Source organism: Nocardia sp. NPDC058633, from assembly GCF_042717045.1.
Lineage (GTDB): Bacteria > Actinomycetota > Actinomycetes > Mycobacteriales > Mycobacteriaceae > Nocardia.
In genome coordinates this window covers 112,146-169,816 of sequence record NZ_JBHXRA010000014.1, presented here as the reverse complement: position 1 = coordinate 169,816, position 57,671 = coordinate 112,146, and the positions used below count along the sequence as shown (strand labels likewise).

General features: G+C 68.1%; 49 protein-coding genes, 1 tRNA gene, 1 pseudogene and 1 riboswitch (2 of these 52 cut by a window edge). Of the genes and pseudogenes, 32 read left to right on the top strand and 19 right to left on the bottom strand.

Features of this window, described 5'->3' with window-relative positions; all coding sequences use genetic code 11:
• The 3 genes from ACFWUR_RS20130 to ACFWUR_RS20120 form a co-directional block, all read left to right on the top strand.
• A protein-coding gene (locus ACFWUR_RS20130) for an ABC transporter ATP-binding protein (protein WP_378908741.1) crosses the window boundary here: on the top strand, positions 1-475 show its end. The gene continues 1,187 nt to the left of window position 1, outside the view; only the last 475 of its 1,662 coding nucleotides appear in the window; its start codon lies beyond the left edge, outside the window; its stop codon occupies positions 473-475.
• Between the two features lie 162 nt (positions 476-637).
• Complete coding sequence (locus ACFWUR_RS20125) at positions 638-802, top strand: hypothetical protein (protein WP_378908740.1); 165 nt, start codon at positions 638-640, stop codon at positions 800-802.
• A 10-nt stretch (positions 803-812) separates the two neighbouring features.
• The gene (locus tag ACFWUR_RS20120; protein WP_378908739.1) at positions 813-1,559 is read left to right on the top strand and encodes an oxidoreductase; all 747 of its coding nucleotides are present in this window, start codon (positions 813-815) and stop codon (positions 1,557-1,559) included.
• Positions 1,560-1,994: 435 nt separating this feature from the next.
• Here the strand turns inward: ACFWUR_RS20120 and ACFWUR_RS20115 are convergent.
• Positions 1,995-2,780, bottom strand: a pseudogene (locus tag ACFWUR_RS20115) (HAD-IB family hydrolase); the annotation flags it as partial.
• A gap of 423 nt (positions 2,781-3,203) precedes the next feature.
• Here ACFWUR_RS20115 and ssd point away from each other — a divergent pair.
• The 7 genes from ssd to ACFWUR_RS20080 all read left to right on the top strand — a co-directional run bounded on the left by ssd (position 3,204) and on the right by ACFWUR_RS20080 (position 9,022).
• A complete protein-coding gene (ssd, locus tag ACFWUR_RS20110) occupies positions 3,204-4,532 on the top strand; it encodes a septum site-determining protein Ssd (RefSeq protein WP_378908737.1) in 1,329 nt (442 codons plus the stop codon).
• Positions 4,529-5,710, top strand: coding sequence for a TadA family conjugal transfer-associated ATPase (locus tag ACFWUR_RS20105; RefSeq protein ID WP_378908736.1), 1,182 nt, complete (start codon positions 4,529-4,531; stop codon positions 5,708-5,710). The genes ssd and ACFWUR_RS20105 overlap by 4 nt, the downstream gene beginning before the upstream one ends.
• 538 nt (positions 5,711-6,248) lie before the next feature.
• Positions 6,249-6,764 carry a type II secretion system F family protein gene (locus ACFWUR_RS20100; RefSeq protein WP_378908735.1) on the top strand — a complete coding sequence of 172 codons (516 nt, stop codon included), beginning with the start codon at positions 6,249-6,251 and terminating at the stop codon, positions 6,762-6,764.
• A gap of 355 nt (positions 6,765-7,119) precedes the next feature.
• Positions 7,120-7,740 (top strand): type II secretion system F family protein, encoded by a 621-nt coding sequence (locus ACFWUR_RS20095; RefSeq protein WP_378908734.1) that lies wholly within the window; start codon positions 7,120-7,122, stop codon positions 7,738-7,740.
• A gap of 72 nt (positions 7,741-7,812) precedes the next feature.
• Positions 7,813-8,019 (top strand): DUF4244 domain-containing protein, encoded by a 207-nt coding sequence (locus ACFWUR_RS20090; protein WP_378908733.1) that lies wholly within the window; start codon positions 7,813-7,815, stop codon positions 8,017-8,019.
• Positions 8,020-8,060: 41 nt separating this feature from the next.
• Complete coding sequence (locus ACFWUR_RS20085) at positions 8,061-8,375, top strand: TadE family type IV pilus minor pilin (protein ID WP_378908732.1); 315 nt, start codon at positions 8,061-8,063, stop codon at positions 8,373-8,375.
• Positions 8,376-8,593: 218 nt separating this feature from the next.
• A complete protein-coding gene (locus ACFWUR_RS20080; protein WP_378908731.1) occupies positions 8,594-9,022 on the top strand; it encodes an Rv3654c family TadE-like protein in 429 nt (142 codons plus the stop codon).
• Between the two features lie 299 nt (positions 9,023-9,321).
• Here ACFWUR_RS20080 and ACFWUR_RS20075 read toward each other — a convergent pair whose 3' ends face one another.
• Positions 9,322-11,673 (bottom strand): DEAD/DEAH box helicase, encoded by a 2,352-nt coding sequence (locus ACFWUR_RS20075; protein WP_378908729.1) that lies wholly within the window; start codon positions 11,671-11,673, stop codon positions 9,322-9,324.
• A gap of 474 nt (positions 11,674-12,147) precedes the next feature.
• On the opposite strand from ACFWUR_RS20075, the gene ACFWUR_RS20070 reads away from it, so the two are divergent.
• The 6 genes from ACFWUR_RS20070 to ACFWUR_RS20045 all read left to right on the top strand — a co-directional run bounded on the left by ACFWUR_RS20070 (position 12,148) and on the right by ACFWUR_RS20045 (position 19,580).
• Positions 12,148-12,354 carry a cold-shock protein gene (locus ACFWUR_RS20070; protein ID WP_019044597.1) on the top strand — a complete coding sequence of 69 codons (207 nt, stop codon included), beginning with the start codon at positions 12,148-12,150 and terminating at the stop codon, positions 12,352-12,354.
• A 237-nt stretch (positions 12,355-12,591) separates the two neighbouring features.
• On the top strand, positions 12,592-15,528 hold the full coding sequence (topA, locus tag ACFWUR_RS20065; RefSeq protein WP_378908728.1) for a type I DNA topoisomerase: 2,937 nt from the start codon (positions 12,592-12,594) through the stop codon (positions 15,526-15,528).
• Between the two features lie 176 nt (positions 15,529-15,704).
• Positions 15,705-16,904: a DNA polymerase III subunit delta' gene (locus ACFWUR_RS20060; RefSeq protein WP_378908727.1), complete on the top strand. Its 1,200-nt coding sequence runs from the start codon at positions 15,705-15,707 to the stop codon at positions 16,902-16,904.
• 58 nt (positions 16,905-16,962) lie between these two features.
• Positions 16,963-17,038: transfer RNA gene (locus tag ACFWUR_RS20055), tRNA-Thr, on the top strand.
• Positions 17,039-17,615: 577 nt separating this feature from the next.
• On the top strand, positions 17,616-18,197 hold the full coding sequence (locus ACFWUR_RS20050) for an ArsR/SmtB family transcription factor (RefSeq protein WP_378908726.1): 582 nt from the start codon (positions 17,616-17,618) through the stop codon (positions 18,195-18,197).
• A 9-nt stretch (positions 18,198-18,206) separates the two neighbouring features.
• Positions 18,207-19,580, top strand: a complete 1,374-nt coding sequence (locus ACFWUR_RS20045) for an alpha/beta hydrolase family protein (protein WP_378908724.1) — start codon at positions 18,207-18,209, stop codon at positions 19,578-19,580.
• A 95-nt stretch (positions 19,581-19,675) separates the two neighbouring features.
• Here the strand turns inward: ACFWUR_RS20045 and ACFWUR_RS20040 are convergent, their stop codons facing one another.
• A complete protein-coding gene (locus ACFWUR_RS20040) occupies positions 19,676-20,764 on the bottom strand; it encodes an alpha/beta fold hydrolase (RefSeq protein ID WP_378908723.1) in 1,089 nt (362 codons plus the stop codon).
• A gap of 225 nt (positions 20,765-20,989) precedes the next feature.
• On the opposite strand from ACFWUR_RS20040, the gene ACFWUR_RS20035 reads away from it, so the two are divergent.
• A complete protein-coding gene (locus tag ACFWUR_RS20035; RefSeq protein WP_378908722.1) occupies positions 20,990-21,454 on the top strand; it encodes a DUF2752 domain-containing protein in 465 nt (154 codons plus the stop codon).
• A gap of 38 nt (positions 21,455-21,492) precedes the next feature.
• Positions 21,493-21,678, top strand: a complete 186-nt coding sequence (locus tag ACFWUR_RS20030; protein WP_378908721.1) for a hypothetical protein — start codon at positions 21,493-21,495, stop codon at positions 21,676-21,678.
• Here ACFWUR_RS20030 and ACFWUR_RS20025 read toward each other — a convergent pair.
• From ACFWUR_RS20025 to ACFWUR_RS20010, 4 genes are all read right to left on the bottom strand, one after another.
• Positions 21,663-23,018, bottom strand: coding sequence for a M1 family metallopeptidase (locus tag ACFWUR_RS20025; protein WP_378908719.1), 1,356 nt, complete (start codon positions 23,016-23,018; stop codon positions 21,663-21,665). The genes ACFWUR_RS20030 and ACFWUR_RS20025 overlap by 16 nt on opposite strands.
• A complete protein-coding gene (locus ACFWUR_RS20020; protein WP_378908785.1) occupies positions 23,018-26,929 on the bottom strand; it encodes a Pls/PosA family non-ribosomal peptide synthetase in 3,912 nt (1,303 codons plus the stop codon). The genes ACFWUR_RS20025 and ACFWUR_RS20020 overlap by 1 nt, the downstream gene beginning before the upstream one ends.
• Before the next feature lie 156 nt (positions 26,930-27,085).
• Positions 27,086-27,520: a MarR family winged helix-turn-helix transcriptional regulator gene (locus ACFWUR_RS20015; RefSeq protein ID WP_378908718.1), complete on the bottom strand. Its 435-nt coding sequence runs from the start codon at positions 27,518-27,520 to the stop codon at positions 27,086-27,088.
• 222 nt (positions 27,521-27,742) lie between these two features.
• The gene (locus ACFWUR_RS20010) at positions 27,743-28,861 is read right to left on the bottom strand and encodes a DUF6183 family protein (RefSeq protein WP_378908716.1); all 1,119 of its coding nucleotides are present in this window, start codon (positions 28,859-28,861) and stop codon (positions 27,743-27,745) included.
• A 177-nt stretch (positions 28,862-29,038) separates the two neighbouring features.
• Positions 29,039-29,153: riboswitch (SAM riboswitch) on the top strand.
• A 41-nt stretch (positions 29,154-29,194) separates the two neighbouring features.
• On the opposite strand from ACFWUR_RS20010, the gene ACFWUR_RS20005 reads away from it, so the two are divergent.
• A complete protein-coding gene (locus tag ACFWUR_RS20005; protein ID WP_378908715.1) occupies positions 29,195-30,511 on the top strand; it encodes an aminotransferase class V-fold PLP-dependent enzyme in 1,317 nt (438 codons plus the stop codon).
• 111 nt (positions 30,512-30,622) lie between these two features.
• Here ACFWUR_RS20005 and ACFWUR_RS20000 read toward each other — a convergent pair whose 3' ends face one another.
• The 3 genes from ACFWUR_RS20000 to ACFWUR_RS19990 form a co-directional block, all read right to left on the bottom strand.
• On the bottom strand, positions 30,623-31,258 hold the full coding sequence (locus ACFWUR_RS20000) for a Uma2 family endonuclease (protein ID WP_378908714.1): 636 nt from the start codon (positions 31,256-31,258) through the stop codon (positions 30,623-30,625).
• Positions 31,259-31,311: 53 nt separating this feature from the next.
• Positions 31,312-31,779, bottom strand: coding sequence for a flavin reductase family protein (locus ACFWUR_RS19995; protein ID WP_378908783.1), 468 nt, complete (start codon positions 31,777-31,779; stop codon positions 31,312-31,314).
• Positions 31,780-31,954: 175 nt separating this feature from the next.
• On the bottom strand, positions 31,955-32,431 hold the full coding sequence (locus tag ACFWUR_RS19990) for a YbaK/EbsC family protein (protein ID WP_378908713.1): 477 nt from the start codon (positions 32,429-32,431) through the stop codon (positions 31,955-31,957).
• A gap of 187 nt (positions 32,432-32,618) precedes the next feature.
• Between ACFWUR_RS19990 and ACFWUR_RS19985 the strand changes: the two genes are divergently transcribed.
• From ACFWUR_RS19985 to ACFWUR_RS19965, 5 genes are all read left to right on the top strand, one after another.
• Positions 32,619-33,440 carry a crotonase/enoyl-CoA hydratase family protein gene (locus tag ACFWUR_RS19985; protein WP_378908712.1) on the top strand — a complete coding sequence of 274 codons (822 nt, stop codon included), beginning with the start codon at positions 32,619-32,621 and terminating at the stop codon, positions 33,438-33,440.
• 87 nt (positions 33,441-33,527) lie between these two features.
• Complete coding sequence (locus ACFWUR_RS19980) at positions 33,528-34,025, top strand: MarR family winged helix-turn-helix transcriptional regulator (RefSeq protein WP_378908711.1); 498 nt, start codon at positions 33,528-33,530, stop codon at positions 34,023-34,025.
• Positions 34,022-35,797 (top strand): DHA2 family efflux MFS transporter permease subunit, encoded by a 1,776-nt coding sequence (locus tag ACFWUR_RS19975; RefSeq protein WP_378908710.1) that lies wholly within the window; start codon positions 34,022-34,024, stop codon positions 35,795-35,797. The genes ACFWUR_RS19980 and ACFWUR_RS19975 overlap by 4 nt, the downstream gene beginning before the upstream one ends.
• Positions 35,798-35,804: 7 nt before the next feature.
• Positions 35,805-37,055, top strand: coding sequence for a sensor histidine kinase (locus tag ACFWUR_RS19970; RefSeq protein ID WP_378908709.1), 1,251 nt, complete (start codon positions 35,805-35,807; stop codon positions 37,053-37,055).
• Positions 37,043-37,702: a response regulator gene (locus ACFWUR_RS19965; protein ID WP_378908708.1), complete on the top strand. Its 660-nt coding sequence runs from the start codon at positions 37,043-37,045 to the stop codon at positions 37,700-37,702. The genes ACFWUR_RS19970 and ACFWUR_RS19965 overlap by 13 nt, the downstream gene beginning before the upstream one ends.
• A gap of 29 nt (positions 37,703-37,731) precedes the next feature.
• Here the strand turns inward: ACFWUR_RS19965 and ACFWUR_RS19960 are convergent, their stop codons facing one another.
• Positions 37,732-39,234 (bottom strand): alpha/beta hydrolase, encoded by a 1,503-nt coding sequence (locus ACFWUR_RS19960; protein ID WP_378908707.1) that lies wholly within the window; start codon positions 39,232-39,234, stop codon positions 37,732-37,734.
• A complete protein-coding gene (locus ACFWUR_RS19955) occupies positions 39,231-40,418 on the bottom strand; it encodes a serine hydrolase domain-containing protein (RefSeq protein ID WP_378908706.1) in 1,188 nt (395 codons plus the stop codon). Before ACFWUR_RS19955 ends, ACFWUR_RS19960 begins: the two co-directional genes overlap by 4 nt.
• 200 nt (positions 40,419-40,618) lie before the next feature.
• Here ACFWUR_RS19955 and ACFWUR_RS19950 point away from each other — a divergent pair, with 200 nt between their 5' ends.
• Positions 40,619-40,846 (top strand): hypothetical protein, encoded by a 228-nt coding sequence (locus ACFWUR_RS19950; protein WP_378908705.1) that lies wholly within the window; start codon positions 40,619-40,621, stop codon positions 40,844-40,846.
• 73 nt (positions 40,847-40,919) lie between these two features.
• Here the strand turns inward: ACFWUR_RS19950 and ACFWUR_RS19945 are convergent, their stop codons facing one another.
• On the bottom strand, positions 40,920-41,408 hold the full coding sequence (locus ACFWUR_RS19945; RefSeq protein ID WP_062991391.1) for an inorganic diphosphatase: 489 nt from the start codon (positions 41,406-41,408) through the stop codon (positions 40,920-40,922).
• A gap of 165 nt (positions 41,409-41,573) precedes the next feature.
• Here ACFWUR_RS19945 and dacB point away from each other — a divergent pair, with 165 nt between their 5' ends.
• The 4 genes from dacB (at position 41,574) to hpt (ending at position 45,827) form a co-directional block, all read left to right on the top strand.
• Positions 41,574-43,031: a D-alanyl-D-alanine carboxypeptidase/D-alanyl-D-alanine-endopeptidase gene (dacB, locus tag ACFWUR_RS19940; RefSeq protein WP_378908704.1), complete on the top strand. Its 1,458-nt coding sequence runs from the start codon at positions 41,574-41,576 to the stop codon at positions 43,029-43,031.
• A 12-nt stretch (positions 43,032-43,043) separates the two neighbouring features.
• Positions 43,044-44,105, top strand: a complete 1,062-nt coding sequence (locus ACFWUR_RS19935; RefSeq protein WP_378908703.1) for a zinc-dependent metalloprotease — start codon at positions 43,044-43,046, stop codon at positions 44,103-44,105.
• Positions 44,106-44,240: 135 nt separating this feature from the next.
• Positions 44,241-45,251: a tRNA lysidine(34) synthetase TilS gene (gene tilS / locus ACFWUR_RS19930; RefSeq protein ID WP_378908782.1), complete on the top strand. Its 1,011-nt coding sequence runs from the start codon at positions 44,241-44,243 to the stop codon at positions 45,249-45,251.
• Between the two features lie 24 nt (positions 45,252-45,275).
• Entirely contained in the window at positions 45,276-45,827 is a 552-nt protein-coding gene (gene hpt / locus ACFWUR_RS19925) for a hypoxanthine phosphoribosyltransferase (RefSeq protein ID WP_056819061.1), read from the top strand.
• Between the two features lie 78 nt (positions 45,828-45,905).
• Here hpt and ACFWUR_RS19920 read toward each other — a convergent pair whose 3' ends face one another.
• Positions 45,906-47,876 carry a serine/threonine-protein kinase gene (locus ACFWUR_RS19920; RefSeq protein ID WP_378908702.1) on the bottom strand — a complete coding sequence of 657 codons (1,971 nt, stop codon included), beginning with the start codon at positions 47,874-47,876 and terminating at the stop codon, positions 45,906-45,908.
• Positions 47,877-47,927: 51 nt separating this feature from the next.
• Positions 47,928-50,354, bottom strand: coding sequence for a protein kinase (locus tag ACFWUR_RS19915; protein ID WP_378908701.1), 2,427 nt, complete (start codon positions 50,352-50,354; stop codon positions 47,928-47,930).
• A 223-nt stretch (positions 50,355-50,577) separates the two neighbouring features.
• Between ACFWUR_RS19915 and ACFWUR_RS19910 the strand changes: the two genes are divergently transcribed.
• Entirely contained in the window at positions 50,578-51,912 is a 1,335-nt protein-coding gene (locus ACFWUR_RS19910; RefSeq protein ID WP_378908781.1) for an amidase, read from the top strand.
• Between the two features lie 40 nt (positions 51,913-51,952).
• On the opposite strand, the gene ACFWUR_RS19905 is transcribed toward ACFWUR_RS19910, so the two are convergent.
• The 3 genes from ACFWUR_RS19905 to ACFWUR_RS19895 all read right to left on the bottom strand — a co-directional run bounded on the left by ACFWUR_RS19905 (position 51,953) and on the right by ACFWUR_RS19895 (position 55,168).
• Complete coding sequence (locus tag ACFWUR_RS19905) at positions 51,953-52,849, bottom strand: LysR family transcriptional regulator (RefSeq protein WP_378908700.1); 897 nt, start codon at positions 52,847-52,849, stop codon at positions 51,953-51,955.
• Positions 52,850-53,234: 385 nt separating this feature from the next.
• Entirely contained in the window at positions 53,235-54,785 is a 1,551-nt protein-coding gene (locus ACFWUR_RS19900) for an aldehyde dehydrogenase family protein (protein ID WP_378908699.1), read from the bottom strand.
• Between the two features lie 110 nt (positions 54,786-54,895).
• A complete protein-coding gene (locus ACFWUR_RS19895; RefSeq protein ID WP_378908698.1) occupies positions 54,896-55,168 on the bottom strand; it encodes a DUF2277 domain-containing protein in 273 nt (90 codons plus the stop codon).
• Between the two features lie 125 nt (positions 55,169-55,293).
• On the opposite strand from ACFWUR_RS19895, the gene ACFWUR_RS19890 reads away from it, so the two are divergent.
• Complete coding sequence (locus tag ACFWUR_RS19890; protein WP_378908697.1) at positions 55,294-56,151, top strand: DUF1266 domain-containing protein; 858 nt, start codon at positions 55,294-55,296, stop codon at positions 56,149-56,151.
• 23 nt (positions 56,152-56,174) lie between these two features.
• Here ACFWUR_RS19890 and ACFWUR_RS19885 read toward each other — a convergent pair whose 3' ends face one another.
• Positions 56,175-57,110: a hypothetical protein gene (locus tag ACFWUR_RS19885; protein ID WP_378908696.1), complete on the bottom strand. Its 936-nt coding sequence runs from the start codon at positions 57,108-57,110 to the stop codon at positions 56,175-56,177.
• A gap of 275 nt (positions 57,111-57,385) precedes the next feature.
• Here ACFWUR_RS19885 and ftsH point away from each other — a divergent pair, with 275 nt between their 5' ends.
• Positions 57,386-57,671, top strand: the 5' end (the start) of a protein-coding gene (gene ftsH, locus ACFWUR_RS19880; RefSeq protein ID WP_378908695.1) for an ATP-dependent zinc metalloprotease FtsH. The gene runs 2,201 nt beyond the window's last position; only the first 286 of its 2,487 coding nucleotides appear in the window; its start codon is at positions 57,386-57,388; its stop codon lies beyond the right edge, outside the window.

Below are 57,671 nucleotides of genomic sequence, written 5' to 3'. Positions count from 1 at the left end.
CTCGATCTACCGCACGATCGAGGAACCGTTGCGGGTACACAAGATCGGTACCTCCGCCGAGCGCGAAGCGGTGGTGCGCGACCTGCTCGACAAGGTCTCCCTGCCGTCGTCGGTGCTGCGGCGCTACCCCAACGAGTTGTCCGGCGGGCAGCGTCAGCGTGTGGCGATCGCTCGCGCGCTCGCCCTCTCACCCGAAATGGTGGTCTGCGACGAGGCGGTCTCGGCCCTCGACGTCCTGGTCCAAGCTCAGATCCTCACCCTGCTCAACGACCTACAGGCAGAGCTGGGGCTGACGTACCTGTTCATCACCCACGACCTGGCAGTTGTGCGGCAGATCGCGGACAACGTGCTGGTCATGCGAGAGGGCAGAGTAGTGGAGGCGGCCACGACCGACGAGGTGTTCGCATCCCCGCGGGAGGAGTACACGCAGGCCCTGCTGGCCGCGATTCCCGGGCGGGAGTTGCTCACGGGGTAACCGGCCAACCGCGCTCAGCGCACACAATCGGCACAATCGGTGCGAACTCCGACCGTTGTCGCGATCTGTGTGTACTCAGCGCGGTTCCCCAGCCTCCCGAAACCCCGCAAAACCGCACTTCACCGGCGTACCGTCGAACAGTCCGAACCCTGGGAGACACCGATGGATCGAATCGATGCCGAACGCCAAGCCGAACGGGACGCGCGCCGACGCAGGGCCGTGACCCCGGCGGCGAAGCGACTCGCCGAGGTGCCGTGGCCGGATCGCAGCTGGCCGACGGTGCGCGGGTTGTACGTGACCGTCGGGGCCTCGCTGTACGAGCGGTAACCTCCATGCCGTGACTGATCCGCTCCAGCCCCTGGTCGACCTGCCCGGCGTGCGCGAGGCCGCAGACAAGGCGCGCGACGCGCTCGCGGCCGTGCACCGGCACAAGTCGAACCGGCGCGGCTGGGCGACCACCGCGGCCGAAGCCGCGGTCCGTGCCGCCCGATCCTCGGCGGCCATCGAGGGCGCCAGTACGGATCTGCCCGCCGACGGTCAGGTGAGCGACCCGGTCCTGGCCGGTGCGTTGCGGGTGGGTCAGGCGCTCGACGGCGACGCGCTCACCAACCTCGTCGGCACCTGGCGTCGCGCGCCGTTGCAAGCACTGGCCCGGCTGCACCTGCTCGCCGCCGCCGACCTGGTGACCGACGAGCAGGAACTCGGTCGCCCGCGCTCCACGCCGGGCGTCGCGGAGCGGCTCGATCTGCTCGCGCAAACCGTGCAGTCCAGCAAGGCGCCGGCCCCCGTCGTCGCGGCGATCGTGCACGGTGAACTGCTGACGTTGCGTCCGTTCGGCACCGCCGACGGGGTCGTCGCGCGCGCGGCTTCGCGCTTGGTCGCGGTGGCCAGCGGACTCGATCCGCACAGCCTCGGCGTGCCCGAAGTGTTCTGGTTGCGCCGTGGTCAGGCCTATCTCGACGCGGCCGCCGGGTTCGGCATGGGCACCGCGGAGGGCGTGGGCGGGTGGGTGCTGTTCTGCGCGGGCGCGCTGGAAGACGGTGCTCGCGAGGCGAACTCGATCGCCGACGCGGCCGCAGGCTGAAGCCGGTATCGATCTGGCTCCACACATCGAAACGGGCGGCGTTGTCGATTGCTCGACCTCACCGCCCGCTAGCACGGAACACCCGGTTACCAAGCGTGCAGGGTGGGTTGTGTTCGGTGGCCTCGGCGATCATCCCAACCTCGCCGGTTCATCCCCGCAACCTGTGCGAGGCGTTCGCCGACGTCGACTCGGATTTCGCAGGCCCACAACTCTTTCGGCCTTGTCGCGGCGTGCTCCGCGTGGGTGCCTGGTGTCCGTGCTGGGAAGGGTGGGATGGGAGGCGAAACCTTCTCTTCCGGCTCCGTCTTGGCCTTCCGTCCTTCCGTAACTCCATTCTTACACTGTGACGGCACTCACATCAAGAGTTTCGATGGCATTACCGGATCCGATCGAATTCGGCGTGTCGGCCGGAGATTCGTGCTGGAGCGTTGCAGGTCAGCGACGTTTACGCAGTAGTCGATAGCTGACAGCGCCGGCGATGATCGCGCTGAGCCCGACGGCGGCTGTCGCGGCGACGGTGGTGGTCGAGGGGGCCTGGAATCGCGACCACAGCGACACCGGGTTGGAGAACGTGAGCACCGGCCAGCCGCGACTCGCGGCCTCCTTGCGCAGCGCGCGGTCGGGGTTGACCGCCGTCGGATGGCCGACGGCGCTCAGCATCGGAACGTCGGTCACGGAGTCGGAGTAGGCGTAGCACCGTGCGAGGTCGTATCCCTGCTCGGCGGCGAGCTTTTCGATCGCGGCGACCTTGCCCTCGCCGTAGCAGTAGAAATCGATGTCGCCGGTGTACTTGCCGTCCTGCACCACCATCCGGGTCGCCTCGGTGTGCGAGGCGCCGAGCACCTCCGCGATCGGGCCGACGATCTCCTCGCCGGAGGCCGAGACGATCACCACATCGTGCCCGCGGATCTTGTGATCGGCGATCAGATCGGCGGCCTCGGCATAGATCAACGGGTCGACCAGATCGTGAAGTGTCTCGGCCACAATGGTTTTAACCTGCTCCACATCCCAGCCCGCGCACATGTTGGCCAGGTTTGCTCGCATCCGTTCCATCTGGTCGTGATCTGCACCGGAAAGCAGGAACAAAAAGTGTGCGTAGCTGCTCTCCAACACGGCTCTGCGGTTGAGCAGGCCCTGCGCGTAGAACGGTTTGCTGAAGACGAACGCGCTCGACTTCGCGATCACCGTTTTGTCGAGATCGAAAAACGCGGCAACCCGTCCACCCGGCAGCGGGGCGCGGCCCGATTTGCCGAGTCTTGTGTCCGTAGGCGAGGTCTGGTCGCGTTCTGGCGTCACGTCAACAGGATAGGCACGACCTGCGCGCACCGCAGGACCGACTGCCCGCACCGTGGAAAAGGGTTTGCCCCGGGGACGCCGGAAGGCGCGAATCGCCGCAGAATGTCGGCGAATGCTACTTGCGCCCGCAGCAGGGGATGGGTGTAGTATTGCTGACACCTGGACTTAGTCCAGGCGCGTTCAGCCCGACCCCCCGGGGCTGAACCCGACGGCCCCAGCCTCCTCCCCCCCGGCTGGGGCCGTCCTCTATTTCGGGGACGATCGTTAAAGTTCTCCACACCCCCGAGTTATCCACAATCGGTGTTATCGGGGTGTCGATGAACGCCTCGCTCGGCAACGCTGAGTCGCATGAACCCAGTCCCGATGCGCAGCGGATCCCCACACCCCGCGCCCGCTCTCGTGCTCGTGCGTGACGAACGGTTGCGCGCGGAGGTGCGCCGGGTCGCGGCAGCCGCCGAACGTGTCACCGACGAACGGGTGATGCCTGTGGGCAGGCATGCGTGGGCAGGGGCCGGGATGGTGATCGTCGATACCGCGGCCGCTGTCGCCGCCGCTGCCGCGGGATGTCCGCGGCGGGCCGGCATCGTCCTGGTCACCGAGGGGGAACCCGCCGTGCCCGACTGGCAGGCGGCCACGGCGGTGGGCGCCGAGCGGGTTGTGGCGTTGCCTTCGGGCGCCGTCGAACTGGTCGAGCAGTTCGCCGAACATGCCGAATCCCGCACAGGCGAAGGGATAGTCGTCGCCGTGGTCGGTGCGGGTGGTGGAGCAGGCGCGTCCACCCTGGCCGCCGCCACCGCACTGCGCGGGGCTGCGCGCCGGGTCCGCCGCGACACCGTGTTGATCGACGGTGCCCCGCTCGACGGCGGAATAGATCTGGTGCTCGGCATGGAGAACGTGCCCGGGCTGCGATGGCCCGACCTGATCATCGAGGACGGCCGGGTCTCCGCCGCGGCATTGCACAATGCGTTGCCCGCCGCGTGTCCTGGCTTGGCGGTGCTGTCCTGCGGGCGAGTACGGCCAGGTGCGGCCGGACAGGGCCGGTCACCGGCCGACTCGACTACCGGACGTGCGGAGATCGGCGGTTCGCCGCCCGGCTCGTCTCGCGCGGTCGAACATGCGGTGAGCGGACACCCGACCGGCTCGTCGCCTGGGGACAGATGTGCAGTGATCGGTGGGTCGGCATCTGTGTCCACGCGTGCGGGGACGGGGCACTCGTCGACTCATGCCGGGCGCCCGTGGATCGGCGGCTCGTCGACCGAACTGTCGCCGGCCGCGGTGCGCGCCGTCATCGAATCAGGCAGGGATGCGGGTGATCTCGTCATCTGTGATGTCTCCTCCGAGCGTGGACCCGCAGCCGACGCGATGCTCGATGCCGCCGACCTGGTCGTCCTCGTAGTACCGGCCCGGCTGCGCTCCATCGCCGCGGCAGAAGTCGTCTCGGCGTACCTGGGAGAACGAAATCCGAATCGCGGCTTGATCGTTCGTGGCCCCGCGCCGGGCGGTCTACGCGGTGCCGAAGTGGCCGAGCTGCTCGGGTTGCCGCTCCTTGCCGCGGTGCGCGGGCAAGCGGGCCTGGCCTCTCGCCTCGAACGCGGCGGATTGTGCGTTCGCCGCCGCGGTCCGCTCCGCGACGCCGCCGACGCCGTCCTCTCGATGGTCGGAGCTGACGCGCCATGACCACATTCGTCACTGTCGACCTCCTCGAGCGCGTTCGAGAGCGCTTGGCCGAGCACCCCGGCGTGCCGGATGCGGCTCAGTTGGCCGCTGCGATTCGTACCGAAGCGGGCGGGGTGCTCGCCGACACCGACCTGCTCCGCGCCCTGCGCCTGCTGCAAACGGAGATGACCGGGGCGGGGTTGCTCGAGCCGTTGCTGCACGATCCGCGGGTCGCCGATGTGCTTGTCACCGCGCCTGATTCGGTGTGGATCGACCGCGGACGGGGCCTGGAGTTGACCGATGTGCAGTTCGCCGACGAAGCCGCCGTTCGGCGTCTGGCCCAGCGTTTGGCCCTGTCCGCGGGGCGCCGCCTCGACGATGCCCAACCCTGGGTCGACGGCAAACTCGCCGGGACCGAAGCCACCCTCGGCGATGCGTTCGGAGTCCGACTCCACGCGGTGCTGGCGCCGGTCGCCCACGACGGCACATGCCTGTCACTTCGTATCCTCCGCCCTGCTACCCAGGGCCTCGACGCGCTGGCGGCCGCCGGTTCGATCCCTTCGGACGCCCGCCACCTACTCGGCGATATCGTCCGCGCGCGTCTGGCCTTCCTCGTCGTCGGCGGCACCGGAGCGGGAAAAACTACGCTGCTGTCCGCACTGCTCGCCGCGGTAGATCCGGCCGAACGCATCATCTGCGTCGAAGACGCCGCCGAACTGGCCCCGGTCCATCCCCATGTCGTGCGCCTGGTCGCGCGGACAGCGAATGTCGAGGGAGTAGGCGCTGTCACCGTGCGAGACCTGGTCCGCCAGGCATTGCGCATGCGACCCGACCGGATAGTGGTCGGCGAGGTCCGTGGCGCCGAAGTAGTCGACCTCCTGACTGCGCTCAACACCGGCCACGACGGCGGTGCGGGCACCGTTCACGCCAATTCGCCCCAGGAAGTGCCCGCCCGATTGGAAGCCTTGGCGGCACTCGGCGGTATGGACCGGGCCGCCCTGCACAGCCAGTTGGCCGCAGCCGTCCAGGTGGTCCTCCACGTCCACCGCCGCTCCGATGGGACCCGGATCCTCCGCGAAATCGGGGTCCTGCAACGTGATTGCGACGGCATCCACATCGCTGCGGCCTGGCGGTCCGACGGCGAGCCGGTGCCTGCTGCCGCCGAACTTCGTCGGCTACTCGAGGTGCGACTCGGATGAGCAGCCTGGTTGCGCGGACAGTGGTCGGGCCGCCTGATCCGCACTTGCGCGAGCGAATTGAGCTGGGGGATGTGTGCATTCGTAGGTCGAGTTGGCGATCCGAACAAGGTCCGGTGGTCAGCGTTGACTCCGAGGAGCGATCGTCGCCGGACTGTGCAGACGAAGAGCGCACGTCTGTCGTGCTCGCGGCGACCCCTGGCGAGGGTCATGAGACACGCGAGTGGTGTGCGCGAGCAGCAGGTTTCGTCTCGAAGGAGGTGCGCAGGTGGGTAGCGCTGTGCTCTGTTGTGCGGTTGCGATGCTGGTGCTTCCGGCGGCGAGCGGGCAGCGGCGGTTCGCGCGCCTGTTCGGTTCGCGCGGTCGTAGTGCGTCGAGGCGGGTGCCTGTGGAGTGGTGTGCAGCAATCTGTCTGGGGTGCGCGGCATTCATGTTCGGTCCCGGAGTCGGAACGGCGGCTCTCATGCTGGGGCTCACTGTGGCAGCGCGGAATCGCCGGAGTAGAGGTGACCGCGAAAGGCGCCGCGAATGTGGATACCTGTTGGCCGGTTTGGAAGCGGTGGTCGGCGAGCTCCGCGTGGGCGCTCACCCGAGCGCCGCGGCCGAATCCGCCGCTGGTGAATCACGCGGCGAAGCCGCACGCGTGCTGGCGATCAGCGCGGGCCGCAGCCGCCTCGGCGGCTCGGGCGCCGACGGCTGGGTGCAACCGGATTCGATTGTTGCCGAGGAACTGTCGCGGGTCGCCGCCGCTTGGCGAGTGGCCGAGGAGCACGGCCTTGCCCTCGCGGAACTACTGGCCGCGGCCAGGGCCGACCTGCTCGGCCGCATCCGCTTCCGCGACCGCACCGAAGCCGCACTCGCCGGCGCTCGAGCCTCGGCTACCGTCCTCGCCTGCCTCCCCCTGGTAGGCATCGGCCTTGGCCAACTGATGGGCGCCGCCCCGCTCGCCATTCTGTTCACGTCCTCAGCCGGCCAACTACTCCTCCCGCTGGGCGCGGCTCTCGCCTGCTGTGGATTGCTGTGGACGGATGTGATCACCCGGAAGAGCACAGCCTGATTCGGGGAACGCCGAGATTGAACGGTCGGCGGCTGCGGCGATTGGCCCGATCGGCCTGGGGATGAATGTGGTCATACGTGAGGGCACAGCCTGATCGTGGTGTGCACAGGGGTGAGTGGTCGTCGGCAGCGGCGGTTGGCGCGGTTGGCCTGTGGACAGATGTGTTCCTGCGAATGGCATCGCCTGGTTCGCGGTGCACAAGTTCACGTTCGAGCCGTCGGAGCGGTGGAACGGAGCGATCGGTCCAAGGGCAGATGTGCTCACGCGCAAGTGCACACAGCCCGGTGGGGGACTGTCGGACCGGGGTGGGGACAGGTGTGGATCAAACTTCGAGGAGGGGATTGCTGTGCGGGATATGGCTGGAGCTGCTTCGGCGTGGGCCTTGTTGGTCGCGGCGGTGGCGATCGTGGTGTTACCAGGGCGGGTTGCCGTCAGCCGACGGGTGCGTGCGCTCGGTCCGGCACCAGTCGGCATCTTCGCATCGGCGGGCGGCGTCTCGAAGGTCGATCCGCTCGGGTCGGCATCCGCATTCGATCTACTGGCAGCTTGTCTGCGGGCGGGACTGCCCATGGCCGCGGCGGCGCGGGCGAGTGCGGTGACGGCACCGCCGGTGCTGCGGGCCGCATTGCTCAGGGCGGCAGACCTTCTCGCGCTGGGTGCCGACCCTGCGACGGCGTGGGAACGAGCCGCCGCGGATGCCGTGGGGACGGTCGGCGCCGACGAAGTGGAATCGCTGGCCAGGATGGCGCGCCGTTCGGCCCGCTCCGGTGCTTCGCTGGCGGCGGCCGTCGGCGAACTGGCCACGCAGCGCCGCGAAGCCGTGGAAGACGCGGCCGTCGCGCGTGCAGAACGCGCGGGCGTGCTGATCGGCGGTCCGCTCGGGCTGTGCTTCCTGCCTGCTTTCGTCTGCCTCGGCATCGTCCCGGTCGTTATCGGGCTCGCGGACCGGGTGCTCGGCGGCGGAGGGCTGCTGTGACCGGCCTCGACGAGGCCACCGAATCTTCACCACGCGGACCAGCCGCGTGGTGCAACCAGAGAGGGGATCACGATGACGTTTCACACCGTATATATGGGGGCTCGTACTCGACTCGTACGGCTGCTGCTCGAGGACGACGGCATGTCCACGGCGGAATACGCCATCGGCACTATCGCCGCGGCAGCCTTCGGAGCGGTGCTCTATGGAGTGGTCACCGGGGACAACATCGTCAACGCGCTGACCGGAATCATCGACAAGGCGCTCAACACGAGCGTGTAAACCGCTGCGGTACAGGCACTCTCGGTGGCGATGCGGGTGCGGTGACGGTCGAGGCCGCCATCGCCCTGGCAGCCTTGGTATGCGCCGTGGCCTTGTGCGTGGGTGCCCTCCTCGCGGGATCCACGCAGGTCCGATGCACCGACGCCGCTCGCGAGACGGCCCGCCTGGCCGCCCGTGGCGACACCTCGCGCGCGATCACCGCGGGCAAGACCGTCGCACCACCGGGCGCGACCGTCCAACTCCGTACCGAAGGAGACCGAGTAGTAGCCACCGTCGTCGCGAACACCCCGCTCCTACCCGGGCTGCGCCTGCGTGCCGAAGCCGTCGCCCTCACCGAACCGGGAGTGCCACGGTGACGGCGAGGCGCGCTACGTCGACGCCGGCGTGCGCCGACGCGGGGACAAGCGTCGATGTGAGAGCTGACGGCATCCCAACTGCCGCGGTCGATGCGCGGGCCGCCGTCGATAGGCAGGCTGCCGTCGGTACGCGGGCTGGCATCGGTAGGCGGGCTGGCGTTGGTGCGCGGGCTGGCATCGGTAGGCGGGCTGGCGTTGGTGCGCGGGCTTCGACGTCGATGCGAGGTCCGACACCGATTCGGGCGCCGGTGCTTACGAGAGAGTTCGGGTCCGGTCGATCGGCATGGCGCGGGCTGGCGGGGGATGGGGGAGGGGCGACGGTGTTCGTGTGCGTGGCGTTGGCGGGGTTGATCTGCTTGACGTTGTTGGTGGGGCAGGTGGGCGCGGTGGTGGTGGCCCGGCATCGCGCGCAGGCGGCCGCTGATCTGGGGGCGTTGGCCGCGGCGGGAGTGTTGGCCGAGGGCGCGGAGTCGGGATGTGGGGAGGCCGGGGAGATTGCTCGACGGATGGGGGGCCGGGTGCTCCGGTGCGTGGTTGCGCAGTGGGATGTCGTTGTGGATGTCGAAGCGAATGTGTCGGCGGGGGTGTTCGGCGTGCGCACGGTGCGGGCGTCGGCGCGGGCGGGTCCGGTGGAAGAGAAAGGGTGACGCGGAAGGCTGTCACCGGTCGGTGGTTGTTCCGCCTCGAACCAATTCGGAATTCGTCCAGGCACCGTCGCGCTATTTCATGCGCATTCTTTGATTCGGGCAAGAAAAAAATGAAAAGAATGATGTGGCGGTACCGGGCGATCCCGATCGGCTATGAATCAGTTAATAGAAGAGTGATCCTTTTTAATCGAGCGCTGGATGTCCGCGGACTTATCTTCGCTGGTCATCACTAATTCGGACACATGACCAGTATTCCGTGAGTGCGGTGTATCCCCGCTCACGCAGTGCGGGCGGTGGTGTCACGAATCCACAGGGTGGTCCTGGTGTGCCGGTAACTCGCCGAGAACGGCTGCCAGCAAGCGTGCGGCGGCGTCCTTGTCCAGCGGGTTGTTGCCGTTACCGCACTTGGGCGACTGCACACACGAAGGGCACCCGTCCTGGCACGCGCAGCTGCGGATCACGCTCAATGTGGCGGACAACCAGTCCGTGAGCTGCGCGAATCCGCGCTCGGCGAACCCAGCGCCCCCGGGCTGGCCGTCGTAGACGAACACCGTCGGCGCACCCGTGTCGGGATGTTCTGCGATGGAGACACCGCCGATGTCCCATCGGTCGCAGCCCGCGACCAGCGGCAACATGCCGATGGCGGCGTGCTCGGCGGCATGCAGGGCGCCGGGGAGCTGCTCGTCGGAGATGTCGGCGGCGGCGAGCAGCCGGGGCGTGACGGTATACAGAACAGCCTTCGTGTGCAGCGTGTGCGCGGGCAGGTCGAGCTCCACCTGGTCGAGGACCTCGCCGGTCACCAGGGTCCGCAGGTAGCCGACGACCTGATTCGTGACAGCGACCTGCGCGGATGCCGCGGTGACCGTACCGAACACACGCTCCTCGATCACTGCCTCGACGGTGATCGAGGTGATCTGCCGGGAACTGGTGGTGAAGCCGGGGTCCACCTCGTTCACGAAGGCGACACCGCCCTCGAGGTCGAGTTCGTCGACGAGGTAGGTCTCGCCCTGGTGCAGGTGGACAGCCCCTGAGTGCAGAGTGGCCGGGGCCCGGCCCGCGTCGGCGGTACCGAGCAGGCGTCCGGTTTCGGCATCGACGATCGCGACCGGCGAACCGAGCCCACCGCGAACATCCACGTCGTCGTGCGGGTGGGTGTGCGCGGTGACATGCCAGCGGGCGCCCATGCCGCGGGTGCTGGGTCTGCGCCGGATCAAGCCCTGTTCAGCGAGGTCGGCGAGCACTTCGTCGGCCCTGAACTCGCTCGCTTCCTCGTCGGTGAGAGGCAGTTCCATCGCGGCGCACAGCAGCTGCGGCCCGAGAATGTACGGGTTGTACGGGTCGGTGATAGTGGCCTCGATCGGCCGGTCGAGCAGCGCTTCGGGGTGATGCACCAGGTAGGTGTCGAGGGGGTCGTCGGTAGCTACGAGCACCACCAGCGAACCTTGCAGCCGCCTGCCGGCCCGGCCTGCCTGTTGCCAGAACGAGGCGACCGTGCCGGGAAAACCCGCGATGACCACGGCGTCCAGACCCGCGATGTCGACGCCGAGTTCGAGTGCGTTGGTACTGGCCGCTCCGAGCAATGTCCCCTGCGAGAGCGATTGTTCGAGCTCGCGCCGGTCCTCTGCCAGATAGCCCGCCCGATAAGCGGCAACCTTCTCCTGCAGCTCAGGGGCGGTTTCAGCGAGGACTCGTCGAGCATCGAGCGCGATCAGTTCAGCACCGCGCCGCGAGCGAACGAAGGTCAGAGTCCGGGCGCCCTCGGCCACCAGCGCCGCCATGATCTTGGCTGCCTCGCTGGTAGCGGTACGCCGAACGGGCGCGCCGTTCTCCCCGGTGAGCGTCGCACTCAGCGGCGGTTCCCACAGTGCCACGGTCCGGGCCCCGCGTGGCGAGGCGTCCTCGGTGACCGCCGCGACCGGCGCCCCGATCAGTCTGCTCGCCGAGGCAGCCGGATCGGCGCTGGTGGCCGAGCACAGGATGAACACCGGATCGGCGCCGTAGAACCGGGCGAGCCGTCGCAGCCTGCGCAGCACCAGCGCGACATGCGAACCGAACACTCCTCTATATGCATGGCATTCGTCGACCACCACGTACCGCAAGTTGCGCAGCACTCGCGCCCAGCGCTGATGCGAGCGAAGAATCCCGACGTGGAGCATGTCGGGATTGGAGAAGATCCAGCGTGCGTTGGCCCGAACCCACTGCCTGACCTCGGCCGGAGTGTCGCCGTCGTAGCTCGCCGGGTGGGCAACGCGTAGCGGGTTGTCATGGATCAGGCTGCCTACGGCACGGAGCTGATCGGCGCCGAGGGCTTTGGTGGGAGACAAGTACAGCGCGGTGGCGCGCGGGTCGTCGTGCAGCGCGGTGAGCACCGGCAGGTGGTATCCGAGCGATTTCCCGGATGCGGTCCCCGTGCTCACCACGACGTGGTTGCCTGCCGCCGCTAGTTCGGCCGTGCGGGTCTGGTGCTCCCATGGCAGCTCGATGCCCTGCGCGTCCAAGGCTGTGACCAGCTCCGATGGCGTCCACTCCGGCCAGGCGGTAGTCCGGGCGCGCTGCGCGGGGAGCTCGGCGACATGGGTCAGCGGGCTGCCTCCCGCGGCCGCCTCGGTCAGGACACGATTCAGCAACGATCGACCGTAGCTCTCGCTCATATCGTGCTCTCGGACCTCGGTCCGGTCTGCCGGATTCAGCCTGTCCCCCTCTCTCGCGACACGAGAAGTGTGAAACGTGTGTGTGCGACAACCACTACCTGGGATTTCGTAACCCAGTAGCGATCTGGGTCACAGCAAGTTTGCTGGAAGCCCGCTCGGTTATCTCGAAGCAAACAGACCAAAAGTACGGATACACCCAATCTCTCCCTTACCTGCACATTCGCAAGATCATGAATTTTGCAAATAGTCGGTAACTCGACTGTCGAATTGCTCAGAGACATGGTTCACTGGGTCTCGGTCGCAAGCTTCTGTGTTCGAGGGACGGATCCAAGGTCCAAACCATCAGCAGGATCGTTGTTGCGAACGCCGTGCTCAGGATTTCCTTGCAGGGGGACCAACAGTACAGCGGTCGGAACGGGCCCGGTGGACGAACCCAGTTGTCCGCCGATTCCGGTAGAAAGAGAAGGAAACAGAATGGCACAGGGAACTGTGAAGTGGTTCAACGCGGAGAAGGGGTTCGGCTTCATCGCGCCCGAGGACGGCTCCGCTGACGTCTTCGTCCACTACTCGGAGATCCAGGGCACGGGCTTCCGTACCCTCGAGGAAAACCAGAAGGTCGAATTCGAGGTCGGCCAGGGCACCAAGGGCCCCCAGGCTACCGGCGTTCGCGCGCTCTCCTGAGCTGCGAAACACAACAACGCCTCATCCCCCTCCTCCGCATGCGGAGGAGGGGGATGAGTCATTTCCGGGTAGCATCGCCCAAGACAGCGCCCGCGACGGCAACCGCCGCAACTGCCTCTACCCCCAGTGCGCAGGGTATAAACGTCACTGATGGTGATGTCCGAACATCACTGTCAGCCCCAGCCGCGCACCGAGCGGACCTCCCGACGCGCGGATCTAGAAGGAAGGTGTTCGCCGGTGGCAACACGAGACCGCAGTTCAGCCGACCAGGGCCGACCCCTGCGTCGTCTCGTGATCGTCGAGTCCCCCACGAAGGCCCGCAAGATCGCGCCCTATCTGGGTCGTAACTACACCGTCGAGGCCTCGGTGGGCCACATCCGTGACTTGCCGCGCGGTGCCGCCGACGTGCCCGCCAAATACAAGGGGCAAGCGTGGGCGCGCCTCGGTGTCGACGTCGATCACGACTTCGAGCCGATCTATGTGGTGAACCCGGATAAGAAGGCCAAGGTCGCCGAGCTCAAGAGCTTGCTGGCCGACGCCGACGAGCTCTATCTCGCCACCGACCCCGACCGCGAGGGCGAGGCGATCGCCTGGCACCTGCTCGAGACGCTCAAGCCGAAGGTCCCGGTTCGCCGGATGGTCTTCCACGAGATCACCGAGCCGGCCATCCTCGCGGCCGCCGCCGACACGCGCGAACTCGATAGCGACTTGGTCGACGCGCAGGAAACCCGCCGCATCCTGGACCGCCTCTACGGCTACGAGGTCTCTCCGGTGCTGTGGAAGAAGGTCATGCCGCGGCTGTCCGCCGGTCGCGTGCAGTCCGTCGCCACCCGCGTGATCGTGCAGCGTGAGCGTGAGCGCATCGCGTTCCGCTCCGCCGGGTACTGGGACATCGCCGCCAAGCTCGACGCCGGTCCCGACGAGAAATCCGATTCGACCAACCCGCGTACATTCGGCGCCCGCCTGGTGCAGGTCAAGGGCGACCGCGTCGCCTCCGGTCGTGATTTCGGTTCCGACGGCCAGCTCAAGTCGGCCACCGGTGTCGTCGTGCTCGACGAGGCTTACGCCCGCAGGCTCGCCGAGGCGCTCGACGGAGCCGCGCTCGAGGTCAGCTCGGTCGAGGCCAAGCCGTACACGCGCAAGCCCTATCCGCCGTTCATGACCTCTACGTTGCAGCAGGAAGCGGGCCGCAAGCTGCGGTTCACCTCCGAGCGCACGATGCGGGTCGCGCAGCGGCTGTACGAAAACGGCTACATCACCTACATGCGTACCGACTCCACCACGTTGTCGGAGTCGGCGATCGCGGCGGCTCGCTCGCAGGCGACCCAGCTCTACGGCGCGGAGTACGTCTCGCCGTCGCCACGCCAGTACACCCGCAAGGTCAAGAACGCACAGGAGGCACACGAGGCGATCCGTCCCTCGGGTGACACGTTCATGACCCCCGGCCAGCTGGCCTCGAAGGTCGACAACGACGAGTTCAAGCTCTACGAGATGATCTGGCAGCGCACGGTCGCCTCGCAGATGGTCGACGCGCGCGGCACCACGCTGACCCTGCGCATCACCGGCACCGCGCGCACCGGCGAGGAGTGCGTGTTCTCCTCCTCGGGTCGCACCATCACCTTCGCCGGGTTCCTCAAGGCCTACGTCGAGAGTGTGGACGAGGAGGCCGGCGGCCAGTCCGACGACGCCGAATCTCGTTTGCCCGCACTGGAAGAGGGCCAGAGCGTCACCGCCGTCGAGCTCAACCCCGACGGGCACAGCACCAACCCGCCTGCCCGCTACACCGAAGCTTCGCTGATCAAGACGCTGGAAGAGCTCGGCATCGGCCGCCCGTCGACCTACTCCTCGATCATCAAGACGATCCTCGATCGCGGATACGTCTACAAGCGGGGCAGCGCGCTGGCCCCGGCTTGGGTGGCGTTCGCGGTGGTCGGTCTGCTCGAGGCCTACTTCGGCCGGCTCGTCGACTTCGACTTCACCGCCGCGATGGAAGACGACCTCGACGCGATCGCCGGTGGACGTGAGCAGCGCGGAAACTGGTTGTCCAGCTTCTACTTCGGCGGCGAATCCGGCGCCGAGGGTTCGGTCGCGCGTTCGGGTGGCCTCAAGAAGATGGTCTCCGTGCAGCTCGACGACATCGATGCGCGCGAAGTGAACTCGATCAAGATGTTCGTCGACGAAGAGGGCCGCGACGTGGTGGTCCGCGTCGGCCGCTTCGGTCCGTATCTCGAGCGGATGATCATCAATCCCGATGACCCCGACGGTGATCGGATCTCGCAGCGGGCGAACCTGCCCGACGATCTGCCGCCCGATGAGCTCACACCCGAGGTCGCCGAGAAGCTGTTCTCGACGCCGCAGGAGGGTCGCTCACTCGGTGTCGACCCGGTGTCGGGGCACGAAATCGTCGCCAAGGAGGGCCGTTTCGGTCCGTACGTCACCGAGGTGCTGCCGGAACCGCCCGCGCCCGACCCGGACGCGGCACCCGCGAAGAAGACCAAGAAGGCCGCGGAAGTGAAGCCGCGCACCGGCTCGTTGTTCAAGTCGATGGATCTGGCCGAGATCACCCTCGACGACGCGCTGATGCTGCTCTCGCTGCCCCGCGTGGTCGGTAACGACCCCACCTCGGGCGAGGAGATCACCGCGCAGAACGGCCGCTACGGCCCGTATCTGAAGAAGGGCACCGATTCCCGTTCGCTGGCGACCGAGGAACAGTTGTTCTCGGTCACCCTCGAGGAGGCGCTGAAGCTCTACGCCGAGCCCAAGCGTCGCGGGCGTCAGGCGTCGGCCGCGGCACCGCTGCGTGAGCTGGGCAAGGACTCCGCCACGGACAAGCCGATGGTGATCAAGGACGGCCGCTTCGGTCCCTACGTCACCGATGGCGAGACCAATGCCAGCCTGCGCAAGGGCGACGAGGTCGAGTCGATCACCGACGAGCGCGCCTCCGAATTGCTCGCTGATCGCCGGGCGCGTGGTCCGGTGAAGAAGGCGGCCAAGAAGACGACCGCGAAGAAGGCCGCCAAGAAGGCTCCGGCCAAGAAGGCGGCGGTGAAGTCGACCGCGACGAAGACGGCGACCAAGACCGCGGCCAAGAAGACGACCGCGAAGAAGACGGCCGCGAAAAAGGCCCCGGCCAAGAAGGCCGCGGCGAAATCGGTTGGGACCGAAGAGGACTGAGCCGATAGTGCGGGCCGCTGAAACGTGGTCCGCACGGAGGTCGGCCGCGTCGCGGGTGGATCCAGTCGAGCGCCGGCGCCGACAGCGTTCGGCGCGGCCCGGCTACCGCTTGCGCTGGTTGTTGATGACCCAGCCGTCCGGACGTGCTGTCGGACCCCGCGGCTAGGGTGTAGCGCGTGGCAGGTGTCTTCGATCGACTGGTCGGCCAGGACGTGGTCGAGACCGAACTGGCCGCTGCCGCCGCAGCGGCGCGGGCCGGTGTGATCACCGGCGCGATGACGCATTCGTGGCTGTTCACCGGCCCTCCCGGGTCCGGTCGGTCGGTGGCGGCGCTGTGTTTCGCGGCGGCGCTGCAGTGCACCGATTCCGAGACCGTCGGCTGTGGAAAGTGCCACGCCTGCACCACGACGATGGCGGGCACCCATGGCGACGTGCGGCGCATCATTCCCGAAGGTCTGAGCATCAGCACCAAGGAGATGCGGGCGATCGTGCAGATCGCGGCCCGTCGCCCGAGCACCGGTCGCTGGCAGGTCGTGGTCGTCGAAGACGCCGACCGCCTCACCGAGGGCGCGGCCAATGCCTTGCTCAAGGTCGTCGAAGAGCCACCGGACCGCACCGTCTTCCTGCTGTGCGCCCCCACAGTCGACCCCGAGGACATCTCCGTCACCCTGCGCTCGCGGTGCAGGCACGTCCACCTCGTGACACCGACCGTCCCGGCCATCGCGCAGGTGTTGCGCGAACGCGACCAGCTCGACGCGAAAACCGCCGACTGGGCGGCGTCGGTGAGCGGCGGCCACGTCGGTCGAGCCCGCCGCCTCGCCACCGACGAAGACGCTCGCCAACGCCGCCAGCGCGCCCTCGCCCTGGTCACCGCGACCGAACGCCCCGGCGCCGCCTATGCCGCCGCCGACGAGCTGGTGAAATCCGCCGACGACGAAGCCAAACTGATGAGCGCCGACCGCGACGACCGCGAACGCGACGAACTCGCCACCGCCCTCGGCGCGGGCGGCACCGGCAAGGGCTCCGCCTCCGCTACTCGCGGTTCGGCGGGCGTGCTCAAAGACCTCGAACGCCGCCAGAAATCCCGTGCCACCCGCACCGGCCGCGACGCACTCGACCGCGCCCTCATCGATATCGCGGGCATGTACCGCGACGCCCTGGCCATGCGCTTCGCGGGCCGCGGCACCCCCATCACCCTCACCCACCCCGACATGGCCCGCGAGATCACCGACCTCGCCACCAGCGTCCGCCCCGAAGGCCTCCTGCGCAGCATCGACGCCGTCCTGGCCTGCCGCGAAGCCCTGGACCTCAACGTGAAACCCCGCTTCGCCGTAGCCGCCATGGTCGCCACCCTCATCGCCGCTCGCACCACCTGACCACCCGTTTTCGCGTTCCACCCCTTCCCGCGATAGACTCGCGTCGCCTAAACGGCACGCCGCCTTAGCTCAGTCGGTAGAGCGCTTCACTCGTAATGAAAAGGTCGCGAGTTCGATTCTCGCAGGCGGCTCCAGGTCAAAGGCCCTTTCCGGTTCGCCGGGAAGGGCCTTTTTCGTGTCGGTGTGCCGGCCGACAGGGAGCTCACCGTCGATGACCAGGGCGAATCCTGGTGAGGTAACTCGCCGCCATGGGCTGAAAAAATCTGTGGTGGCTGGGATAGACATTCGTCGGGAGCCGGTATACAGTCACTGTCGTTCAGCAAAACAAGTCCAGAGGCCGGGCAGGCGAGCTGCCCGGAGCAGGTAGTTGGACCGTCCCTTCCGGCGGAGAAGAGAATCCGGTGCAGTAGGCCGGACCGTCGGAGCGGACGATGAAGCAAGACGAAGTACGAAGTAGCAATGTGGTTAGAACCGGCGATCCGGGGAGGTGGTGCCCACTGAGTATTCATTTATCAGTTTCCGCGTCTCGAGGAAAGTCGGATGCGGTGTAAGACATCGGCCACTCGGCCGGTGAGTGTTGAACATGAATCCATCTACGTAGTCCCAGGCCCCGGCGCATGTGCGCCGGGGCCTGTTGGTGTTGAACCTGCCCGGCTCATCGTTGCATAAAGTTCTTTGCACAGAATTGTGTGCAAATAGTATTCTGCAAGTATGGCCGACGAGGTACCGCCCAGAGAGGTCACCGATGCCGCCGCCCTGCGTGCGCTCGCGCATCCCCTGCGGCAGCGCATCCTGCGGGCGCTCGCCGAGGACGGGCCGGCGACCGCGACGGCGTTGGGTGCGCAGTTGGGGGAGAACACCGGCGCGACCAGCTACCACCTGCGTCAACTCGCCGAACACGGCTTCATCGAAGAGGCGCCGGAGCTGGCCAAGGGGAAGGAGCGGTGGTGGCGTTCGCCGCCGAAGGATCTGCGCTACCGGATGGATCGTGAACAGTCGCCGCAGTTGCGCGAGTTGATGGAAGGGCTTGTCGCCCAGCACATCGCCGAGGATATTGAAATGTTCGAGCGCTTCCAGGGCGAGCGCGCGGAACTGGGCGAGTGGGCCGACATGATGCCCTTCTCGCGAGGTGCGATCTACGCGACGCCCGCGGAGCTCGAGGAATTCTTCGAGGACTATCTGGCACTACTCAAGCGCTTCCAGGCCTCCCATCGGCAGGACCGACCCGGTACCCGGCGCGTGCTGACGCGTTTCCTCGCCTTCCCGGCGCCCCGTATGAACACCGCAGACTAGGACTTCGGCGTGCTCTCGCTCTTTCGACGAACCATCCTGCTCACCGTCATGATCGCCGCCGTCGCCGGATTCCCGGCGGCGCACGCGCAGACCATCACCACCGTCGAGGTCGCCGTCGATCGAGGCGATGGTACGACCACGGCCGCCACGGTGCATGCCCCGACGGGTGCGACCGGCAGACCGGGGGTCGTGCTGGTCCACGGATCGGGCGACGGCAGCGGTGAGCACTACGACCACGTCGCCGAGGCGTTCGCCCGCGCGGGCATCGTCGCGCTGCGCTACGACAAGCGCACGCAGGGTTACACACCCGCGCATCGCGATTATTCGCTCCTGGCCGACGACGCGCTGGCCGGCCTCACCGCACTGCGGAATCGGCCCGAAGTCGACCCGGCTCGAGTCGGGCTGTGGGGTCTGTCGGAGGGCGGATGGGTCGCGCCGCTGGCTGCTTCACGATCTGCCGAAGCCGCCTTTCTGATCACGGTCGCCGCCAATTCGGTTGCGCCCGCCGCGCAACAGGCGTGGGCCAACGAGACCCGGTTCGGCGCGGCAGGCGTGCGTGGGTCGATGGTCGATGTGTTGGCTCGCAACGGCATTCGCCAGCTGGTGGCCGCCGACCAGTTCGCGCAGGCCGACTACGATCCGATCCCGGTGCTGCGGCGGATCACTCAACCGGTGCTCGCTATCTGGGGTGACCAGGATCGTCTCACACCGCCCGGTGACAGTTTGCGCGATTTTCGGGCCGCCTTCGACAGTGTCGAGAAGAAGAACTACGCCCTGCGCACCCTCCCGAATGCCCAGCACGCTGGGCAGCCGACCACCGACGGCTTCGACAAACTTCCCGGCTTGGTACCCGGATACGGCGAGCTGATGGGCGACTGGGTGAACGGCTTACCTGCCTCCGCCACACCGCCCTCGGCGGATCTGCCTGCGGTGCAAGGGCACTCGGTGCAAGCGCTGACCCCCGCGTCCTGGTGGGAATCGACCACGGCGCAGCTGTCGCTGCTGGTCGGCATGATCCTGGCTCTGGGTGGTTACGCGTGCACCGGGATGGTGAAGTCCTGGCGACTGCCGGACCGTCTGCCCGCACGAGTGCTGATCTGTACGGCGGTGATCGGTGTCGTCGGCACCGTCGTCCAGCTCGGCTATGTCCTCACGACCCGCGCCACCTCGTTCGGCCCGTTGCTGTTCGGCCGCACCCTGCCGTGGCTGGCGCTGCAACTGGTTGCCTTCGGCGCGGTGGTCGCGCTCGCCTTCGTGTTGGCTCGTGCCCGCCACACCCTCGCGGGCGCGAACGTCGGTGCGCGCACCCGGTGGGCTCTCTTGGTCTGTGGCGGAGCGGGTTTCGTGCTCTGGGCGCTGTATTGGGGCCTGCTGCTGCCCTGAATCAACGAGAAAGGCCCCCGACGAGGTCGGGGGCCTTCTTCGCGGTTACCCCTGAGCCGATCGCCGTTGATCGGTCTCAGGAGAACTGACTCGGGTCAGCGTGCGGCGACGTTGCGGCGGGTGGCCCGAGAGTTCATGGAGCTGCGCAGGATCTGGTGCAGCACGGCGTCGAAAGCTTCGGTGTCCTCGACATTGCTGAGGTGGCCGTGCGGCAGCAGGTGGAAATCGGCCAGGTGGCCGGTGCCGCGCAGGGTGTCGACGATCGGGCGCGACATGCGCGGCGGGAGCAGCCGGTCCTTGGCGCTGGCGATCACGGTGGTCGGCACAGTGAGATTGGCGGTGCCCGCCGACAGATCCATGTCGGCCATGGCGGCGGCGTGGCGTCCCCGCGCGACCGGACGGCAGGAGCGGATGATGCCCATCGCGAAGTCGACCTCGTCGGCGGTGGCCTCGGGGGTGAGAATGCGCGTGCGGAACACCTGCTGGGTGAGCCAGCCGCCGGGGATCGGCAGCGGTGCGAACAGCAGCGACTCGCTGACCGGCTGTGGCATCCGCACCGGCGCGCCGAGCAGGGTGACCGGGTACTGGGCGACCGTGAGCTGCTTGTTCAGCATCGGCAGCATGTCGGTTTCACCGCGGATGGCGGCATTGGCGGTGTTGGCCAGCAGCACGGCGGCCGCGCGCCGCGACACCTGCTCGGGGTGATGCTTGGCCCAGGCCTGGATGGTGAGTCCGCCCATGCTGTGCCCGGCCAGCACTGCCTTCTCGTCCGTCCGCAGCGTCGCGTCGAGGACGGCCGACAGGTCGTCGGCCAGGGTGTGTTCGCTGGGGGCGGCGGTGCCGAGGGTGGACTCGCCGTGGCCGCGCTGGTCGTAGCTGACCACGCGATACTCGCCGGCGAAGGCGTTGATCTGCGGATTCCAGTATTCGATACTGCAGGCCCAGCCGTGGACGAGAACCAGGGCGGGGGCGGTTTCGGGACCGTAGACGTGGACTCGCAGTTGTGCGCCGTCCGCGGTGGTCACCGGCACGACCCGGTGCTCGGCGGTGGGGGCGTTCAGCTTCGCGGTAGCGAAACTGCGGGTCCGCAGGGCGGCACGGAACTGTGCGGTCAGTGCGCCGGTCTCGAGGTGAGAGACCATGGATCGCGCTGCCGCGAACGTCATCATCGACTTCGCAAGCATGTCGGCACTCCTTTGTGTCGTAGGCCACCGTACAGTGCGAGCTCGGGTGCTAGCTAGTGTTAGCGGGTCACAGTGTCCCAGTTGTTGTGAACTGTGACACCGGAGGTGCTGACACTGTGAAATCGCCAGGATTCGGCGAATGATTACACGGAAACAGCACAATCGGGCATCGTTCGCGCCAGGCGCGCGCTGGCGGCGTCGATCGGCCCCCGCTACCGTAGGGGAGTGGACAAAACGCACGTCACGGGCGAGTTTTCCGGCGCAGACCCCCATCGGGGTGCCCCGCGCTCGACCTGGCAGCGGATGACACCACCCTTGATCGCCGCTGGTCTCGGCGTCGGCACCCTGGCACTGCTGCATTTCCGTGACCCGCACGTCGAGGGTTCCTACGGCCTGTGCCCGGTCTACGTGCTGTTCGGGGTGTACTGCCCCGGGTGCGGCGGCATGCGCGCGATGCACAACCTCACCGACGGCAACATCGTCGACTCGCTACACAGCAACCTGCTCGCCGTGCCGCTCACCCTCGCGTTCGCGGTCTTCGTCATCGACTGGATGCTGCGCGCTCGCCGTGGGCAACGATGGCGCCTGCCAGGCCTCAGCGCGGTGACCGTGTGGTCGTTCTTCGGCCTCCTCGCCTTCTATACCGTGCTCCGCAATACGCCGTGGGGAACGTGGCTCACCCCCGTCTGACCCTGGTTCGCAGGCCGATTACCGGGCAACCCGAATTCATGGCCGATTCACTGAAAGACAGGGTCCGACAGAAATTGCAGCGTCGGCTCGCCGAGGACGGACCCGACCCCGAGCAGGACGACGCGCGGACCATCTCGGTGGCCGACGACCTCGCGGCGCTCGAGATGGTGCCGACCGGGGATCCGCTCGTCGAGGAACTGGCCCTGCGCTATCTGGTGTTCTGATGCGCCTGCCCGCCCAGCGGCGGTAGTTGCGGCAGCGGCTTGGTCCCGAGCCAGATCGCGAACAGCCCGCGCAACGGCGTCACGCTGTAGTGACCGGCCAGGTCGACGAATTCCTCCGTGGTGATAGAGGAGTGCCGGTAGCGCGCGGTCCACTCCCTGATCAGTTCGAAGAACAGGTGATCGCGCAGTTCCAGGCGCAGGGCGTGCAGCGTGAGAGCCCCACGTTTGTAGACGCGGTCGTCGAACATGTCCTTGGGGCCCGGATCGCCGACGACGATGTCCTGCGGCTGACGCGCCAGGTTGGCTCGGGCGGCTCGCGCCAACTGATCGGCCGTCGGCCCACCGGACGCTTCGGACCAGATCCATTCCGCGTAACAGGCGAAGCCTTCGTGCAGCCAGATGTCTTGCCACTGCCTCAGTGTGAGGCTGTTGCCGAACCACTGATGCGCGAGTTCATGCGCGACAAGACGTTCGGCGCCACGCTTGCCGTCGCAGTGGTTGGCGCCGAAGATCGAGATGCCCTGCGCCTCGATCGGGATATCGAGTTCGTCGTCGGTGACGACCACGGTGTAGTCGTCGAACGGGTACGGCCCGAACTTCTCGGTGAACAGCGCCATCATCTCGGGCTGCCGCGCGAAGTCGTGGTCGAAGTTCACCCGCAAGCGCGGCGGGATGACGGCGTGCATCGGCACCGGTTCGCCGACCGCGCCGACCCGGTACCTGCGGTAGTTGCCGATCTGGATCGTCGCCAGATAGCTCGCCATCGGCTCGGCCATCTCATAGACCCAGGTGGTCTGGCTGGCCTTGGCCTGCTTGCCGACCAGGGCGCCGTTGGCCTGGGCGTAGAAGGGGCTGTCGGTGGTGATCGAAATGCGGTAGGACGCTTTGGAACTCGGGTGGTCGTCACACGGGAACCAGGAGGCGGCGCCGTTGGGCTGGCTCGCGACCAGCGCGCCCTCGGTGAGCTCTTCCCAGCCGACCTCGCCCCACGCTCCGCGCACCGGTTTGGGGGTGCCCGCGTAATGGACGGTGATCTCGAGAACGCCACCGGCGGGGATCTTCTGCTGCGGTGTCACCGCGAGCTTGCCCTGCTGATGGACGAACTTCACCGCCTTCGACCCGTTGACGAGCACCTTCGACACCATCAACGCCTGCGACATGTCGAGGGTGAACCACGGTCGCACCGTCGTGGTCACCGCGATCACCACCGCGCGCCCGGCGAGCCGGTTGCTGGCCGGTTTGTAGCTCAGCTCCAACTCGTAGCGGGACGCGCGGTAGCCACGATTGCCGTTCTGCGGCAGGTAGTGATCGATGGGATCCTCGTAGAACTTGCTCCGCATCAGGCAGCTCCGCGCTGCCTCGACTCCCGCGTCACGGCGGGATCGGTCCAGTGCGAGATGGGGTTGCCCCACCAGCGCGTCGACGGGGGAACCACGTCGCCGCGCATGACGAGCGAGGCCGGTCCGATGGTGGCGCCCGCGCCGATATGGGCGGCGGGCAGGGCGACGCAGTGCGGTCCGAGGGTGGCGCCCGCTTCGAGGGTCACCGTGTCCATCGACATGATGCGGTCGTGGAACAGGTGCGTTTGCACCACACAGCCACGCTCCACGGTCGCGCCGTCACCGAGTGTCACCAGGTCCGCCTCCGGTAGCCAGTAGGACTCGCACCATACCCCGCGACCGATCTTGGCTCCGAGTCCGCGCAGCCACAGATTCATCACCGGAGTACCCGTGGCGGCCCGCGCGAACCACGGCGCCGCGACGGTCTCGACGAAGGCGTCGGAGACCTCGTTGCGCCACACGAACGAGCTCCACAGCGGATACTCCACCGCGCGAATTCGCCCGACTATCAACCACTTCGCGGCGATCGCGATCGCACCGGCGAGCGCGCCCGCACCCATCAGTACCAGCCCGGAGACGAGCGCGGCGACCAGGTAGTCGGTGTGCTGGGCGATCAGTGCCAGCACGAGCAGCACGCCGAGGCCGATGGCGAAGGTCACCATCACCGGGATCAACCGGCAGGTCTCCACGAAGGCCCGCGCCAGCTTCAATCGCAGCGGCGGATCGAATGTGCGTGAGGTGTCGCTGGATTCGGTCGCGCGCCGAAGCCGCACCGGCGGGCTGCCCAGCCAGGACGAGCCCGCTTTGGCCTTGTTCGGCGCGGCCGAGAGCACCGCGACCAGGCCGTTTTTCGGGACGCGACGTCCGGGCGCGGTCATCCCGGAGTTGCCGAGGAAGGCGCGCTTGCCGACCTTGGATTCGCCGATGCGCAGCCAGCCGCCGCCGAGTTCGTAGCTGCCGATCATGGTGTCGTCGGCCAGGAACGCGCCGTCGGAGATCACGGTGAACTTGGGCAGCATCAGCACGGTCGACGCCTCGACGTTCTTGCCGATCTTCGCGCCGAGCAGCCGCAGCCAGACCGGGGTGAGCAGGCTGGCGTAGAGCGGGAACAGGAAGGTGCGCGCGGAGTCGAGCAGGCGTTCGGTGGCCCACACCTGCCAGCCGGTCCGGCTGCGCACCGGGTGGTAGCCCTCGCGCAAACCGATGCTGAGCAGTCGCACCGCGAGCACGGTGGCCACGGCGTACACCCCGAGGCTGAGCAGCGTGGCGAACGGCAGCACGGCGAAGCCACGCAGGGCGGCGGCGCCGACGGTGGTCTCCTCGCGGACCCACCAGGCGATGAAGGTGCCGCCGACGGCGAGGCCGAACACGGGCATCGCGGCCAGCACCATCGACGACAGGCCGAACACGACAAGCCAATGCCTGGCGCGTTCAGGGGAGTGGTCGGGCCAGCGGCGCGGTGCCTTACCGGTCTTGGTGGCAGGCGAACCCGCCCACTCCTGTTCACCCTTGACCTTGCCCGAGACGGCGGAGCCGGGCGCGATCTCGGCCTTCTTGCCGATCTTGGTGCCGGGCAGCAGGATCGAACGCGCGCCGATCACCGCGCCGTCACCGATGGTGATGCCGCCGATGTGCACGAGGTCGCCGTCCATCCAGTAGCCGGACAAGTCGACTTCGGGTTCGACGCTGGCGCCGTCGCCCAGTTCGAGCATGCCGGTGACCGGGGGCAGGCTGTGCAGGTCTACGCCCTTGCCGATCTTCGCGCCGAGTGCGCGCGCGAACGGAACCATCAGCGGTGCGCCGGACAGGCTTTCGGCACCGCTGGCTTCGGACAGCCGCACCGCGGCCCACAATCGCAAGTGCACCGCCGAGCCACGAGGGTAGGAACCGGGACGCAACCCGGCGAGCAGGAGACGGGCGCCTGCCACACAGATCGTCATCCGGCCGATCGGCGAGATGAACAGCACGAACGCCAGCAGAATCCACCACCACGACAGGCGCGGCAGCCACGGCAGCGACCCCGACCAGCCCGCGATGCCCGACACGACGGTGAGCCAGGTGACCCACTGCAAGCCGGTGAGGGTGGTCAGCGGAATCGTGGCCAGCACCTGGGTGATCTGCGCGCGCAACGGTGTCGGTGTCACGACTCGCACGTCGACGGCCGCGACCGGTGCGCTGCCGTCGAGCAGTTCGACCAGCGAGCCGAGGCGCGGGTGGTCGTAGAGATCGGCGACGGTGACGTGCGGGTACCGCTCGCGCAACGCGCCGACGAGTTGCGCCGCCGACAGCGAGCCGCCGCCGAGGTCGAAGAAATCCGCGTCCAGGTCGGTGGCTTCGGCGCCGAGGATCGCGTCCCACAGGTTCGCCACCCAGGCCGCTGTGCCGGACAGTCCCGTCTCGGCGGGCTCGTCGCTGCTGGGCAGTGGCCAGGGCAGGGCGTCGCGGTCGACCTTGCCGGAGGTGCGGGTCGGCAGGTCGGCCACGATCGCCAGGCGCGGCACCAGCGGAGCCGGAAGCTGTTCGGCCAGAATCTCTCTGGCCTTCTTCACGTCGAAATCAGGACCGGCGCCGGTGAGGTAGCCGACCAGGATCTTGTTGCCCGCCTTGGTGGTTCGGATGGCGGCCGCCGCCCCACTGACCCCGGGCAGATGCTGGAGCGCGTTGTCGAGCTCGCCGAGTTCGATGCGCCGACCGCCGATCTTGATCTGGTCGTCGGCGCGGCCGAGGAAGATCAGGCCCTGGTGGTCCTTGCGCACCAGATCGCCACTGCGATAGGCGCGTTCCCAACCGAGCGAGGGCAGCGCAGCGTACTTCTCGGCATCCTTGGCGGGATCGAGGTAGCGGGCCAGGCCGACGCCACCGATCACCAGTTCGCCGGTCTCGCCTTCGGCCACCGGGTTGCCCTGCGGGTCGACGACGGCCAGATCCCACCCGTCGAGCGGCAGACCGATCCGCACGGGCATCTCGCCGGTGAGCAGCGCGGCACAGGCGACGACGGTGGCCTCGGTGGGGCCGTAGGTGTTCCATACTTCGCGGTCGGCGCCGGCCAGTCGCTCGGCCAGCTCCGGCGGCACGGCTTCGCCACCGAAGATCAACAGCCGCACCGACTCCAGTGCCTCGGCGGGCCAGGTCGCGGCGAGTGTCGGCACCGTGGAGACGATGCTGATCTCGCGTCGCATCAGCCACGGGCCGAGGTCGGCGCCGGTGCGCACCAGGTCGCGCGGGGCCGGGACCAGGCAGGCGCCGTGGCGCCAGGCCAGCCACATTTCCTCACAGGAGGCGTCGAAGGCCACCGACAGCCCGGCCAGCACGCGGTCGCCGGGGCCGATCGGGGCCTCGCGTAGGAACAGCCGCGCCTCGGCGTCGACGAACGCGGCGGCGTTGCGATGGGTCACCGCGACACCTTTGGGGGTGCCGGTGGAGCCGGAGGTGAAGATGATCCACGCGTCGTCGGCGGAGGTTGGCAGGGTGTTCCAGTCGTGCTCGCCTTCGGCGGTGGTGGCCGACTCGATGCCCTCGCCGGTGGCGATCGCGCTCACCCTGGCCTCACCGAAGACGAGCTTGGCGCGCTCCTCGGGATCGTCGGCGTCGACGGGTACATAGGCGGCGCCGCAGTAGAGCACGGCCAGGATCGTCACGTACAGCGCGGCGGAGCCCGACGGCATCCGCACGCCCACCCGGTCGCCAGGTCGCACGCCCGCTTCGGTGAGCTCGGCCATCCTGGCCTCGATGGTGGTGATCAACTCCATGTAGCTGAGCACCACGGTGCCGTCGTCGATGGCCGGCGCGTCGGGGTGGGCGAGGGCGGTGCTGGTCAGGATGTCGACCAGGGTGCGCGGCGGCGCGGCGAGATCCGCGCGCAACAGCGGGTCGCGCAGGACCGCCGGTACCTCAGTGCGTGGCTCGAGCATCGTGCTCAGTCCACCTCTCATCGGTTGACCCCCATCGGTGGTGTCTGTTGTTTCATGATCGGGTTACCGGAGGGCAAACAGGATGGTCACCAGATGCCAACGGTACTCGGAGTCGGTATGGCCGGACGGCAGCCACAGGCGCGCCGTCGGCGCTGATCACGACGGCGATTCCGGCAGCTCGCCGAGGGCGGTGACCGCCAGCCGGTGCAGCATCCGCTGTTCGTCTTCGTCGAGGCGGCTGAGCACGCGCGCGGTGGCCTCGGCGATCAGCTTGTCGGTGCGCTTGCACTGCTTGCGCCCGGCCTCGGTGATCCGGAGCCGATATTTGCGCCGATCGGTGCCGTCGCGGGTGCGTTCGACCAGGTCGGCGCGTTCCAGCGCATCGATCAGGCGGACGACTTCGCTGCGGTCGATACCGAGCGCGTCGCCCACCTTCTTCTGCGTCAGGTCGGCGTTTTCGGAGATGAAGGTGAGCACCCAGTGATCGCGCAACGGGAGGTCGATCTCGGCGTGCAGCGCCTTGGTGAGCCGTCCGAGCGCGTACACCGGGTAGCGCGGCAGGCCGCGGACGGAGTTCGTGTTCGTGGACATGAGAGGAACTCTAGCAAATGGTGGAGTGGCCCAATCATCTCGTGTGTCCATCATGGGGTGATCAGATGGTTGAGAACTGGGTGTAAGCAGGCAACTCGGGGCAATTGTCGCGCTGAATCTCCGACCGGGATGGCGGGCCGCGGGGGATCGCGGACCGGCGCATCCCTGGGCGGTACCGCCGCGGGCCGAGGCCGACCGGGCTCGTCGGCCGTGGTGGACCTGTCAGTCGGTGTCGGTGGCGGCGAGGACGGACAGGGTCGGCTCGGGGGTGAGGACGGCGATGCCGATATCCCACGCGACGCGCTCGAACCAGGCGGTATCGGCCTCGAAGGTGTACCAGTGGCAGTCCTCGGCGAGGCGGGCGATGTGGTCGACGGCGTCGAACTCGGTCGCACCACACAGTGCGCCGAGTGACCGCCAGGCGTGGAGACGGCCGAAGGCGGCGCCCGCGCCGGAGTTGTAGGCGCCGCCGTTGGCCGCGGCGGCGAACAGGATCGACCAGACCCGTGCGGGTGTCGACGGGGTGACCACCAGTTCGGTGGCCGACGGGTGTCGGGCGCGCAGGCACTCCAGCGACAAGGTGTCCAGCAGGGCCGCGGTAGTGGTCGGGTCGGGGATGCTGCGGAGCGCGAAGGTGCGGGCCTCGATGCGCCCGTTGGATTCTCGCTGCCAGTTCGCGACAGCCTGCTCGAGCTGGGCGGCAACCGCGGGCTCGGTCGTTTCCTCGGCGCGGGGGAGCGCGAGCCGGGTGTGTCTGCTCAGCGCGGGGGAGTCGTCGGCGGAGAACGGCAGCCCGACACTGGAACCGTGCTTGTTGAATTGGCGCAGGGCAAGGCTGTTCTCGTAAGGCGTGCGTTCCAGTGGAAGCGCGCGCAGCGGATGACCCGACCAGTGCGCTGAACTCGCCCACCGCAGGATCTCATCGTGCTCGGTCACGGTGATGCCGCGCAGGATGAACTCGTGTAGCAGGCAGGCACGCAGCTCGTCCGCGATCGGCCCCACCGCACCCGCCTGAGCGAACGCGGCGATCGCATCCTCGGGTTCGAGCGACCCGGCCAGCCTCGCCGCCAGTGGACCCGCCTGCTTCTTCTCGGGCTTCGTCGCCGCCACTATCCGAAGAGCCGCCGCCACCTTCTCCGGAGTCGATGCGTGCAGCAGCGTTCTCGAGCAGTCGTCGACGATCCAGTTCCGGGCGCCGTATGTCGCCGCCGCGGTACTGCCCAGTGCGACGACGAACTCGATATCGCCTGCGGCAACGCTTCTTTCGATGCGATCCCGAATGCCGCGAAAGTCGGTCAACTGGGGAAACTCACCGATGATGTGGTCGATTTCGGCCTGCACGAGCCCAGCGTACGTATCGCGGAGCAGGCCTGCGGACCACCGTTGTCCAGCTACTCGGCGGATGCGTGCGCCCAGCCCTCGGCGAGCGTTCGGACAGGCAGGGAAGTGCCGCCGGTTCGCGGCGACTCGCGAACGGGTGGTTGACAGGTTCGGCGATCGTCTGCCACTCTCGGTTTAGGTCACGAGTACCAGCGTTCAGCCCCGGCTTGCTGGTCGGCAACCCTCCTCCGCGGTGGGGTGCTCCGGGTGACGACCTGGCCGACGTCCGAATCGGGCGCGGCAAGCGCGGACCACCTCTTCTGGAGCGGGTCCCTGAGCCGACGGGATTTCGTCATGACTGCTATAATCGACCCCACCTGCGCCGTCGCCGCTGTTTCCGGCGCCGACCTGCGCGTACCGCTCGTTCAGGGCGGCACCAGTTCCTACGCCAACTTCGACTACGCGGCGAGTGCGCCCGCGTTGAAGCAGGTCACCGACCGGATTTCGCAGTTGCTGCCCTTCTACGCCAGCGTGCACCGGGGTGCGGGGTACGCCTCGCGGATCTCGACCGAGTGCTACGAGGCTTCGCGTGGCGCGGTCGCCCGCTTCCTCGATGCCGACGACGACCAGGTGGTGGTCTTCACCCGCAACACCACCGATTCGCTGAACCTGCTGGCCGGGTGCGTGCCGGGGGAGACCGTGGTGCTCGATATCGAGCACCACGCGAACTTTCTGCCGTGGACCGAGCGCGGTCGGCGGGTCGTGCGGGCCGCCGACACCGTCGAGGAGACGATTCACCGTGTCGTCGCCGAGCTGTGCAGCAAGCCCGCCGCGCTGCTCGCGGTGACCGGGGCGTCCAACGTCACCGGTGAAGTGCTGCCGCTGCAACGCCTCGCGACCATCGCCCACCTGTGCGGCGCGCGCATCCTCGTCGACGCCGCGCAGCTGGCTCCGCATCGGCGGATCTCGCTGCGCGAGACGGGGATCGACTACCTCGCGTTCTCCGGGCACAAGCTCTACGCGCCGTTCGGATCGGGTGTGCTCGTGGGTCGGCGGGACTGGCTCGACGCGGGCGAGCCGTATCTCGCCGGCGGCGGCGCGGTACGCGATGTCGGTGTGGCCGAAGTCGAATGGGCTTGCGCGCCGCAGCGGCACGAGGGCGGTTCGCCGAATGTGTTGGGTGCGGCCGCCATTGCCGCCGCCTGCGACGCGCTCGCCGCCATCGAACCAGCCGAACTGATCGCCCACGAACGCTTCCTGGCCGACCGTCTCCGCGACGGCCTGGCCGCGATCCCCGGCGTGAACCTGGTCAACATCTGGTCCGACAGCCCCGACTGCGTGGGCATCGTCGCCTTCACCCTCGCCGACTACGCCCCAGGTCAAGTCGCCGCGTACCTCTCGGCCGAACACGCCATCGGCGTCCGCGACGGCCGATTCTGCGCCCATCCGCTCCTGGCGAGCCTGGGTATCGATGCGGCCCTCCGCGCCAGCATCGGCCTCGGCACCACCGCTACCGACGTCGACCGCCTGATCGACGCCGTCGCCACCCTGGTCGCCGACGGCCCCGCCTGGACCTACGCCGCCACCGACGGCCACTGGAACCCCACCCCCGAAACCCGCCCGCTCACCGCCTCGTCCCCCGACGGCGCGGCCCCGTGCCTGATCGGCTGAATCGGTAGTTCGCGATATCGAGTCGAGTGTCGGCCGTTGAGAACTGTTCTCGGCGGCCGATATCCGGTGATCGGATCAAACAGCCTGCTGGGAGCTGTTGTCCGACGGATGTCAGTCGAGGTCCGCGTCGAGGGCGTCCCAGGTGATGGTGACGTCGAGTGGGTCGGAGATCGCGATCGCGGTGGAGCTGTGGGAGCGGAAACGGGTTTCGGTGGTGACATAGGCGCCTGCGGTATTGAGGCGGAGGATCTCGATGGACTTCACGCGGCCGTCGTTGTTCTCCATGCGGACGATCCAGTACTGCTCGATACCCAGACGGGCGTATTCCGCTCGTTTGTCCACACAATCGGCGGTAACCGTCGCCGGAGATACCACTTCGACGACCAGAAGAGTGTCGCCCGCTGTCGGTGTGGTCTTCCACTTGTCGCGGGGGTCTTCGATGCAGCGGTACACGATGGCGTCGGGGCGACGGAAGTTGAACGGGACCTCGGAGACCAGCATGTCCAGTTCGCCGCTGGCCTTCAGGCAGGGTTGCCCGGTGCCGCGTTTGCGGATCGCTTCCCGTAGGGACTGTTTGATCACGTCGGCGATGGCGATGTGATTCGGCGAGGGTGAGTCGCAGTGCACCAGCAGGCCGTCTTTGACCTCGATCACCCGAGCGAGGTCGTCCGGCAGCGCCAGATACGTGTCCAGGTCTATACCCGGAACACCGGCGCGCAACCACGACCAGTCGTATGCCTCGCTCACCGGACCAGCACTAGCCGGAGCGGGCCACCCACCGGTCGACGTCGACGATCCGATCAGGTGTCGAGTGCGGTGGGGCGGTGGTATTTGCCGTTGTAGTACAGCAGCGGTGCTGCTGAGGGAGACTCCTCGGTTTGGTCGTGGACGCGGGTGACCAAGCCGACGGCGAGGGTGTGGTCGCCGAGGTCGATGAGTTTGTGCAGCGTGGTGCGCAGCCAGATGGGGGTGCCGTGCAGCACTGGTTCGCCGGTGTCGAGGGTGGTCCAGAGGGAGCGGTCGGTGAAGCGGTCGGCTGCTGTGCGGGAGAAGCGGTGGGCCAGGTGTTGTTGGTGTTCGCCCAGGAAATGGATGACCACCGAGTCCGCGGCTCGCAGTGCGTCGATGCTCGACGACTTGTGCGCGATGTTGAACGACACCAGGGGCGGTTCCAGCGACAGCGAGGCGAACGAGGTCGCCGTGAAACCCACGGGTCCGCTCTGCGCCCCGAGCGTCACCACCGTGACGCCCGCCGGGTAGTGGCGCATCGAAGCTCGATACTGCTCGGCGGTGATCCCACTCAGATCGTCGGGAACCACCAGTCCGGTCTCAGAAGGTTGCACATCGCCCACCGCCCCAACCTACGCCCGCGCTCGCGGGGTGTCCTCACGCCCGCGGTGTCCGTGTGATCCGACTCCACGCGAACGGCAGGGGAAACCGGACTCAGTCGATCTCGAGAGGCAGTCCCGCGGTGATGCGGACGAGTTCGCGAAAGTTGGTGCGGAACAACGTGTTCGGGTGCCCCCCGGCTGCCCAGATCTCAGGGTGCGCGGCCAGGGCGGTGTCGACCCAGGTGGGGAGGTTGGTGGGGTGGCCCAGGGGGGCGGTGCCGTCGATGGGCTGGCCCGTGATGCGTTCGACCAGGGCTGTGGGGGCGGGGGTGAGGGTGCCTTCGAGGCGTTTGCCGGTGCGGGCGAGGTCGACGCGGTGGTGATCGGCCACCAGGAGCAGGACGGGGTCGTTGTCGAGGAGGAAGACCTGGGCGGTGAGGATCGCGGTGGGGTGGGCGCCCATGGCGCGCGCGGCATCGGCCGCGGTGAGCGCCGGCGTCTCGGGGCAGACGATGACGCCGTGGTGCCCGCGGGCGATGAGAGTTTCCGCGACCCGGCATGCGACCGGCGGCAATGACGACCTGCGCATGTCATCCAGAGTAGAGGGATTGCGGGGAATGTGCTGTGTTACTGAGGGTCTGGGAACGAGACTTCGAGGTTTGGTTGTCCGCCGTCGCGCGACGGACCCGCCTCGGGCAGGGTTCGGTGGTGTGGCGGATCCGAGGTGCGCAGGGCTGGGGCCTCGAGGAGATGGACGGCAGGCGATAATCCAGGGCATGAGTGAATGGAAGGCCTTTACCGTCGAGATCGCCGACAACGTTGCCCAGGTCACGCTGACCGGGCCGGGTAAGGGCAACGCGATGGGACCCGATTTCTGGCGCGAGTTGCCGGAGGTCTTCGCCGAGCTCGACACAGATCCGCAGGTGCGGGCCGTGGTCGTCACGGGATCGGGCAAGCACTTCTCCTACGGTCTCGACCTGGCCGCGACCGCGGGGACACTGGCGCCGGTGCTGGCCGACGACGCGAAGGCGGCGCCGCGCACGGAGTTCCTCAAGGAGGTCCGCCGGATGCAGGCGTCGGTGACGGCGTTGGCCGAATGCACCAAGCCGGTGATCGCCGCGGTTTCCGGGTGGTGCATCGGCGGTGGCCTCGACCTGATCGCGGCTGCCGACATCCGCCTGGCCAGCGCGGATGCCAAGTTCAGCCTGCGCGAGGCGAAGGTCGCGATCGTGGCCGACATCGGGTCGCTGCAGCGGCTGCCCGGCATCATCGGCGAGGGCAATCTGCGTGAGCTGGCCTTCACCGCCAAGGACATCGACGCGGTGCGCGCCGAGCGGATGGGCCTGGTGAACGAGGTGTTCGACGATCAGGAGGCCGTGCTGGCAGCCGCGCACGCGATGGCTCGCGAGATCGCAGGCAACCCGCCGCTGGTGGTGCAGGGCATCAAGGACGTGCTCGAGCAGCGGACCAGTCCGGCGGTGGCCGACGGCCTGCGCTATGTGTCGACGTGGAACGCGGCGTTCCTGGCGTCGAAGGACCTCACCGAGGCGATGACGGCGGTGTTCCAGAAGCGGACCCCGGAGTTCAAGGGCGAGTAAAGGTAGTTCAAACGGTTGCCCCGGCAACCGGTCTGCCCACATACTTGCATCACACAACTAATTGTTTGATGCAAGTAAAGGTGGCACATGAGCGAGTTCGAGCAGGCGATCGACGTGATCGCGTCCCAGCTCGTCCGGCTGCATCGCCTGCGCGACCGGTCGCTGGCCCAGATCAAGGACCGCTCGGGAATCGACCCGGCCGGTTTCGTCGTGCTGTTCCGGCTGGTGTGTGACGGCGCGATGCGCTCGGGGGCGCTGGCCGAAGCGGTGCATTCGGACGCGTCGACGGTGAGCAGGCAGGTCGCGCAACTGGTCGAGCGGGGCCTGGTGGTGCGTACCGCCGACCCCGACGACGGCCGCGCGACCGTGCTGCAAGCCACCGACGAAGGTCGCGAGGTGGCCGCGCGCATCCGTGCGCGCAGGCAGGACAGCATCGCGACCATCACCGAGCAATGGTCATCGGCCGACCGCGCGAGTTTCGCCGGGCTGCTGACCCGCTTCGTGGACGACTACGACCACACCCGCGCGGCTCTGCTCGCCCGACCGCACGCTCTGAGCGCTATCTCGACGGAGAACGATTCGTGACAACCACAGCCGTGCCCACGGTGGACTCGCCCGCCGGCTTCACGCACCGCCAGATCCTCACCATCCTGTCCGGCTTGATGCTCGGCATGCTGCTGGCCTCACTCGATCAGACGATCGTGTCGACCTCCATCCGCACCATCGCCGACGACCTGGACGGCTACTCGCTCCAGGCCTGGGCGACCACGGCCTACCTGATCACGGCGACGATCAGTACGCCGCTCTACGGCAAACTCTCGGACATGTTCGGCCGAAAGCCGTTCTTCCTGACGGCGATCGGCCTGTTCATCGTCGGTTCCCTGCTGTGCACGTTGGCTACCTCGATGTATCAGCTGGCCGCGTTCCGCGCGTTCCAAGGACTCGGCGCGGGCGGGCTGATGTCGTTGGCACTGGCCATCATGGGCGACATCATCGGACCCCGCGAACGTGCCCGCTACCAGGGCTATTTCCTCGCGGTCTTCGGCGTTTCGAGCGTGCTGGGGCCGGTGCTGGGCGGTCTGCTCGCCGGGCAGGACACCATCCTCGGCATCACCGGCTGGCGCTGGGTGTTCCTGGTGAACGTGCCGCTGGGGCTGCTCGCCCTGGTGGTGGTGACCAGGGTGCTGCACCTGCCGCGCAAGCCGCACGCCACCCACCGCATCGACTTCGCGGGCGCGGTGGTGCTGGCGGTCGGGCTCGTTCCGCTGCTGATCGTCGCCGAGCAGGGGCGTGAATGGGGTTGGGGTAGTACGTACTCGGTGATCTGCTACCTGATCGGCGCGATCGGACTGGTCGGCTTCGTCGCGGTCGAGAAGCTCATGGGCGACGCGGCGCTGATCCCGTTGCGCATCTTCGACAACGTGACCTTCACGCTCGGCGTGGTGATCTCGTTCGTGGTCGGCGCGGCGATGTTCGGCGGGATGCTGCTGCTGCCGCAGTACCTGCAGGTGGTGCGTGGCGCCGGGCCGACAGAGGCCGGATTGCAGATGCTGCCGATGGTGCTGGGGCTGATGATCGGTTCGATCCTGTCCGGTCGGCTGATCTCGAAAACCGGTCGTTACCGGGCCTTTCCGGTGATCGGCGCGATCATGCTGACGCTCGGGTTGTTCCTGCTGCACCTGCTCGACGCCGACAGCCCGCTGTGGCTGGCGATGCTGTTCATGGCGGCCACCGGCTTCGGCCTCGGCAACCTGATGCAACCGCTGACACTGGCGCTGCAGAACGCGTTGCCGCCCAAGGACATGGGTGTGTCGACCGCCTCGGCGACCTTCTTCCGCCAGATCGGCGGCACGCTCGGCGCCGCGGTGTTCCTGTCGATCCTGTTCTCCCTGCTCACCCCGAACATCACCGAGCAGATGCAGCGCTCCGCCGCCGACCCCGCCTATCAGCAGGCTGTGATCGAGGGTGCCCGGAGCACGAACCCGGTCGACGCCGCACTGGCCGAGGGGCTGCTCGCACACGACACCTCCGCCGCCGGGAAGGTGCTGCAGGACAGCTCGATCATCCAGCAGCTCGACCCCGAGCTGGCCAAGCCCTTCCAGGTGGGATTCGCCGACTCGATGTCGACGGTGTTCCTCGTCGCGGCCGCTGTCGCGCTGATCGCACTGCTGCTGGTGCTGTTCTGGAAGGAGGTTCCGCTGCGGATGTCGGGCGGGATCCAGGCCGCCGGTGACGCGAAGGCCGCAGAAGGGGTCGGCGCGCTCGTCGACACCTCCGCGCAGTCCACATCCCGGGCCGGAAAGCAGCACGAAAAGGACGAGGGCGGTCGCGGCGACACGGGTGCGCCCCCGGCATGATCATCGGGTGAGTCGATTCGGCGGTGGCGGTGCACGGCGACGGTTGCGTCGTCTGCCCGCCGCTGTCGGCTATCTGGTGGTGGGCGGGCTCACCGGGGTGGCGTCGTTGTTCGCGGTGGTCGCGCTGGCGATCGTCGCGGCGGCGAGTCTGATCGGCCTCGGGATTCCCGCATTGCCGGAGGCGGTCAAGTTGATCCGGCCGCTGCTGGGGCTCGAGCGTCGCAGGGCTGGGAAACGGCTCGGCACGCCGATCGTGTCCGCCTATCAGCCGTTGACCGGCGACCTGCGGCATCAGCTCGCGACGCTGGCCGCCGATCCGGCGAATCGGCGCGATCTGGGCTGGCTGGTGTCGCACGCGATCATCGGACTGCCGCTGGCCGCGCTGGCGGTGGCGTTACCGCTGAGTGCGGTGCAGCACCTCGCCGTCCCGATCTACTGGGGTGCGACAGCCGACGGCACCGTGTCCAGTGGTGGCATCATCATCGATTCGGGGACCGCCGCCGCGGTGAGCGCCGTGCTCGGCCTCGTCTACGGGGCACTCGCACTGCGTGCGCCCGAGGCGGCGAACGCGCAGGCCAAACTGGCGGGGGCACTGCTCGCGCCGGATGAGAACGCGCTGCTGGCCGACCGGGTCGTCGAACTGACCGTGACCAGGGCGGCCGCCTTGGACGCGCACGGCGCCGAACTGCGCCGCATCGAACGCGACCTGCACGACGGCGCCCAGGCCAGGATCGCCGCGGTGATCATGCAGCTGGGGCTCGCCGGACAACTGCGCGAGCGTGACCCCGACGCCGCCGATCGGATGGTGCGCACAGCCCAGGACACGGCCTCGGCGGCCCTGGCCGAACTGCGCGACGTGGTGCGCAGCGTCTACCCACCGGTGCTCTCCGATCGCGGCCTGAACAGTGCCGTCTCCGCGCTGGCCGCGCGCAGCCCGATCCCGTGCGTGTTCGAATCGAACGGCGTGACCCGGCGACCGATGGCGGTGGAGGCCGCCGCCTATTTCGTGATCGCCGAGGCCATCGCCAACGCGACCAAACACTCCGGCGCCGACACGCTGTCGATCGCGCTGGGCGGGCCGGCCGATCTGTTGACCGTCGAGATCCGCGACAACGGTGTAGGCGGGGCCCGGGTGACCGACGGTGGGGGCCTGGCGGGCATCCGGCGCAGGGCCGAGGCGCTCGACGGGCGGATGACGCTGAGCAGCCCGGAGCAGGGGCCTACTGTGGTGCGGGTGGAGTTGCCGTGCGGGTCGTGATCGCCGAGGACGACGCCCTCCTGCGGGAAGGCCTCGCCCTGCTGTTGAAGACGGCCGGGATAGACGTGATCGCCGCTGTCGACAATGCCGAGGACTTCCTCGCCGTCGTCACCGCCGACCGACCGGACGTGGTGGTGGTCGACGTTCGCCTGCCGCCCACGTTCACCGACGACGGACTGCGCGCCGCCGTACACGCCAGGACCCTCCACCCCGGCCTGCCGGTGCTCGTCCTGTCCTCCTATGTGGAGGACAGCTACGCCTCCGAACTGCTCGGCGACGGCGGCGGTGGCGTCGGTTACCTGCTCAAGGAACGGGTCGGCAAGGTCGACCGGTTCCTCGAATCCCTGCACCGGGTCGCCGCGGGTGGCACCGCTATGGACCCGGAGGTGATCGCGCAGCTGCTGGTGCGCCGCAAGGCCGACGACCCGCTGTCCACCCTGACCGCTCGCGAACGGGAAGTGCTCGCGCTGATGGCCGAGGGACAGGACAACTCCGCCATCGCCGCTCGCCTGGTGGTCACCGAAGGTGCTGTGCTCAAACATATTCGGAGCATCTTCGCCAAGCTCGGACTCGCCGCCGACGAATCGGGGCATCGCCGGGTTCTCGCGGTGCTGGCCTACCTCGACGCGCGCCCGGGACGCCCCTGACCGCCGAGTTCGCCACGGTTCCCGCGGTTTCACCGACCGGCCGAATCGTCGTGACAGATCGGATCGGCGTCCGGGAGGGTGCCTTCCAGAAGGTAGGTGTCGACCGTGGCTTCGACACAGGTGTTCGGATAGTTCCCGTAGATCCAGTGCACCGCGACATCTTCCAGCGTCACCATGCGCGAGCCGGTCAACGCCCGGTGCATGACCTGCGCGCCCGCGTAGGTGGTGCGGGTGTCGCCGGTGGACTGGACGATCAGGCTCGGCAGCGCGTTGCCGATCACGGTCGGCGGCTCGACCGGCGGCGCCCAGAACGCGCACGGCGTGATGTTGTTCGCGAACGCGCCGAACAACGGTTGATCGGCCCGGCTCGCCTCGATACTGCGCCGATACCAGGCCGGATCTCGTGGCACTTCCACATCGGCGCACAGCACCGCCATCGCCGGTGAATAGTCGCGTGGCTGCGCGGTGAGCATGAAGCCGAGCGTGGCGGCCAACTCCGGCTCGGGCCGAACCTCGACACCGTCGGCGGCGTCGGCGAGCTGGCGGATCTGGCGCCCCAGCAGCGGATAGTTGCGCGGGTCGTCGAGTCCGCGGTAGAGCACCAGCGGCAGGCTGTGCTCGTCGACGGTGAACTCACCGATCCGGATCGGCTGGTCGTTGGCGCGCCGGACCATGTCCTGCACGGTCGATCTGACCGCGAAACGATCTGTCCCGAAACCGAATTCGGCGTCGTGTGCGCCCGCCCAGTCGGCCCATCGGTCGAAGGCCGCCTCGTTGGCCGGGCCCATGGCTCTCAACATCCCGACCGAGCCGTAGCGCTCGGGGTCGACAGCACTGTCGAGGACGAACCGATCGCCGCGCTCGGGGAACATCTGGGTGAAGACCGCGCCGAGGTAGGTGCCGTAGGAGGTACCGAAGTAGCTGATCCGGTCCTCGCCGAGGACAGCCCGAACGACATCCATGTCGCGGGCGGTGTTGCGGGTGGTGATGTGGCGCAGTCGCGGTCCCTCGTTCGTCGCGCACAGGGCGGCGAGTTCGGCTTGCTGGGCGACGCTTTCCGCGAAGCCGACGGCGTCGAGGCCGGCGGACTCCATCCCGAACCCGTCCTGCCAGCGGCAGTTCACCGGGGTGGAGCGGCCGACGCCGCGTGGATCCATCCCGATCAGGTCGTAGCGGTCGCGGACCTCGGCGCTCATCCCCGTCCGGATGTCGAGGGTGAAGTCGAGGCCGGGCACGCCGGGGCCGCCCGGGTTGGACAGCATCACCCCGCGACGCTTCGCCGGGTCGGTCGCGGGCAGCCGCGAGATGGCCACGCTCATCGTTTCCGCCCGCGGTGCCGAGTAATCCACCGGAACGGTCACTTCCGCGCACTGGGCGCCCGCCGGATCGAGGCGCGGGTCGTCGCAGGAATGCCAGGTGAGTGATTGGTGACGGAAGTGATCCAGCGGGTCGGCCGACGCGGTGGCGGTGGTGAACAACCCGGCAGCTGTCGCGGCAAGGGCGACGACGACGGCGACGATCGAGCGTCTCACGAAGCACACACCACGCTGTCGAAAGCCCGCTCGACGACCTCCGCCCGCTCCTTGTTGGTGGGCAGCTCGTTCACAGTCATGGTCACCGCGACGCCGTCGGCGGTGACCCCGGTGCGGGTATCGAAACCGGGGATGCTGCCGCCATGGGCCACAGTCTGCTTGCCGCACGAGGTGGTCTGCACGACCAGTCCCAAACCGTAACCGGCCGAGGGCATTCGGTCGAAAGGCACCGTCTGGCGCATCTGCTCCAGCTGTGCGGCGGGCAGCAGCTTGCCGTCGAGCAGGGCGAGGAAGAAGCGGTTCAGGTCCGAGCCGGTGGCGATCATCGCGCCCGCGGCATCGGCCCACGACGGATCGAAGTCGGTGAAATCGATACGGGTGCCGTCGATTTCCTGATAGCCGCGCGGATACGGCGCGCGCAGTCCGTTGTCGCCGGGGGCGGGAAAGTAGGTGTCTCGCAGACCGAGTGGTTCGATGATCCTCGTCGTGATCTCGGCGGCGGCCGGACGGCCGGTGACCCGATCGATCAGCATGCCGAGCAGGATGTAGTTGGTGTTGGTGTAGATCGATCGGGTGCCCGGTTCGAACTGTGGCGGCATCGTCATCGCGATGCGGATCATCTCGGCGGGCGAATAGTGACGTCCGCGGATGGCCTCGGGGTCGGCCTTGATCTGCTGCGAATTCGGATCGGCTGGTCGGCTGGGATCGCCGCTCGCCAGATAGTCCGGCAGGCCGCTGGTGTGCTGGAGCAGTTGTCGCACGGTGACGCGGCTGCCGTCGTTGCCGTTGCCCCGCACGAGGCCGGGCAGGTACCGCTCGACGGGAGCGTCGAGCTCGACCTTGCCCTCGGCGACCAACTGCAGGACCACGGTCGCGACGAAACTCTTGGTGTTGCTGCCGATTCGGACATGCGCGTTGTCGGGAATCGGTGCTCCGGAAGCGGTATCACCGACCCCGGCGTTGACGATCCACTCGCCCGCGGCGGTGGTGATCACGGCCTGAGCGCCGGGAAATCCCGCCTGCACCACTGTTTCCAGCGCCTGCCGGACCTCCGGCCGATCCGATTGCGCTGCGGTGGCGCTGTTCTCGGGGCCGCATGCGGTGACTGCGAGCAGGGCGAGCAATCCGGTTCCGGCCGCGAGAGCGCGCAGTGACTTACTCGAAAAAGCGGTGTTGAGCTGCATGATTCGAGCCTAGAAACGGGCGGCGGCGGTGCCTATGCCGCACGCACCCGAATCGAAGGTGGTGCCAGCACTACCAACGCAGGGGTGGGCAAGGTGAAACGCCCAAGGTGAGAGTGAATCCACCCCTAGGGGTGGCTGTTCGAACGCCTGTGCCGCAATAACTTCGAGAAGTCGAAATTGCTCGCATCAGGAGAAACAACATGCGCATCAAATCCACACTCGCCGCCGCTCTGCTGGCCGTCGCGACCGTCGCCGGGGTGTCGGCGGTCGGTGCGGGCAGTGCCGCCGCCGCCCCGTACGGAACCTATTACGGCACGTACTACGAGCTCTACCAGTGCCGCGCGGCCGGGGAGGACCCCTACACCGGCGGGTACTACTGGGAGTGCACGGAGAGCTGGGACGGCTGGGACCTCTACATCTGGTACTGATCCGCCCGGAACCGACAGCAAAACGGGAAGCCCGAAACTCTTCGGGCTTCCCGTTTTTCGTGCGGCTGTCGGCTCAGTGGCCGGATTCCTTCAGCCGGGTGAAGGACTCGTCGATGATCTTCTCGGCCTCGGCGCGGCCGAGCCACTCCGAACCCTCGACGTACTTGCCGGGCTCGAGATCCTTGTAGCGCTCGAAGAAGTGCTTGATCGCCGACAGTTCGAACTCCGAGACGTCGCCCAGGTCCTGGATGTGGTCCCAGCGCGGGTCGCCCGCGGGGACACACAGCACCTTGTCGTCGCCGCCGGCCTCGTCGGTCATGCGGTACACGCCCACCGGGCGGGCCTCGACGATCACACCGGGGAACACCGACTCGGGCAGCAGCACCAGCGCGTCCAGCGGGTCGCCGTCTTCGCCGAGGGTGTTCTCGATGAAGCCGTAGTCGGCCGGGTAGCCCATGGAGGTGTACAGGTACCGGTCGAGCTTGACCCGGCCGCTCTCGTGATCGACCTCGTACTTGTTCCGAGAGCCCTTGGGAATCTCGATGGTGACGTCGAACTCCACGCCATCTCCTTGCTCGTTCGAGTGCTGGTCTGTGCCGAATCGCCAGATCGTTCTGGGGAACCGTTGCGCAACGAGGATAGTGTGGTGTGCTGGTACACCGGTGCAGCAGGCGGGGCGTAGTCGCGCAGTCGAGGCGTGTCGGGCGGCGTTGAGGGAGACACGGTCGTGGTCGATACAGGCGGCAACAATCCGGGATCGCGGGTGCAGGGGCGCCGCGGGTCCCGTTGGATCTGGTTGTCGGCGGTGGTCGTCGCGCTGCTGGTGATCGCGGGTGGTTTCGCCGCGATCGCGCAGCCGTGGACGCCGCAATTCCGCCACGGCGGGCTCACCGTGGCGCCGCCGCCGGACACGGGGCAGGTGTTTCCCGAGGTTGCGCCTGCCCGATCGGACGCGCCGGCGCCGACGGTGGCGGGCATCGCCGCGGCGCTCGCGCCGGTGGTCGGCAACCCCGATCTCGGTGCCTTCGCAGGTCAGGTGACCGATCCGAGCAGCGGTGCGGTGCTGTGGAGCCAGGACCCGACCAAGGCGATGATTCCGTCGTCGACGGCGAAGATCATGCTGGTCGCGGCCGCATTGCTGACGTTGCCCGATGATCAGCGGGTCGCCACGAAGGTGCTCGCCGGGGCGCCCGGCGAGCTGGTTCTGGTCGCCGGCGGGGATCCGACGTTGACCACGCGGGCCGACGGCGGCTACTACACCGACGGCGCCCGGATCTCGGATCTGGCCGCGCAGGTGCGGGCCGCGGGCAAACAGGCGAACGCGATCGTGGTCGACACCTCCGCCTACACAGGGCCGACGATGGCTTCGGGCTGGGACCCGATCGACATCCCGGAAGGCTCGATCACGCCGATCGAACCGATCATGATCGACGGCGGCCGCTTCGATCCGTCGGCCGACTATTCCCCGCGCACCGCGAACCCCGCGCTCGATGCGGGTCGGGCGCTGGCCGCCGAGCTCGGTATCGACCCGGCTGCGGTGCGGGTCGGTCCGGCCGCGCAGAACGGCGCCCAGATCGCGAAGGTCGAATCGGCGCCGCTGCGAGTTCGTCTGCACGACATGATGATTCATTCCGACAATGTGCTGGCCGAGACCATCGGACGTGAACTGGCGGTGGCGTCGGGGCAGGCCGCGTCCTTCGCCGGAGCTGTCGCGGCCACCTCGGCGGCCCTGTCGTCGGCCGGATTCGATGTGGCCGGACTGCATCTGGCGGACAACAGCGGGCTTTCCGTCGACGACCGGGTGTCGCCGAAGCTGCTCGATGCGATCGTCGCGACTGCGGCCGAGCCGACCGGCAGCGCGGCCGTGGTGCCCGCCGGAACCCAGGCCAGGCCCGAAAACGATCCGCGCGCAGCGGCTCTCGCACCGATGCTGGACTACCTGCCGGTCGCGGGCGGCACCGGCACGCTCGCGCCGCGCTTCGTCACCCAGAACCGGCAGGCCGCGGGGTGGGTGCGGGCCAAGACCGGAACTCTGAGCGTGGCCAGCGCGTTGGTCGGATATGTACTCGATCGTGACGGGCGGGTACTCACCTTCGCGCTCATGTCGAACGACCGGTTGCCCGAGCTCAGCAGGCCGGCGCTCGACGCGGTGGCCGGTGCCCTGCGCAATTGCGGATGCTCCTGAGAACGGGTGGTTATGACCGACAAGACCGAACGCAAGAGTTCCGGATTCAGCGCGACCGTGGATTGGCGACTGGCGGCGCGCACCGGGGCGCTGCTGGCTCCCGCCGGTCCGAGAGCATCGCGGCGGACGGCGGAACAGGTCGTCGCCGAGTTGGCGTCGGCCTCCGTGCTGGCCGAACTGCCGGTGCGTGAGGTCAGCGGGTTGCTCGACGATCGACCGGTACCGCAGGCGCGAATCGTCGACCGGCCGGGCTGGATTTCCGCGGCCGCGGATTCGATGGCGGTGCTCACCGGCACCGAATCCACCGACGGCGGCAAACTCGCCGGAAAACCCGCGGGCGTGCAGGCCGGGACGATGCTGGCGTTTCTGTCCACCGCGATCCTCGGGCAGTACGACCCGTTCACCGGCGACGACGGCACATTGCTGCTGGTCGCGCCCAATATTCTCGGGGTCGAACGGGCGCTCGGCGTCGATCCCAGCGATTTCCGGTTGTGGGTGTGCCTGCACGAGGTGACCCATCGGGTCCAGTTCTCCTCGGCGCCGTGGCTGGCCGCGTATATGCGCACCAATGTCGACATTCTCAGCGAGGTCGGCGAGGAACCGATGAGCGAGCTGCTCACCCGGTTGCTCGGCGAGGTGCGGGCCCGGCGCAACGGGGACAACGCCGATGATCCGAACAGTCGAGGGGTGGTCGGGCTGTTGCGCGCGGCCCAGGCCCCGCCGCAGCGGGAGGCACTGGATCGGCTGCTGATGCTCGGCACGCTGCTCGAGGGGCACGCGGATCATGTGATGGACGCGGTCGGACCGGCGGTGGTGCCGACGGTCGCCGATATCCGGGCGGCTTTCGATCGGCGCAGGCAGCGGCCTTCGAATCCGATTCAGCGGCTGCTCAGGGCATTGCTCGGGGTGGACGCGAAGGTCGCGCAGTACGTGCGAGGCAAGAAGTTCGTCGACGCGGTGGTCGAGCGCGTGGGGGTCGCGGAGTTCAACACTGTGTGGACGAACGCGGACACGCTGCCGTTGCTGGACGAGGTCGATGAACCGCAACGGTGGATTCGCCGGGTGCTCGGGTAGGTCTCGGTAACCTGCGTTGATGACTCACGCGGGCGGTCGACCGTCGAGCAGTACCGATCTTCCTGCTCGTGGACCACTGCCGAACGATGATCGAGCCGCGATCGTGCGGTGTGGACGATGACATCGCCTCGGGCGATGCGCCTACCGGAGACGGCGGCGGTGCTCGCGGTGCGACGGGGTGTGCGCGAGTGGGTGGCCGCGCGGGGTGGGCACGGGCCGGTGGTGGTGGGGTTGTCCGGTGGGGCGGACTCGCTGGCGCTGGTGGCTGCGGCTGTCGCCGAGGCGGGTGAGGTGACCGCTGTGGTCGTCGATCATCGGTTGCAGGAGCGATCGGGGGAGGTGGCGGACCTGGCGGCCGAGCGAGCGGTGGGTCTCGGGTGTGTGGGGGCGATGGTTGTGCCTGTCGAGGTCGGGCGCGAAGGGGGCGTCGAGGCGGCGGCTCGGGTGGCTCGTTACGCGGCCTTGGAGGCGGTGCGCGACGGACGGCCGGTACTGCTCGGGCACACCCTCGACGATCAGGCGGAGACGGTGTTGCTCGGGTTGGCGCGCGGGTCGGGCGGGCGGTCGATTCAGGGAATGGTGGCGTGGACCGCACCGTGGGGGCGCCCGCTGCTGGGGGTACGGCGGGCTCAGACGGTGCGGATGTGCGCGGATCTGGGGATCGAACCCTGGGACGACCCGCACAACACCGACCCCCGCTACACCCGGGTTCGTGTGCGCAACGAGGTGCTGCCGCTGCTCGAGGACGTGCTCGGCGGTGGCGTGGCACAGGCGCTGGCCCGCACGGCCGACCAGCTCCGCGCCGACGGGATCGTTCTCGACGCCTGTGCCGATGAGGTGCTCCGCGCGGCGCGCACCGGTGCTGCCGCGACAGGCAGTGGCGTGCCCGACAACGATCCACCCACCCTCTCCGTCGAGATCCTGGCCACTGCGCCGCCCGCGCTGCGGCGCAGGGCCGTGCGCGTCTGGCTCAGGGATCAGGGCGTCACCGGGCTCGTGAACGCTCATTTACAAGCGATCGACGAGCTGGTGAGCAATTGGCACGGACAGGGCGGGGTGGCGGTGGGAGGCGGGTCGAGGGACCACAGGTTGGTCGTGACGCGCGAACATGGCACGCTGGCGGTGCGAGCACAGCCGCGCATTTGATGCCACGAAGGGACACCCACTTCCGTGTACGGAGACGACATCGCATCGGTGCTGATCACCGAAGACGAGATCAAAGCCAAGATCGAGGAACTGGCCGAGCTCGTCGCCAAGCGATACCCGCCCGATTCCCCCGAAGGTGACCTCCTGCTGATCTGCGTCCTCAAGGGCGCGATCTTCTTCATGACCGACTTCGCCAGGGCGCTGTCGATCCCCACCCAGCTCGAATTCATGGCCGTGTCGTCCTACGGCTCGTCCACCTCGTCCTCGGGCGTGGTGCGCATCATGAAGGACCTGGACAAGGACATCGCGGGCCGCAACGTTCTGATCGTCGAGGACATCATCGACTCGGGCCTGACCCTGTCGTGGCTCAAGCGCAACCTGTCCACCCGCAACCCGGCCTCGCTGGAAGTAGTCACCCTGCTCCGTAAGCCCGACGCCCTGCGCACCCCGGTCGACGTCGCCCACGTGGGCTTCGACATCCCCAACGAATTCGTCGTCGGCTACGGACTCGACTACGCCGAGCGCTACCGCGACCTCCCCTACATCGGCACCCTCAACCCGGCGGTCTACTCGTAGTTTCTGAGCGCTGGTGCGCTCGAGTTCGCGCCCCCGGCGGTCCCGCCGATCACGCACCGTGGCTTGCTCCTTCGTCGCCTACGCCACGGCACCTGATCGGCGGGACGGGCGCGAACCGCCGACTGCGCCGGCGGCCCCTCCCCGGGGTCGGGGCGTGCGGTGCTGGGGATCGACGACTCTGATCAGTGCTCGGATGTCGGCTTCGATCGCGCGGAACAACACGTAGGAGCCGATGAAGGCGACAACGCTGCCGAGATAGACCGCGCGCAGCGAGACCAGGGTGGGTAGTAGATCCTCGGTGGGTAGCAACGTGATGGCGACCATCGCGATCAGCGGGATGGACGCCGCGACCGCCAGGTACCAGCCGCAGCGCCGGAGAAGTCCGCGCAGCGTCGCGGCATCGGTGCCGAACAGGTGGCCTTGCTGCACGAAGATCGGGTAGACGCAGCGGAGCATGTAGAAGGTGATGAGGAAGAACGCGTAGGTCACCGCGACGGCGCAACCGATGGTGTTCGACAGCAGAAACTGCGCCGTGGTTCGGGTATCCAGTGCACCGGTGCTGGCCATGACCGTGGCGGGCAGGATCGCGGCCGCCGTGATCCAGAACAGCAGGGCGACAACGACTGCCCGGTCACCCAGCAGCAGCGATTGCCTCCCGGCCAGCCCTAAGGCGCCGGTGCTCACATGTCGTCCGGCTCGCAACGCGCGCGGAACCAGGATCGCGTGGCGGGACAGATAGACCAGTATCACCGCGCCGAGCGCGAAAGACAGCACGTTGGTGACCACCGAGACGATGTGCAGCGCTTCGCGGGCAGCGGGCTCGAGCCGCTGCACCAGCAGACCGGAGTTCTGCCAGGTCTTGTACCGCACGGCCAGCGCGTTGGGTACCGCGATCGCCAGTGCCATCAGCGCAACCATGAAGGGCCGCAACCGTATTCGGTAGCTGTCGACGGGTGGGTCGACCAGCTTTCGGCTGCGCGGGTCGAGGCACAGATCGAACTGTTCGGCGAGCACGGTCCCGTCGGGCCATCGGTGCGTGCGATCCGATGCCAAGCAGCGCAGCAACACTCGACGCAGAGCGGGCGGGCAATCGGCTGGAAGTTGTCGTAGCGCCGACGTGCTCACGCCCGCGCCGCGCGAGGCGAGCATCGCTTCCAACCTGGCCTGATCGGCCAAGGCGGGGTCGTCGGCGCCGGTGTCGTCGAACGGTTTCGCGCCGGTGAGCAATTCCCACAGCAGCACGCCGAGGGAGAAGAGATCGGAGCGTGCCTCGAGATCGGCGGCGCTGCGGTGGTGGCCGGGATGACTGGCTTCGAGCTGCTCGGGCGACATGTAGGCGAGCGACCCACCGAAATACGAGAGCGGGCTGGTGCCCGCGGTCTCGCTGAAGCTGATATTGAAATCGGCGAGCTTCGGCACACCCTCCGCCGTGAGCAGGACATTCGCCGGCTTCACATCACGGTGCAGAACACCCCGGTCGGCCGCATGATCGAGCGCCGCGGCCAGACGCCGGCCCAGCCACGCCACCGTGTCGGGCCAGCTGAGCTCGGCGATCTCGCGGCGGACGCTCGAATCCGCCGGACGGATTTCGCCCTTCTCCGCCATCGCCGCGTCGATCGCGTCGAGCAGGAGGCGGCCGCCGCGTTCGGCGGGCGGGGTGGCGCGGACCCAGCGCAGCAGGCCGAGCAGGGTGCCGCCCGGCAGGAACTGCATGTACAGCAGGCGCACCCGGGGCGACCCGTCGTCGGGTGGGTCGAGTACCAGCTGATCGAAGACCCGCACGATGTAGTCGTGGTCGAGCTGGGCGAGGGTCTGTGGCTCGATCCCGCTGTCGGCGGAGATCTTCACCGCGACCAGGCGCTGCATCGAGCGTTGCCGGGCGAGGAAAACCCGGGCGAACGCCCCCGCACCGAGCTCGGTCAGCAGCTCGAAGTCGCCGATGCGCGCGCCGGCCTCGAACCGGTCGAGCCCGCGCCGATCGGTGGGGTGCGTGGTGGCGGTGCGGTCGAGCGAGGGCCGGGTCGCCTCGGTGATGACTGTCGAGCTCACGACGGGGGATACGGCCGCGATCGCACGCGGGTTCATCCCGCGCGGCGACGGTCAGCTGACCACGCGCTCCAGTGCTTTCAGGTCGTCCTCGAGTTCGCGGAAGAGCAGGTAGGAGGCGATGAAGGCGAAGATGCCACCCACACAGAGCACGCGCACGGCGACGATCACGGAGGGGATGTCGCCGGGCGGCAGGAAGGTCACGCCCGCGACGGCGAGCAGGGGAACCGAGGCGGCCACGGCGAGGTACCAGGTGCAGCGCCGACACAGGGCGCGCAGCCATTCACCGTCGTCGGCGCTGATCTCGCCGTGGCGCAGGAAGATCGGATAGATGCACCGGACCAGATAGAACGTCACGAGGAAGAACGGATAGGCGACGGCTATCGCGCCGCAGACCAGCAGGGACGCGAAGAAATGGACCACGGCGCGGGCCGGGACGTCACCCGCGGCCAATTGCAGTGCCACCGGGAAGGTGAGGCCCGACAGCGCCCACAGCGAGAACGCGACGACCACCACCCGGTCGCCCAGCCGCACGGTGTCGTGTCTGGTGCGGCGCAGGATCTGCGGGTCGTAGCGGCGGCCGTGGCGAAGCCCGCGCGGCACCGACAGCACGAAACGGGCGAGGTAGATGAGCACCGCCGCGCCCGCAGGGAAGAAGACCAGGTTCACGCCCGCGGTGATCACGACGAACGATTGCTGGGCGGTCTCGCTGAGTCGACTCACCACCAGACTCTGGTTGTGCTGGATGTTGTACCAGGATGCCAGGGCGTTGGGGACACCGATCGCCAACACCATCACCAGCAGCGGCCACCTGCGCCACTGCATGCGCCAGCTTTTCGGTGGCGGGTCGACGAGGTCGCGAGCGCGAGCATCCAGGCACAGGTCGAACTGTTTGGCCAGCACCGCGCCGTCGGCCCAGCGGCCCGACCTGTCCGGGTCCAGACAGGTCAGCAGGACGCGGCGCAGGGCAGTGGGACAGTTCGCCGGAACCCGGTCCAGCGCGGCCGGTTCGACGCCGACGGTGCGCCGTTCGAGCATCGCCTCGAGGGTGGTCTCGTCGCCGCGACCCTCGGCGGCGGCGGTGTTGTCGTCGAAGGGCTTCGCGCCGGTCAGCAGTTCCCACAAGACCACGCCGAGGGAGTAGATGTCGGCGCGAGTGTCGAGGTCGGCGGCCGTGCGGCCCAGGCCCGGATGGCAGGCCTCCAACTGTTCGGGTGACATGTAGGCCAGTGATCCGCCGAAGTAGGCCACCGGGCTGGTGCCCGCGACGGTGCGGCTGAAGCTGATGTTGAAGTCGGCGAGTTTGGGCACACCCTCCGCGGTGAGCAGCACGTTCGCCGGCTTCACGTCGCGGTGCAGTACCCCGTGCGAGGACGCGTAATCGAGTGCCTCGGCCAGTCGCCGACCCAGCCACGCCACCGTCTCCGGCCAGCTCAGCTCGGCGATCTCGGAGCGCACGCTCGAGTCGGTCGGGCGGATCTCGCCCTTTTCCGCCATGGCGGCGTCCACCGCGTCGAGCAGCAGCTTGCCGCTGCGCTCGGCGGGTGGGGTCGCGCGCACCCAGCGCAACAGGCCGAGCAGGGTGCCGCCGGGCAGGAACTGCATGTAGAGCAGACGTAGACGGCGCGAACCCGAGGGGGCCGAGCCGGTGTCGAGCAACTGCTGGTCGAACACGCGCACGATGTAGTCGTGGTCGAGTTGGGCCAGGGTCTGGGGTTCGGTGCCGCGGTCGGCGGAGATCTTCACCGCGACCAAACGCTGCATCGAACGCTGCCTGGCCAGGAAGACGCGGGCGAACGCGCCCGAACCGAGCCCGGTGAGCAATTCGAAATCGCCGATGCGCTGGCCGACTTCGATCCGGTCGAGCGGCTCGAACTCGCCGGGCGCCGACGAGGCGGCCGTGGCGGCCGACGTCGCGGTCGCGGTGAGGTCGAGCTGCGGGCTGGTCATCTCAGTACTACGGGTCGAGTCCGGGGATTGGTTCACCGTGGCGTCGAGGTCGTCGGTGCGACGGGTGCTCTGGTCGACGTCGTCGGCGCGGTGGGTGCTCTGGTCGAGATCGTCGGTATTGAGCAGCCCGCGCAGACTAGCCGCCTGCTCCGGGTACTCGCGCAAGCAGTCGCGCGGATCGACGCGCTCGCCGCTGTGCCTGCGGATGACGAATTCCTCGAACACCAGCCCGGCGGGCAGCGAGTCGCGGTCGAGTTCGGGGAACTCCGCGCAGTAGTGGACCAGGCGCTTACGGGTGACATCGGTACTCGCGTGATGGAGCCAGCGATGGCGCAGGTCGACCCGGATCAGTTCGTGCAGCGCCTGCGCGCGCAAGGTGGCCGCGTCGGGCAGGAACTCGGCGATCTCCGGTGGATGCCCGGTTGCCGATCCCCATGCGGCGGCGAACGCCTCGACCATATCGACGCGCACGTTGGTGGACCGACCGGCGCTCGCGTCGGGCTGTTCACCGCTTGCGGTGCTATCGCTCATCAACCGACCTAAAGGTTCGCGCGGATCGGTGCGAAATTCATTCCGCCACACCCGACGCCATCGTCCCCGAGCCGTTCTAGAAATGATAACTTGCGCCTCTAGAGCTGATCACCCGATTATCGACAACCATGCGACGGGGGCGAATCCGCAGATGAACGAAGACCTCACAGCGGTAGCATGGGAGTCCGTCGACGACGACGGCGTAACGGACGCTGAGGTGACGATGGGTCCTGACGAATACCCCATCGGCGGCCCCGCGGCGGCGCTGGCCGCGCGGGTTCGCGCGGGCACCATCACGCCCGCCGACGTCACGGCCGACGCACTGGCCCGAATCGCCTCGGAGAATCGCAAGATCAACGCGTTCACGGTGGTGCGGGCCGAGCGGGCCAGAGCCGAGGCGCGGGAACTGGCCGCCAGGCCGGACCTCGACGAACTCCCGCTGGCCGGTGTGCCGGTGGCGGTGAAACAGAACATCGCGGTGGCGGGCGAGGCGACTCGCGCGGGGTCGGCGGCCACCTCCGCCGAACCGGCGAGCATCGATCACCCGGTGGTGGCGAGATTGCGGGCCGCGGGCGCGATCGTCGTCGGGTTGACGGCGATGCCCGAACTCGGATTGTGGGCCAGTACCGACTCCGAGGGTTGTGTCACCCGCAATCCCCGCGATGTGGGGCGGTCGACGGGTGGATCCTCGGGTGGCGCGGCCGCCGCGGTGGCCGCGGGACTGGTACCGATCGCACACGGCAACGACGGACTCGGCTCCATCCGGGTGCCCGCCGCGGCGTGCGGCGTCTTCGGGATCAAGCCGGGTAGATACGTGGTGCCCGCGCAGATCGGCGTCGACTCCTGGGCCGGACTGGCCGAGAACGGTGTCCTGGCGACCACGGTCTCGGACGCGGCACTGGCGCTGTCGGTGCTGGCTGGTCGCTCCGACCTGGCCGAACTCCGCAAGCCACAGCGACTACGCATCGGACTGGCCGTGGCTCCGCCGTCGCGACTGGTTCGAATGGATCGGCACTGGACGGCGGCGGCGCGCACCGCGGGTGCGCGCGCGGCGGTGGCCGGGCACGAGGTGCAACCGGTCGAACTGCCCTACGGCGACGCGGCGCTGTTGATGCTGCTGCGCTGGCCGAGCGCGGGTCTGGCCGATGCCGACGCGCTCCCCGACCCCGACCTCCTCCAACAGCGCACCCGACGTCATCTGGCGATCGGCAGGGCGATCCGGCGCCTCGGCCTGGTTCGCCCCAGCCAGATCGACCGGACCGAAGCCCGCCTGCTCGAGTTCTTCGAAGATTTCGATGTGGTGATCACCCCGACGCTCGCCGCACCGCCGCCCAAGGCCAGGCAGTGGAGCGGGCGTGGTTGGCTCGCCAATGTCGTGTCCTCGGTGCGCTACGCACCGTTCACCGGCCTGTGGAATCTGCTCGGCTGGCCCGCGGCGTCACTGCCGATGGGCACCCATCCCGAAGCGCACACGCCCTTGGCCGCGCAGCTGGTCGGCCCGCCGGGCAGCGAGGCCACCCTGCTCGGCCTCGCCGCCCAACTGGAACTGTCGAACTAGGCTCCGGGCATCGCGCGGTCGAGGACCGCGGGCGCGCCCGTCAGACCGCGATCGGTTGCGGCTGCGGCGTCGGCTCGGAGAAGCCGCCGTCCACGGCGCGACCGGCGAATTCCAGAATGGTCGGGCGCGTATCGTCGGCCCGCCACGCCACCGCCAGCTCACACGGAGTGAGACCGGCGACCGGGCGCGCGGTCAGCCCGGGCCAGCGGTACATCGGCACATTGTTCTCGGCCAGCAAGCACACGCCGAGGCCGAGACTCACGGCCTCCAGCTTGTCCTCGGGGGTGGCCGCCTCGGCACCGATCTTGGCCGCCTTGCCGCCACGGGCATCGTTGCCGAGCCAGAAGTCGCGGACCGCGCCCGCCTCGGTGGGCAGGGCGACGAACGGCTCGTCGAGCAGATCGGCGAAGTCGATGCTCTCCTGCTCGGCCAGCGGGTGCTGCTCGGGCAGCAGGACCCAGCGCGGCTCGGTGCGCAGCACCTGCCAGCGATAGCGGTTGGGGTCGGGCAGCGGCAGCCACACCAGCGACAGGTCGGCCTGTCGACCGGCCAGGCCGCTGGAGGGGTCGTTCCACGACGCGGCGTGCAGGGCGAGGCGGTGACCGCTCGCGCTCTCGAGGTCGTTGAGCAGACCCCGGCCGAGCGCGGACTGGATTCCCACGCGCAGCACCTCACCGGCTTCCTGGAGGGACACGTTGGTCACCTCCCACAGCTCGAGGATCTTGCGGGCGCCTTCGAGCAGTTCCTTACCGGCGACGGTCAGGGCGACACTGCGTTGGTTGCGGTCGAACAGGACCACGTCGAGCTGGCGTTCGAGCTGGCGGATCTGGCGTGACAACGTCGGCTGAGCGATGTGCAACCGCTGTGCGGCGTTGGTGAAATGCAGTTCCTCAGCGACGGCGACGAAATACCGCAGATCGCGCAAATGCGGGTCCATAGCACCTTGCTATCAGAATCGGTCGGGAAAATCCAGCCAAAACGGGCAAGGAAGTTCGCGTAAGTGGATCAAAACAGTCACCAGGTTGGTAATGCACAGCATATGGCCTCGCATGGTGAGCTGCACCATCGGATCGTCATTGTTTCGCCGCGAACGGCGGTCGACCGGAACGGTGATTAACCTGGGCGGCTGACCAGCGAAAATGCGTCGGCCTTCACACGCGTCGCTCGGATGTGGGCCGCACCGCGTCGCGTCCGTGGGCGCCGAAAGGTGGCGCTGACCACGGCGCTCCCCACCCAGACCGGCAAGGCAGTGACTTTCCTCACAAACGAGTTTCGGAGCGACGATTTCGGCTGCGCGCGGTGTGCGTCGCAGCCGAAATCAACTACTCACTCTTCTTGAGGCGAAGCACTGTCGGCAGGTCGATCCGGCGCATCCCGCGCGCACCGGCGGCCCGCATCGCCGCGACCGCGACGACCAGCTTGTTCATGTCGTACGGGTACCAGAACAATTCCTTGCTCATGGTCGGCAGCTTCGGCTTCGTCATCGCCTGCGCGCGACAGTATTTACGCAGGCCGGCTGCGCCGCCCCAACGCGCGCCGACGCCGGACAGGCCCCAGCCGCCCATCGGCATCGCGGGATTGAACAGGTTCGTGAACACATCGTTGATGTTCACCGCGCCCGCGTTCAACTGCCTGGCCACGCGCTCCCCGCGCGCCTTGTCGCCCGTCCACACCGACGCCGAGAGGCCGTAGATCGAATCGTTGGCCTGCCGGATCGCCTCGGCCTCGTCGGCCACCTTCATCACCGGCAGGGTCGGGCCGAAGGTCTCCTCGGCGACGCACGACATCGAATGATCCACATCGACGAGCACGGTCGGCTCGAAGAAGGTGCCCACGCCGGTGCGCTTGCCGCCGGTGGTCACCCGGGCGCCCGCCGCCAACGCCTCGTCGACGTGGCGTTGGACGATCAGCACCTGGTTCTCGTTGGCCAGCGCGCCGACGTCGTTCTTCGACTCGCGGCCGTCGGCACCCTGGCGCAGGGCGGCGACCGCGGCGGTCAGCTTGGTGACGAACTCGTCGTAAGCCGGAGCCTCCACATAGACCCGTTCGACCGAGATGCAGACCTGGCCGGCGTTGAACATGCCGCCGAAGGCGATGCCGTGCGCGGCGCGGTCCAGGTCCGCGTCGGCGAGCACGATCGCCGGATCCTTGCCGCCGAGCTCGAGGCTGTAGGGCACCATGCGCTCCGCGCAGGCGGCCGCGATCTTGCGGCCGGTCGCGGTGGAGCCGGTGAACTGGATGTAGTCGGCGTTCTCGACCACGGCGGCACCGGTCGCGCCCGCGCCGGTGACGACCTTGAACACCGGCGGCGCGCCGATCTCGGCCCAGCCGCGGGCCAGCTCCACCGCGGACAGCGGCGTCACCTCCGACGGCTTGAGAATCACCGCGGCGCCGGCCGCGAGGGCGGGGAACACGTCGATCGCCGGCATCGCGAGCGGGAAGTTCCACGGGGTGATCACGCCGACCACGGGATACGGGCGGTAGGCCACGGTCAGCGACTTCACCCGAGCCAGTGGACTGTGCGGGGACGGGTGCTCGTCGGCGAGGAACTTGCCCGCGCGGCGCGCGTAGTAGCCGAGGATGTCGACCGCGAACGCCGGATCGATGAGCGCGTCCACGCGCGGCTTGGCGGTCTCGGACTGCAGGACGGCGGCCAGGTGCTCGGTGTTGTCGATGAGCCAGTCCTGCATCTTCAGCAACCACTCTTTGCGGCCCGCGGGCCCGATGGCTTCCCATTCGGGCTGGTAGAGACGCAGTTCCCGAACCGCGGCAGCCACGTCGTCCGGCGTGGTGACCGGCACGGTGCCCGCGAGTTCGCCCGTCGCCGGATTGTGTACTTCGATCACCGCGGCGGTCTGGTCGAGTTCGCTCACTGGTCGCTCCTCATGCTCTGTCGAAAATTCGGCCCACCGACTGTCGCGCACGGCGCGACCAGCAGGAGGCGGCGTGCCTACTCAGGAGTAAGAAGTCGGTGTGGCGACCCCTACGGCGTCTCCTGGACCTCGTTCTCGCGCGCCGCGATCCGGCGCAGGGGTGGTTCGGTGGGCGGCGGGACCCGGCGATCGGGAAGCTCCGCCAGCAGCTCGGTAGTGGCGGCGGCGATGGCCGCGACGGCCTTGTCGACGGCGGGTTTGGTGGCGCTGCTCAGGCCGGAGATGCCGCCGACTTTGCGCACATATTGCAAGGCGGCAGCGTAGATCTCCTGCTCGGTGGCGGCAGGCTCCAGACCACGCAAGACGGTGATATTTCTACACATGACAGAACCATAGACCTGTGAGGCATGACACGACAGGTGAAGAATGGGGGGATCTGAAAATCTCGTAACGCACGTGAGATTCGCAGGCCGCCCGTGATCGCGGTCACCGCACTAGACTCGGCCGCATGGCTGCCAGGGGAGTACCAGCGCTGACCACTTTTCCGTACCCGGATCTAGACGAGCGCGAAGAAGATCACTGGTCGGGCGCGGGCGTGAGCGACGACGAGCTTCGCGCACTCGCGCTCGGCGCCTTCTATTCCACCCGGTGGGACGCTTTCCACGACGCGATGCTGCTGGGCCCAGAACGCGAGCACCCGCTCGGTGACCGCCGTGAACTGGCCATCGACACCCTCACCGGCGCCTGGGGCATCACCGACGGCACCGAAGCCCGCGCCTCGATGGAGCAACTGCTCGAAGGCATGCACGCACCGCTGTACTCGCTGGTGCATCCGCTGGTGATGGCCTCGGTCAATGCCAGCGAGCGAGACCGGTTCGGTGAGCGCGCCGACAAGCAGCGCGCCTTTCTCCGTCAGGTCGGCTCGTTTCGGGGGATGGACAACCCCGAGGCGCTGGTGCGCGATTACGACATCTGGGCCCAGGCCATCAAGATCGGCTTCACCGACCACCTGTCGCGCCCGCTGCCCAACGACATCCACGCCTGGGACCTCGCCCGCGTCGTCGCGGTGGCCCGTATGGCGTTCACCGCGGGCTACATCGATGCCGACGTGGCGTGGGAGTACTGCATGCGCGCGCTGGTCCCCGCGCAGCGCCGCTACCGCAACTGGCGCCAGTTCGGCGATGCCTACCTCACCGGCTGGACCTACTGGCAGGCCACCGAAGACCTCGCCGAACTGAAGAACGGCGGCGTCGATCGGCGGATGGAACTGGTGCGACTATGGACCCGGCCCACCAGTCCGTGGCGCCGGATCGAACTCAACGAACCAGAGCAGAAGGCCGAAACCGAAGCAGCCGAACCGAATTGAGTATTCGGTCCGGCCGTCGGTGACTACAGGCTGCGCAGAATTCCGCGGCCGTAGCGCTGGAATTGTGTGTCGTCGACCATGCCGAGCGAATGCCGCTCGACCAGTAATTCCCACTCCGCGTAGAGCTGATTGACACCAGGGTCGGCGGGGCCCGCGGCCCCGTCGGCGGCCTGCCTGCGCACGGCGAAATTCACCGCGCAGGTGACACGTTCGGTGTCGGCGCGATCCACGCCCGCGAAATGCAGGGTGCGATTGCCGTCGTTGATGTCGATGCCCGATCCGCCGTGGCGTGTATCGACCTCGCCGGGCGCCGAGCGCGCACCCTCGACGGTGCGGGCGCCGAGGATCGCGGCCACCGGCAATTCGAACGCATAGCGTTCGCTGCCACCGATCGAGATGAACAGCACCCGTGAGGTGGTCGCCGCGAGCAGGCCGGTGCCCGATCCAGCGGGCGGGGCGGCGACGGCAACGGCCGTTTCCAGGACGTATTCGTCGGGGGTGACATACCGGTTCAGCGCGGTGACGGCCGAACGGGCGTCCTTGCGCGGCGCCATCCGGCGCACGGCGCGCTCGACATCGGCGCGGGTCGGTCCCGACTTGCCCCACTCGGGGGCGGGCGGGGTGAGGTCCGGCGCGGCGACGTCGATGCGCTGGGTCGTCATGATCTGGTCGTTGATCCGGTCGACGATGCCGAGGGCGGCAGGCACGTCGTGCTCGGCGATGAGCACAGGAAGGGGCGTGCGGTCGGCGGGAACGCCGGTGAGGACCGCGGTGGGATAACGAAGATAGATCTCGATCACCACCGCGTCGTCCGCGCGCCGATTGAGGCGGACCTTGAGCAGGTCGGCAATGGGAACGTCCAGAACACGTTCGCCATCGGTACCCGGCCGGAGGACGACAAGCCGTCCGCCGCCGTGGCGCAGAATCGCTGTGGGTGTTCGTAGCTCGACGATGTCCATACCCCCTGCGCTGTAGTTGTGTCGTCGCCCACGATAAGGCGGGCATGACATGATTGTGGCCACTTGCCACAACCCGGTCGGAGCGTTCGGGAACCTCTTGCGTTCTCCGGCCGTTTACCAATGCAACTGCACCAGCAGCCGAACTGCGCGATGTATCGAACTAGACCGTACGCGGTAACGTGGCATGTCCGCATCCGAAACCCGCCGATCTCGACGCTTCGCAAGCACACCCGGAGTAATAACCGGAAAGGACTGGGCCGTCCGGCCGACGCTCTATGAACCGCAAGACAGTGTTTCGCACCTTGGCGATCATCTCGGGCATCATGCTCACGATCTGGCTGTTCAGCTTTCTCAGCGATGACACGCGCGGTTGGGAGAGTGTCGACACCTCCGTTGCGCTGGCCCAGCTCGAGGACAAAGCGAACGTCAAGAACGTGCAGATCGATGACAAGGAGCAGCAGCTCCGCATCGAACTGAACAACGGCAACGAAGCCACGAGCAACAACGCCAAGATCGTCGCCAAATACCCCAGTGGCGGAGAGAACTCCGCCCAGGTCCTCG

What these genes read in the sequence shown, in the direction of transcription:
- ACFWUR_RS20125 (WP_378908740.1), top strand. Translation starts at nt 638, where the DNA reads ATGGATCGAATCGATGCCGAACGCCAAGCCGAACGGGACGCGCGCCGA.
- ssd (WP_378908737.1), top strand. Translation starts at nt 3,204, where the DNA reads ATGAACCCAGTCCCGATGCGCAGCGGATCCCCACACCCCGCGCCCGCT.
- ACFWUR_RS20105 (WP_378908736.1), top strand. Translation starts at nt 4,529, where the DNA reads ATGACCACATTCGTCACTGTCGACCTCCTCGAGCGCGTTCGAGAGCGC.
- ACFWUR_RS20095 (WP_378908734.1), top strand. Translation starts at nt 7,120, where the DNA reads ATGGCTGGAGCTGCTTCGGCGTGGGCCTTGTTGGTCGCGGCGGTGGCG.
- ACFWUR_RS20090 (WP_378908733.1), top strand. Translation starts at nt 7,813, where the DNA reads ATGACGTTTCACACCGTATATATGGGGGCTCGTACTCGACTCGTACGG.
- ACFWUR_RS20080 (WP_378908731.1), top strand. Translation starts at nt 8,594, where the DNA reads ATGCGAGGTCCGACACCGATTCGGGCGCCGGTGCTTACGAGAGAGTTC.
- ACFWUR_RS20075 (WP_378908729.1), bottom strand. Translation starts at nt 11,673, where the DNA reads ATGAGCGAGAGCTACGGTCGATCGTTGCTGAATCGTGTCCTGACCGAG.
- ACFWUR_RS20070 (WP_019044597.1), top strand. Translation starts at nt 12,148, where the DNA reads ATGGCACAGGGAACTGTGAAGTGGTTCAACGCGGAGAAGGGGTTCGGC.
- ACFWUR_RS20050 (WP_378908726.1), top strand. Translation starts at nt 17,616, where the DNA reads ATGGCCGACGAGGTACCGCCCAGAGAGGTCACCGATGCCGCCGCCCTG.
- ACFWUR_RS20040 (WP_378908723.1), bottom strand. Translation starts at nt 20,764, where the DNA reads ATGCTTGCGAAGTCGATGATGACGTTCGCGGCAGCGCGATCCATGGTC.
- ACFWUR_RS20030 (WP_378908721.1), top strand. Translation starts at nt 21,493, where the DNA reads ATGGCCGATTCACTGAAAGACAGGGTCCGACAGAAATTGCAGCGTCGG.
- ACFWUR_RS20025 (WP_378908719.1), bottom strand. Translation starts at nt 23,018, where the DNA reads ATGCGGAGCAAGTTCTACGAGGATCCCATCGATCACTACCTGCCGCAG.
- ACFWUR_RS20020 (WP_378908785.1), bottom strand. Translation starts at nt 26,929, where the DNA reads ATGCTCGAGCCACGCACTGAGGTACCGGCGGTCCTGCGCGACCCGCTG.
- ACFWUR_RS20015 (WP_378908718.1), bottom strand. Translation starts at nt 27,520, where the DNA reads ATGTCCACGAACACGAACTCCGTCCGCGGCCTGCCGCGCTACCCGGTG.
- ACFWUR_RS20005 (WP_378908715.1), top strand. Translation starts at nt 29,195, where the DNA reads ATGACTGCTATAATCGACCCCACCTGCGCCGTCGCCGCTGTTTCCGGC.
- ACFWUR_RS19995 (WP_378908783.1), bottom strand. Translation starts at nt 31,779, where the DNA reads ATGCGCCACTACCCGGCGGGCGTCACGGTGGTGACGCTCGGGGCGCAG.
- ACFWUR_RS19990 (WP_378908713.1), bottom strand. Translation starts at nt 32,431, where the DNA reads ATGCGCAGGTCGTCATTGCCGCCGGTCGCATGCCGGGTCGCGGAAACT.
- ACFWUR_RS19985 (WP_378908712.1), top strand. Translation starts at nt 32,619, where the DNA reads ATGAGTGAATGGAAGGCCTTTACCGTCGAGATCGCCGACAACGTTGCC.
- ACFWUR_RS19980 (WP_378908711.1), top strand. Translation starts at nt 33,528, where the DNA reads ATGAGCGAGTTCGAGCAGGCGATCGACGTGATCGCGTCCCAGCTCGTC.
- ACFWUR_RS19955 (WP_378908706.1), bottom strand. Translation starts at nt 40,418, where the DNA reads ATGCAGCTCAACACCGCTTTTTCGAGTAAGTCACTGCGCGCTCTCGCG.
- ACFWUR_RS19950 (WP_378908705.1), top strand. Translation starts at nt 40,619, where the DNA reads ATGCGCATCAAATCCACACTCGCCGCCGCTCTGCTGGCCGTCGCGACC.
- ACFWUR_RS19935 (WP_378908703.1), top strand. Translation starts at nt 43,044, where the DNA reads ATGACCGACAAGACCGAACGCAAGAGTTCCGGATTCAGCGCGACCGTG.
- tilS (WP_378908782.1), top strand. Translation starts at nt 44,241, where the DNA reads ATGCGCCTACCGGAGACGGCGGCGGTGCTCGCGGTGCGACGGGGTGTG.
- ACFWUR_RS19915 (WP_378908701.1), bottom strand. Translation starts at nt 50,354, where the DNA reads ATGAGCGATAGCACCGCAAGCGGTGAACAGCCCGACGCGAGCGCCGGT.
- ACFWUR_RS19910 (WP_378908781.1), top strand. Translation starts at nt 50,578, where the DNA reads ATGGGTCCTGACGAATACCCCATCGGCGGCCCCGCGGCGGCGCTGGCC.
- ACFWUR_RS19905 (WP_378908700.1), bottom strand. Translation starts at nt 52,849, where the DNA reads ATGGACCCGCATTTGCGCGATCTGCGGTATTTCGTCGCCGTCGCTGAG.
- ACFWUR_RS19895 (WP_378908698.1), bottom strand. Translation starts at nt 55,168, where the DNA reads ATGTGTAGAAATATCACCGTCTTGCGTGGTCTGGAGCCTGCCGCCACC.
- ACFWUR_RS19890 (WP_378908697.1), top strand. Translation starts at nt 55,294, where the DNA reads ATGGCTGCCAGGGGAGTACCAGCGCTGACCACTTTTCCGTACCCGGAT.
- ACFWUR_RS19885 (WP_378908696.1), bottom strand. Translation starts at nt 57,110, where the DNA reads ATGGACATCGTCGAGCTACGAACACCCACAGCGATTCTGCGCCACGGC.